General features: G+C 45.8%; 73 protein-coding genes, 3 pseudogenes and 1 riboswitch (2 of these 77 cut by a window edge). Of the genes and pseudogenes, 12 read left to right on the top strand and 64 right to left on the bottom strand.

The window, feature by feature from the left end:
- From NYR52_RS07140 to NYR52_RS07090, 11 genes and pseudogenes are all read right to left on the bottom strand, one after another.
- A protein-coding gene (locus tag NYR52_RS07140; protein ID WP_259436582.1) for a hypothetical protein crosses the window boundary here: on the bottom strand, positions 1 to 71 show its 5' portion. The gene continues 61 nt to the left of window position 1, outside the view; the window shows 71 of its 132 coding nt (coding positions 1-71); it begins with the start codon at positions 69 to 71; the stop codon falls past the left edge of the window.
- A gap of 177 nt (positions 72 to 248) precedes the next feature.
- The gene (locus NYR52_RS07135; RefSeq protein WP_022739134.1) at positions 249 to 497 is read right to left on the bottom strand and encodes a hypothetical protein; all 249 of its coding nucleotides are present in this window, start codon (positions 495 to 497) and stop codon (positions 249 to 251) included.
- Entirely contained in the window at positions 494 to 787 is a 294-nt protein-coding gene (locus NYR52_RS07130) for a hypothetical protein (RefSeq protein WP_022739135.1), read from the bottom strand. The genes NYR52_RS07135 and NYR52_RS07130 overlap by 4 nt, the downstream gene beginning before the upstream one ends.
- A 195-nt stretch (positions 788 to 982) precedes the next feature.
- On the bottom strand, positions 983 to 1,213 hold the full coding sequence (locus NYR52_RS07125) for a hypothetical protein (RefSeq protein ID WP_054095847.1): 231 nt from the start codon (positions 1,211 to 1,213) through the stop codon (positions 983 to 985).
- Positions 1,191 to 1,541 (bottom strand): hypothetical protein, encoded by a 351-nt coding sequence (locus NYR52_RS07120; protein ID WP_054095846.1) that lies wholly within the window; start codon positions 1,539 to 1,541, stop codon positions 1,191 to 1,193. The genes NYR52_RS07125 and NYR52_RS07120 overlap by 23 nt, the downstream gene beginning before the upstream one ends.
- Positions 1,541 to 1,699, bottom strand: coding sequence for a hypothetical protein (locus tag NYR52_RS07115; protein ID WP_259436581.1), 159 nt, complete (start codon positions 1,697 to 1,699; stop codon positions 1,541 to 1,543). The genes NYR52_RS07120 and NYR52_RS07115 overlap by 1 nt, the downstream gene beginning before the upstream one ends.
- Before the next feature lie 129 nt (positions 1,700 to 1,828).
- Entirely contained in the window at positions 1,829 to 2,110 is a 282-nt protein-coding gene (locus NYR52_RS07110; RefSeq protein WP_054095844.1) for a hypothetical protein, read from the bottom strand.
- Positions 2,107 to 3,459, bottom strand: coding sequence for a replicative DNA helicase (gene dnaB, locus NYR52_RS07105; RefSeq protein ID WP_259436580.1), 1,353 nt, complete (start codon positions 3,457 to 3,459; stop codon positions 2,107 to 2,109). The genes NYR52_RS07110 and dnaB overlap by 4 nt, the downstream gene beginning before the upstream one ends.
- Before the next feature lie 2 nt (positions 3,460 to 3,461).
- Positions 3,462 to 4,353 (bottom strand): annotated as a pseudogene (locus NYR52_RS16830) (phage replication protein O).
- A gap of 31 nt (positions 4,354 to 4,384) precedes the next feature.
- Positions 4,385 to 4,570 carry a hypothetical protein gene (locus NYR52_RS07095; protein WP_054095840.1) on the bottom strand — a complete coding sequence of 62 codons (186 nt, stop codon included), beginning with the start codon at positions 4,568 to 4,570 and terminating at the stop codon, positions 4,385 to 4,387.
- 33 nt (positions 4,571 to 4,603) lie between these two features.
- Complete coding sequence (locus NYR52_RS07090) at positions 4,604 to 4,810, bottom strand: helix-turn-helix transcriptional regulator (RefSeq protein WP_022739146.1); 207 nt, start codon at positions 4,808 to 4,810, stop codon at positions 4,604 to 4,606.
- A 366-nt stretch (positions 4,811 to 5,176) separates the two neighbouring features.
- Here NYR52_RS07090 and NYR52_RS07085 point away from each other — a divergent pair, with 366 nt between their 5' ends.
- The gene (locus NYR52_RS07085) at positions 5,177 to 5,539 is read left to right on the top strand and encodes a helix-turn-helix domain-containing protein (RefSeq protein WP_022739148.1); all 363 of its coding nucleotides are present in this window, start codon (positions 5,177 to 5,179) and stop codon (positions 5,537 to 5,539) included.
- Positions 5,536 to 6,252 (top strand): SMI1/KNR4 family protein, encoded by a 717-nt coding sequence (locus NYR52_RS07080; protein WP_259436579.1) that lies wholly within the window; start codon positions 5,536 to 5,538, stop codon positions 6,250 to 6,252. The genes NYR52_RS07085 and NYR52_RS07080 overlap by 4 nt, the downstream gene beginning before the upstream one ends.
- Before the next feature lie 567 nt (positions 6,253 to 6,819).
- On the opposite strand, the gene NYR52_RS07075 is transcribed toward NYR52_RS07080, so the two are convergent.
- On the bottom strand, positions 6,820 to 7,011 hold the full coding sequence (locus NYR52_RS07075) for a ubiquitin family protein (RefSeq protein ID WP_022739152.1): 192 nt from the start codon (positions 7,009 to 7,011) through the stop codon (positions 6,820 to 6,822).
- Between the two features lie 212 nt (positions 7,012 to 7,223).
- On the opposite strand from NYR52_RS07075, the gene NYR52_RS07070 reads away from it, so the two are divergent.
- Entirely contained in the window at positions 7,224 to 7,703 is a 480-nt protein-coding gene (locus NYR52_RS07070) for a GntR family transcriptional regulator (protein ID WP_259436578.1), read from the top strand.
- On the opposite strand, the gene NYR52_RS07065 is transcribed toward NYR52_RS07070, so the two are convergent.
- Complete coding sequence (locus NYR52_RS07065) at positions 7,667 to 7,792, bottom strand: hypothetical protein (RefSeq protein ID WP_259436577.1); 126 nt, start codon at positions 7,790 to 7,792, stop codon at positions 7,667 to 7,669. The two genes, NYR52_RS07070 and NYR52_RS07065, sit on opposite strands and share 37 nt — an antisense overlap.
- Between NYR52_RS07065 and NYR52_RS16740 the strand changes: the two genes are divergently transcribed.
- Positions 7,742 to 8,011 carry a UTRA domain-containing protein gene (locus tag NYR52_RS16740; protein WP_262983053.1) on the top strand — a complete coding sequence of 90 codons (270 nt, stop codon included), beginning with the start codon at positions 7,742 to 7,744 and terminating at the stop codon, positions 8,009 to 8,011. The two genes, NYR52_RS07065 and NYR52_RS16740, sit on opposite strands and share 51 nt — an antisense overlap.
- A gap of 60 nt (positions 8,012 to 8,071) precedes the next feature.
- Here the strand turns inward: NYR52_RS16740 and NYR52_RS07055 are convergent, their stop codons facing one another.
- From NYR52_RS07055 to NYR52_RS07040, 4 genes are all read right to left on the bottom strand, one after another.
- Positions 8,072 to 8,512, bottom strand: coding sequence for an SMI1/KNR4 family protein (locus NYR52_RS07055; protein ID WP_259436575.1), 441 nt, complete (start codon positions 8,510 to 8,512; stop codon positions 8,072 to 8,074).
- A gap of 601 nt (positions 8,513 to 9,113) precedes the next feature.
- Positions 9,114 to 9,954, bottom strand: a protein-coding gene (locus NYR52_RS07050) for an IS5 family transposase (RefSeq protein WP_375163183.1) whose coding sequence is annotated in 2 segments (ribosomal slippage) — positions 9,114 to 9,617 and positions 9,619 to 9,954 — 840 coding nt in all. Because the reading frame shifts where the segments join, the coding sequence is not laid out codon by codon here.
- A gap of 46 nt (positions 9,955 to 10,000) precedes the next feature.
- Positions 10,001 to 10,111, bottom strand: a complete 111-nt coding sequence (locus tag NYR52_RS07045; protein ID WP_259436574.1) for an SMI1/KNR4 family protein — start codon at positions 10,109 to 10,111, stop codon at positions 10,001 to 10,003.
- 44 nt (positions 10,112 to 10,155) lie between these two features.
- Complete coding sequence (locus NYR52_RS07040; protein WP_259436735.1) at positions 10,156 to 10,338, bottom strand: SMI1/KNR4 family protein; 183 nt, start codon at positions 10,336 to 10,338, stop codon at positions 10,156 to 10,158.
- 145 nt (positions 10,339 to 10,483) lie between these two features.
- Here NYR52_RS07040 and NYR52_RS07035 point away from each other — a divergent pair, with 145 nt between their 5' ends.
- A complete protein-coding gene (locus NYR52_RS07035) occupies positions 10,484 to 10,990 on the top strand; it encodes an SMI1/KNR4 family protein (RefSeq protein WP_102992205.1) in 507 nt (168 codons plus the stop codon).
- A gap of 40 nt (positions 10,991 to 11,030) precedes the next feature.
- On the opposite strand, the gene NYR52_RS07030 is transcribed toward NYR52_RS07035, so the two are convergent.
- The 4 genes from NYR52_RS07030 to NYR52_RS07015 form a co-directional block, all read right to left on the bottom strand.
- Positions 11,031 to 12,293, bottom strand: coding sequence for a DUF4244 domain-containing protein (locus NYR52_RS07030; protein ID WP_102992204.1), 1,263 nt, complete (start codon positions 12,291 to 12,293; stop codon positions 11,031 to 11,033).
- 17 nt (positions 12,294 to 12,310) lie between these two features.
- Positions 12,311 to 12,922, bottom strand: coding sequence for a YIP1 family protein (locus NYR52_RS07025; RefSeq protein ID WP_194830617.1), 612 nt, complete (start codon positions 12,920 to 12,922; stop codon positions 12,311 to 12,313).
- Positions 12,923 to 12,938: 16 nt separating this feature from the next.
- Positions 12,939 to 13,403, bottom strand: a complete 465-nt coding sequence (gene lepB / locus NYR52_RS07020; RefSeq protein WP_259436573.1) for a signal peptidase I — start codon at positions 13,401 to 13,403, stop codon at positions 12,939 to 12,941.
- 289 nt (positions 13,404 to 13,692) lie between these two features.
- Entirely contained in the window at positions 13,693 to 14,133 is a 441-nt protein-coding gene (locus NYR52_RS07015; protein WP_259436572.1) for an SMI1/KNR4 family protein, read from the bottom strand.
- A 291-nt stretch (positions 14,134 to 14,424) separates the two neighbouring features.
- On the opposite strand from NYR52_RS07015, the gene NYR52_RS07010 reads away from it, so the two are divergent.
- Both NYR52_RS07010 and NYR52_RS07005 read left to right on the top strand, forming a co-directional pair.
- A protein-coding gene (locus NYR52_RS07010) for an IS5 family transposase (RefSeq protein WP_375163144.1) occupies positions 14,425 to 15,265 on the top strand; the annotation gives its coding sequence in 2 pieces (ribosomal slippage) (positions 14,425 to 14,760 and positions 14,762 to 15,265; 840 coding nt in all).
- Positions 15,266 to 15,336: 71 nt separating this feature from the next.
- Positions 15,337 to 16,177, top strand: a pseudogene (locus NYR52_RS07005) (IS5 family transposase).
- Positions 16,178 to 16,400: 223 nt separating this feature from the next.
- Here NYR52_RS07005 and cdiI read toward each other — a convergent pair.
- From cdiI to NYR52_RS06975, 6 genes are all read right to left on the bottom strand, one after another.
- Complete coding sequence (gene cdiI / locus NYR52_RS07000) at positions 16,401 to 16,799, bottom strand: ribonuclease toxin immunity protein CdiI (RefSeq protein ID WP_022739159.1); 399 nt, start codon at positions 16,797 to 16,799, stop codon at positions 16,401 to 16,403.
- A gap of 39 nt (positions 16,800 to 16,838) precedes the next feature.
- Positions 16,839 to 18,173 (bottom strand): CdiA family toxin C-terminal domain-containing protein, encoded by a 1,335-nt coding sequence (locus NYR52_RS06995; RefSeq protein ID WP_259436734.1) that lies wholly within the window; start codon positions 18,171 to 18,173, stop codon positions 16,839 to 16,841.
- 272 nt (positions 18,174 to 18,445) lie between these two features.
- The gene (locus NYR52_RS06990; protein ID WP_259436571.1) at positions 18,446 to 18,913 is read right to left on the bottom strand and encodes a hypothetical protein; all 468 of its coding nucleotides are present in this window, start codon (positions 18,911 to 18,913) and stop codon (positions 18,446 to 18,448) included.
- Between the two features lie 74 nt (positions 18,914 to 18,987).
- On the bottom strand, positions 18,988 to 20,256 hold the full coding sequence (locus NYR52_RS06985) for a ParM/StbA family protein (RefSeq protein WP_259436570.1): 1,269 nt from the start codon (positions 20,254 to 20,256) through the stop codon (positions 18,988 to 18,990).
- A 142-nt stretch (positions 20,257 to 20,398) separates the two neighbouring features.
- Positions 20,399 to 20,686, bottom strand: a complete 288-nt coding sequence (locus NYR52_RS06980; RefSeq protein WP_259436569.1) for a helix-turn-helix domain-containing protein — start codon at positions 20,684 to 20,686, stop codon at positions 20,399 to 20,401.
- Positions 20,687 to 20,921: 235 nt separating this feature from the next.
- Positions 20,922 to 21,374 (bottom strand): hypothetical protein, encoded by a 453-nt coding sequence (locus NYR52_RS06975; RefSeq protein WP_106342817.1) that lies wholly within the window; start codon positions 21,372 to 21,374, stop codon positions 20,922 to 20,924.
- Between the two features lie 39 nt (positions 21,375 to 21,413).
- Here NYR52_RS06975 and NYR52_RS06970 point away from each other — a divergent pair, with 39 nt between their 5' ends.
- Entirely contained in the window at positions 21,414 to 21,674 is a 261-nt protein-coding gene (locus NYR52_RS06970) for a hypothetical protein (RefSeq protein ID WP_102992195.1), read from the top strand.
- Between the two features lie 325 nt (positions 21,675 to 21,999).
- Here NYR52_RS06970 and NYR52_RS06965 read toward each other — a convergent pair whose 3' ends face one another.
- The 16 genes and pseudogenes from NYR52_RS06965 to NYR52_RS06890 form a co-directional block, all read right to left on the bottom strand.
- Positions 22,000 to 22,398 (bottom strand): hypothetical protein, encoded by a 399-nt coding sequence (locus NYR52_RS06965; RefSeq protein WP_022736249.1) that lies wholly within the window; start codon positions 22,396 to 22,398, stop codon positions 22,000 to 22,002.
- 45 nt (positions 22,399 to 22,443) lie between these two features.
- A complete protein-coding gene (locus NYR52_RS06960; RefSeq protein WP_158283226.1) occupies positions 22,444 to 23,979 on the bottom strand; it encodes a cell wall-binding repeat-containing protein in 1,536 nt (511 codons plus the stop codon).
- Between the two features lie 16 nt (positions 23,980 to 23,995).
- Complete coding sequence (locus NYR52_RS06955; RefSeq protein ID WP_022736247.1) at positions 23,996 to 25,357, bottom strand: DUF3238 domain-containing protein; 1,362 nt, start codon at positions 25,355 to 25,357, stop codon at positions 23,996 to 23,998.
- A gap of 189 nt (positions 25,358 to 25,546) precedes the next feature.
- Entirely contained in the window at positions 25,547 to 26,245 is a 699-nt protein-coding gene (locus NYR52_RS06950) for a hypothetical protein (protein ID WP_022736246.1), read from the bottom strand.
- A gap of 89 nt (positions 26,246 to 26,334) precedes the next feature.
- A pseudogene (locus NYR52_RS06945) lies at positions 26,335 to 26,442 on the bottom strand (sporulation protein YtfJ); the annotation flags it as partial.
- Positions 26,443 to 27,099 carry a DUF2953 domain-containing protein gene (locus NYR52_RS06940; protein WP_022736244.1) on the bottom strand — a complete coding sequence of 219 codons (657 nt, stop codon included), beginning with the start codon at positions 27,097 to 27,099 and terminating at the stop codon, positions 26,443 to 26,445.
- Between the two features lie 99 nt (positions 27,100 to 27,198).
- Positions 27,199 to 27,684, bottom strand: coding sequence for a PTS sugar transporter subunit IIA (locus NYR52_RS06935; protein ID WP_022736243.1), 486 nt, complete (start codon positions 27,682 to 27,684; stop codon positions 27,199 to 27,201).
- A 423-nt stretch (positions 27,685 to 28,107) separates the two neighbouring features.
- Positions 28,108 to 28,740: an SMC-Scp complex subunit ScpB gene (gene scpB, locus NYR52_RS06930; protein ID WP_054095492.1), complete on the bottom strand. Its 633-nt coding sequence runs from the start codon at positions 28,738 to 28,740 to the stop codon at positions 28,108 to 28,110.
- A gap of 8 nt (positions 28,741 to 28,748) precedes the next feature.
- On the bottom strand, positions 28,749 to 29,513 hold the full coding sequence (locus NYR52_RS06925) for a segregation and condensation protein A (protein ID WP_106342822.1): 765 nt from the start codon (positions 29,511 to 29,513) through the stop codon (positions 28,749 to 28,751).
- 17 nt (positions 29,514 to 29,530) lie between these two features.
- Entirely contained in the window at positions 29,531 to 30,001 is a 471-nt protein-coding gene (gene ribH, locus NYR52_RS06920) for a 6,7-dimethyl-8-ribityllumazine synthase (protein ID WP_106342823.1), read from the bottom strand.
- A gap of 21 nt (positions 30,002 to 30,022) precedes the next feature.
- Positions 30,023 to 31,216: a bifunctional 3,4-dihydroxy-2-butanone-4-phosphate synthase/GTP cyclohydrolase II gene (locus NYR52_RS06915; protein ID WP_259436568.1), complete on the bottom strand. Its 1,194-nt coding sequence runs from the start codon at positions 31,214 to 31,216 to the stop codon at positions 30,023 to 30,025.
- 17 nt (positions 31,217 to 31,233) lie between these two features.
- Complete coding sequence (gene ribE / locus NYR52_RS06910; RefSeq protein ID WP_106342825.1) at positions 31,234 to 31,887, bottom strand: riboflavin synthase; 654 nt, start codon at positions 31,885 to 31,887, stop codon at positions 31,234 to 31,236.
- Between the two features lie 18 nt (positions 31,888 to 31,905).
- The gene (ribD, locus tag NYR52_RS06905) at positions 31,906 to 32,997 is read right to left on the bottom strand and encodes a bifunctional diaminohydroxyphosphoribosylaminopyrimidine deaminase/5-amino-6-(5-phosphoribosylamino)uracil reductase RibD (protein ID WP_259436567.1); all 1,092 of its coding nucleotides are present in this window, start codon (positions 32,995 to 32,997) and stop codon (positions 31,906 to 31,908) included.
- A 169-nt stretch (positions 32,998 to 33,166) separates the two neighbouring features.
- Positions 33,167 to 33,305: riboswitch (FMN riboswitch) on the bottom strand.
- Positions 33,306 to 33,563: 258 nt separating this feature from the next.
- On the bottom strand, positions 33,564 to 34,526 hold the full coding sequence (locus NYR52_RS06900) for a COX15/CtaA family protein (protein ID WP_259436566.1): 963 nt from the start codon (positions 34,524 to 34,526) through the stop codon (positions 33,564 to 33,566).
- Positions 34,527 to 34,713: 187 nt separating this feature from the next.
- The gene (locus NYR52_RS06895) at positions 34,714 to 35,631 is read right to left on the bottom strand and encodes a class I SAM-dependent methyltransferase (protein ID WP_259436565.1); all 918 of its coding nucleotides are present in this window, start codon (positions 35,629 to 35,631) and stop codon (positions 34,714 to 34,716) included.
- Between the two features lie 218 nt (positions 35,632 to 35,849).
- Positions 35,850 to 36,701, bottom strand: coding sequence for a macro domain-containing protein (locus tag NYR52_RS06890; RefSeq protein WP_259436564.1), 852 nt, complete (start codon positions 36,699 to 36,701; stop codon positions 35,850 to 35,852).
- 163 nt (positions 36,702 to 36,864) lie between these two features.
- Here NYR52_RS06890 and NYR52_RS06885 point away from each other — a divergent pair, with 163 nt between their 5' ends.
- Complete coding sequence (locus tag NYR52_RS06885) at positions 36,865 to 37,227, top strand: VOC family protein (RefSeq protein ID WP_022736233.1); 363 nt, start codon at positions 36,865 to 36,867, stop codon at positions 37,225 to 37,227.
- Positions 37,228 to 37,270: 43 nt separating this feature from the next.
- Here NYR52_RS06885 and NYR52_RS06880 read toward each other — a convergent pair whose 3' ends face one another.
- The 12 genes from NYR52_RS06880 to NYR52_RS06825 form a co-directional block, all read right to left on the bottom strand.
- On the bottom strand, positions 37,271 to 37,570 hold the full coding sequence (locus NYR52_RS06880; RefSeq protein ID WP_259436563.1) for a branched-chain amino acid transport AzlD family protein: 300 nt from the start codon (positions 37,568 to 37,570) through the stop codon (positions 37,271 to 37,273).
- Positions 37,567 to 38,274, bottom strand: coding sequence for an AzlC family ABC transporter permease (locus NYR52_RS06875; RefSeq protein WP_259436562.1), 708 nt, complete (start codon positions 38,272 to 38,274; stop codon positions 37,567 to 37,569). The genes NYR52_RS06880 and NYR52_RS06875 overlap by 4 nt, the downstream gene beginning before the upstream one ends.
- 145 nt (positions 38,275 to 38,419) lie before the next feature.
- Positions 38,420 to 39,055 carry a TetR/AcrR family transcriptional regulator gene (locus tag NYR52_RS06870; protein ID WP_259436561.1) on the bottom strand — a complete coding sequence of 212 codons (636 nt, stop codon included), beginning with the start codon at positions 39,053 to 39,055 and terminating at the stop codon, positions 38,420 to 38,422.
- A gap of 152 nt (positions 39,056 to 39,207) precedes the next feature.
- A complete protein-coding gene (gene spoVAEA, locus NYR52_RS06865; RefSeq protein ID WP_259436560.1) occupies positions 39,208 to 39,780 on the bottom strand; it encodes a stage V sporulation protein SpoVABEA in 573 nt (190 codons plus the stop codon).
- A gap of 5 nt (positions 39,781 to 39,785) precedes the next feature.
- Positions 39,786 to 39,920 (bottom strand): hypothetical protein, encoded by a 135-nt coding sequence (locus NYR52_RS06860; protein WP_259436559.1) that lies wholly within the window; start codon positions 39,918 to 39,920, stop codon positions 39,786 to 39,788.
- Between the two features lie 71 nt (positions 39,921 to 39,991).
- Positions 39,992 to 40,408 (bottom strand): stage V sporulation protein AB, encoded by a 417-nt coding sequence (locus NYR52_RS06855; protein WP_259436558.1) that lies wholly within the window; start codon positions 40,406 to 40,408, stop codon positions 39,992 to 39,994.
- A complete protein-coding gene (locus NYR52_RS06850) occupies positions 40,405 to 41,010 on the bottom strand; it encodes a stage V sporulation protein AA (RefSeq protein WP_259436557.1) in 606 nt (201 codons plus the stop codon). The genes NYR52_RS06855 and NYR52_RS06850 overlap by 4 nt, the downstream gene beginning before the upstream one ends.
- A gap of 126 nt (positions 41,011 to 41,136) precedes the next feature.
- Positions 41,137 to 41,904: an RNA polymerase sporulation sigma factor SigF gene (gene sigF, locus NYR52_RS06845; protein ID WP_259436556.1), complete on the bottom strand. Its 768-nt coding sequence runs from the start codon at positions 41,902 to 41,904 to the stop codon at positions 41,137 to 41,139.
- Between the two features lie 9 nt (positions 41,905 to 41,913).
- Positions 41,914 to 42,369: an anti-sigma F factor gene (spoIIAB, locus tag NYR52_RS06840; RefSeq protein WP_022736224.1), complete on the bottom strand. Its 456-nt coding sequence runs from the start codon at positions 42,367 to 42,369 to the stop codon at positions 41,914 to 41,916.
- Entirely contained in the window at positions 42,366 to 42,719 is a 354-nt protein-coding gene (spoIIAA, locus tag NYR52_RS06835; RefSeq protein WP_132220144.1) for an anti-sigma F factor antagonist, read from the bottom strand. The genes spoIIAB and spoIIAA overlap by 4 nt, the downstream gene beginning before the upstream one ends.
- A gap of 124 nt (positions 42,720 to 42,843) precedes the next feature.
- Positions 42,844 to 44,034, bottom strand: coding sequence for a D-alanyl-D-alanine carboxypeptidase family protein (locus NYR52_RS06830; protein ID WP_132220143.1), 1,191 nt, complete (start codon positions 44,032 to 44,034; stop codon positions 42,844 to 42,846).
- Between the two features lie 118 nt (positions 44,035 to 44,152).
- On the bottom strand, positions 44,153 to 46,438 hold the full coding sequence (locus tag NYR52_RS06825) for an immune inhibitor A domain-containing protein (protein ID WP_259436555.1): 2,286 nt from the start codon (positions 46,436 to 46,438) through the stop codon (positions 44,153 to 44,155).
- 252 nt (positions 46,439 to 46,690) lie between these two features.
- On the opposite strand from NYR52_RS06825, the gene NYR52_RS06820 reads away from it, so the two are divergent.
- A complete protein-coding gene (locus NYR52_RS06820) occupies positions 46,691 to 47,224 on the top strand; it encodes an NADPH-dependent FMN reductase (protein ID WP_259436554.1) in 534 nt (177 codons plus the stop codon).
- Positions 47,225 to 47,310: 86 nt separating this feature from the next.
- On the opposite strand, the gene NYR52_RS06815 is transcribed toward NYR52_RS06820, so the two are convergent.
- The 8 genes from NYR52_RS06815 to NYR52_RS06780 form a co-directional block, all read right to left on the bottom strand.
- Positions 47,311 to 48,135 (bottom strand): purine-nucleoside phosphorylase, encoded by an 825-nt coding sequence (locus NYR52_RS06815; RefSeq protein ID WP_022736219.1) that lies wholly within the window; start codon positions 48,133 to 48,135, stop codon positions 47,311 to 47,313.
- Positions 48,136 to 48,149: 14 nt separating this feature from the next.
- A complete protein-coding gene (locus NYR52_RS06810) occupies positions 48,150 to 48,974 on the bottom strand; it encodes a purine-nucleoside phosphorylase (protein WP_022736218.1) in 825 nt (274 codons plus the stop codon).
- Between the two features lie 10 nt (positions 48,975 to 48,984).
- Positions 48,985 to 50,166: a phosphopentomutase gene (gene deoB / locus NYR52_RS06805; RefSeq protein ID WP_259436553.1), complete on the bottom strand. Its 1,182-nt coding sequence runs from the start codon at positions 50,164 to 50,166 to the stop codon at positions 48,985 to 48,987.
- Positions 50,167 to 50,550: 384 nt separating this feature from the next.
- Positions 50,551 to 50,799, bottom strand: a complete 249-nt coding sequence (locus NYR52_RS06800) for a DUF4227 family protein (RefSeq protein WP_022736216.1) — start codon at positions 50,797 to 50,799, stop codon at positions 50,551 to 50,553.
- A 64-nt stretch (positions 50,800 to 50,863) separates the two neighbouring features.
- A complete protein-coding gene (gene ald / locus NYR52_RS06795) occupies positions 50,864 to 51,994 on the bottom strand; it encodes an alanine dehydrogenase (RefSeq protein WP_259436552.1) in 1,131 nt (376 codons plus the stop codon).
- Positions 51,995 to 52,096: 102 nt separating this feature from the next.
- Entirely contained in the window at positions 52,097 to 52,606 is a 510-nt protein-coding gene (fur, locus tag NYR52_RS06790; protein WP_022736214.1) for a ferric iron uptake transcriptional regulator, read from the bottom strand.
- A gap of 73 nt (positions 52,607 to 52,679) precedes the next feature.
- Positions 52,680 to 53,342: a stage II sporulation protein M gene (gene spoIIM, locus NYR52_RS06785; protein ID WP_022736213.1), complete on the bottom strand. Its 663-nt coding sequence runs from the start codon at positions 53,340 to 53,342 to the stop codon at positions 52,680 to 52,682.
- An 89-nt stretch (positions 53,343 to 53,431) separates the two neighbouring features.
- Complete coding sequence (locus NYR52_RS06780) at positions 53,432 to 53,908, bottom strand: hypothetical protein (protein WP_022736212.1); 477 nt, start codon at positions 53,906 to 53,908, stop codon at positions 53,432 to 53,434.
- A gap of 66 nt (positions 53,909 to 53,974) precedes the next feature.
- Here NYR52_RS06780 and NYR52_RS06775 point away from each other — a divergent pair, with 66 nt between their 5' ends.
- Together NYR52_RS06775 and NYR52_RS06770 are read left to right on the top strand one after the other, a co-directional pair.
- Positions 53,975 to 54,238 carry a hypothetical protein gene (locus NYR52_RS06775; protein ID WP_132220137.1) on the top strand — a complete coding sequence of 88 codons (264 nt, stop codon included), beginning with the start codon at positions 53,975 to 53,977 and terminating at the stop codon, positions 54,236 to 54,238.
- 438 nt (positions 54,239 to 54,676) lie between these two features.
- Positions 54,677 to 55,057 (top strand): hypothetical protein, encoded by a 381-nt coding sequence (locus tag NYR52_RS06770; protein ID WP_132220136.1) that lies wholly within the window; start codon positions 54,677 to 54,679, stop codon positions 55,055 to 55,057.
- A 21-nt stretch (positions 55,058 to 55,078) separates the two neighbouring features.
- On the opposite strand, the gene NYR52_RS06765 is transcribed toward NYR52_RS06770, so the two are convergent.
- A protein-coding gene (locus tag NYR52_RS06765; protein ID WP_246026844.1) for an endonuclease Q family protein crosses the window boundary here: on the bottom strand, positions 55,079 to 55,148 show its 3' end. The gene runs 1,136 nt beyond the window's last position; the window shows 70 of its 1,206 coding nt (coding positions 1,137-1,206); the start codon falls outside the window, past its right edge; it ends in the stop codon at positions 55,079 to 55,081.

Genomic DNA, 55,148 nt, shown 5'->3' with positions numbered 1-55,148 from the left:
TGCACAACGGGAATCAGTTGAAAACAATCGGAAGCGATAGATAAGGTCTGATCTGCTTGTTTCTTTCTCATCCTCTTCCTCCCCCATCAAAAAAGACCAACTTAGCCTGTTGGTCCCGATCATAATGAAGCTGATCCAGCTTGTTTTGTTGTTTCTTTTTGAAATCGACAACTTGCGTTCAACATGTTTGCCAAACATCCAAAGCACTCCAGCACCCACCAGACTGATCACCATCGTCATCATGATTACTATTCCTCCTTGTCGGCCAGCGATTTTTCAAACGCTTTGATATCCTCTGGATAAGCCAACTCAAGCAAACCCAATGGCATGCCCACAATCATAGCCGTAGCGATTAAAAAGGCAGTCCCCTTTACAATGACTTGGTTCCACTCGCGGTAAACCATGAAATGAGCAAGAGTCCTCCCCAGAAAGAGGAAGGGTAACAGCCATTTAACATATTGCAAACTCATAAACACAATCCCAGCGAATAACTTCATCCCCCATCCCTCCTATTTTTTAAAGGTTCTACGATCGAATCGACCAAACCCGTAATGATGGTTTTGATAGGGGCGACAAGGTATTCTCCTACAAAAACGGACAGATCGACCAGTCCGGCTGCGGCTCCGATGAAGATACAAGCTCCCACAAACTTTTTCACCATAGACTTAATGGGTTGATCACGAATATAAGCGATGGTGACTTTATAGAAAGCCACCAGCAGAATAACTCCCAGCGCGATCTGGCCGAAAGTATTGATGGGCTCCTTCAATCCCGCAAAAACTTGCATATCCATTCCCTCCCGTTATTACATTTAAAAAGTAAGCAAACGAGAAAAAGCCACCAACATCTCAACTCTTTTTGGTGACTTCCGCATAAACACGCACATATTGACTGTTCCGATTTTTATATGGCGGAGACACCTGACGCGGGCAACTCTCGCACAAAATCCTTCACCTCATCCGGCCAACCCGTGATACGAAGTTTAATCACCCTGTTCACCCCCTTTTGCCAGGCTGCCATCTTCGCCAATTTTGAGCAACGACTTTAAAAACTCGATCTCGCTTTCCAAGCGATCAACTGATGCTTTCTGGTAACCCAGAGTGATTGCACGGATAAGTTTGCTTTCTGTCCGCGTACTTTCCCCCTCCAAATAATGCGTTTTGGCTCTTTCAAGCAATTCAATCCGATGTTCAATCAATCGTTGCTTTGCCATCATTTTGTCCACCATCTGTTTTCACCACCGAAAATATTTGTTCTTCATTTGCTTCAGCTCTTCCGCATGCAAAGGCAATGGGATATGCAACCGTTTGGATCTTTTGCGTCTCATATTGAAAGCACGCTTGCGTGTCATGCACGGGATAAAGTCGCTTTGCCAAATATAGCAAACACTGTTGCACCCGGTACCAACTGGCCACACAACAGTAGAGCGTGCGATTGTCCTTCGTTCGTTGATACAAAGCGATCCGCTTTTCCAACTTTTCCAATTCCAGCGAAACACCTAAATGCAATGTGCTCAATACAGAAGAATCTTCTTCGATCATCAACACCCACTCCGATTTTCGTCGCATTCTGGCACTTCGCCGATATAAACCGAATGCTTCTCCTCAAATTCCTCTCTGCTCATGCTTCCATTCTGCATCTCCAGCAACGCTTTGATCGCTTGATGCTGACTGATGTCTGCTACCTTCTTATCAAACATCTTCACTTTCCCTCCGCTTTCGCTGATATGATCAACCATTTCGTATGACGCACCGTGGAAATAAGCAAAGGTCATCCCGATTAAACCAAGGACAACCTTTACAATACTTATGTGCTATATTGGATTTCATCACAAATCACTCACTCTCTTTCTATGAGAGCCCGCTTGCATCGGCTGGTATTTCCCGCATGCATCCCAATTTGGATCATGTATCCCCCGGCGCATAACACATCGCTTTGTTACCGGATCAAAATGCAGACATGGGTGCGCCTTTGGCTTGTTGGTAGTGACTCCACATTTGGCAGCGTTCCAGGTCAATCCGTATGTGCGAACCATGGGATTGGGATTCCATTCATAATCGTCTTGGTCCGCAAACAACTCCAGTTGCATCATGCCGGCAGGCAGACTCACTGTGACTCCCTCGCTTCCTTTGTTAATGACAAAAACTTGTTGTAATTTTTCAAAAGCAATAGCTCCACTTTGCCAATTGGACCATTCCGATGCTTGGCGATAATCAGTTCGGCGATATTGGCTTTATCTGAATTCGGATGGTAATAATCATCCCGGTACAGAAACATGACCAAGTCTGCATCTTGCTCAATCGAACCTGATTCGCGCAAGTCAGACAACATGGGCCGTTTGTCTGCGCGCTGTTCGACAGCCCGTGAAAGCTGGCATAACACGATAACAGGCACATCCAGCTCTTTGGCCATCATCTTGAGTAGGCGGCTGTTCTCAGAAACCTCTTCCACCCGGTTCATATACGAACGGTTGCCCTGGATCAAGCCAAGATAATCGATAATGAGATAATCCAGACCATGTTCACGCTGAATTTTTCTGGCCTTGGCTTTCATCTCGGCTACGGTCATGCCGGGCTGTTCATCCAGCCATAGCTTGCCTTTCCCACCTTCCATACCAAATCCATCCGCCAAATAACCAAGCGTTTCCGCATACTTCACATACTCCTCTTCACTCACCATCCCTGATCGCAACTTAAGGAGATCCAAGTGTCCGGCATTAGCAATCATCCGATAAGCCATCGATACATTATCCATTTCCAGGTTGAAGAAAATGCCGTTTTTCTTTTCTTCATTGCGCAAATATTGGGCAATTTCTAGCGCCAATGCACTTTTTCCCATGGACGGCCGGCCAGCGATAATTATCAGGTCTTTCTTTTGAAATCCAGAGGTCATATCATCCAGTTCAATGAAGCCCGTTTTCAATCCAGTGATGCCAACTCCATTTGCATAGTGATGCTCAAACCGTTCATTCACCTCTCGTAGCACCTCTTCAAACGGCTTCATCGTTTCCATCCTTGCGGTAGCAGTGGCGATATTGGATAGTTGGAGTTCGGCTTGATTCAGCGCTTCCCTGATTTCATTTCTGTCTTTTAGATGTTGCAAAGAAAGCAGTTGTCTTCCCAATTGCACCGCGCGGCGGAGTGCAGCGATCGCTTTCAACCGTTCCCCATAATGTTGGATTGTTTTCGTGGAGGGGAGCCGCACATCGGTCATCTCATTAACCACTTCTATCGGAATCTGCTCACGCTCCAGGAAAGGGGTGAGAGACACCACACTGACGACTCCCTCTTCTTCATTCCATAACCGAAAAATCTCTTCACACAATTTTCGGCAAATAGGATGGTGGAAGTGCTCCGGCTTTATCGTTTCAATCGCATCCACGATGCACTCTGGTTCAAACAGCATCGAGCCGACCAATTCTTTCTCCAACTGCTCATCATATGGCAATGCATATTCCATGCTTACCCCCCTCTTCGCTCCTGCTTCCGTTGTTGCTCTCGCTTTCTCCGTTCCCGCTCCAAGGCGATCGGCGAAACGGCCGGTTGTGAACTCAGCGCATTGGGACGTACCGTTTCAATATATCGTTGTGGTAACGATCTCACATTGTCCCGTTCATTTCTCATTTGTCCTTCCAAAGCATCAAATTGCTTGCGGAGTTTCTCTGCTGACATAATTTTCGTCTGCCAGAATGGATCGTTGGTTACCCAATCAATTACTGCTACGATCGACTCCCGCAGCCGGTGATCATTGTCACACATCAATCTGAAATCATTGGCCCACTTTTGCAGGTCTCCACGAAAAACAAAATCAGGCTTCCAAGATTTGATTTTGTCCAGCAGATACTGGGCCAATTGTAAGTAGGGAGAATCGTCGTCGTAAGCCAGGTGACGACGACCCTTTCTTTCTTTTTCTTGTTCTTCTTCTTTTTCTTGTTCTTCCCCATAGTTTACTGATACGGTATCCATGGGGTATCCAAACTGTTTGCAAAGTCTATAGAAACGGTCGACAAACGGCTGGTGCTTCACCTTTTTCAGTTCTTTGACGATGCATTGCTTCACTTTCGGGCTGTTGATCTTGTTGTACTTAATCCAATTAAAAATCATGAGTTCTTTCGTATCATTGTTGTACTCCACCTTGCCATAATCAGAGAAACGATCTAGCAGCTTTTTCCACCGTCTCCCGGTTATAGCCTGTTTCCGTTTCAATGATCCGCTTGGGCAGTTCATAAATGCCGCATTGCGTGGTTTTGCTGTTCGTCATCAAATAAAGAAAGAAGTATTTTTCTTCCGGTGTTAAGTCCAAGACAAAACCATCCTGCCAAAAATCCACATGCACTTGTCTGTATATGGCCACGAGCCCTTCCTCCCCATTTCTATAAATCAGATCATCCCCACGTTTGAGGGAGTGAATGTAGATGAAATGGTCCATCCGGAGCAGCCTGCTTTCTAATGAGCAATGGGTTGATCTCTTGAACGGTAATACGATTCAATATCTTCAACTTTCCATCCACCCTGACCCATAATTTCGCTCTGCCGTTATCCATTAATCCCGTAATGCGTTCCACCCGCATGAACATCCTCTCCTTTGGCATGTGTCATCACCCTTATAGAAACAATCGGTTTCCATCATGACCAAAAAAAATTTCATCGATTGAAAGCCCATAATAATCAGCAATTCTTTTGGCCAACTTCAATGAGGGATTGCGATCCCCTCGTTCCACTGCGCCAAGCATTTGCGGCGTAATCTGAAGCTCTTGGCTCACCCTGCTTCGAGGTCTGTTTCCACGCAAGTGATAGAGCTTCTTTCTCATCCTCTTCACCTACTTTCTTGTTTTATGAAATATTGTGTGCGGAGCTGTCTATACACTGGGAAGGCCATCTTCCTCTCCCCCCTGGCCAGCCCGGTCGCTACACTTATGCAAGTGGTCACGGCGTACAGTCTAGCAACTGCATGCTACTTTCTAAACAGAAAGGTCACGGCAACGTTGACGCATCCCGCGCCGCTGGCCAGGTTTGGCGTTTGGGTGCCCGCCAACCTCTTCAATTCTGTTTTCAAGGAGCTAAGGAAACAACTTGTTTCTGCCGACACCAAAAAGCAACATTTTGTTTTCCTTTCTGGAATGGACACAAAATGTTGCTTATAATGAACTCAAGGTAATTTTATTGGGGAGATCACTATGTTCAATGAACGCTTGATTGCATTGAGAAAAGCGAAAAAATTAAGCCAGTACGAGTTGGCTGATCAGCTTAACTTCACCCGCGGACAAATCGCCAATTACGAGCAAGGCAAACGAAAACCCGACATAGATACATTGAAAAAAATCGCTACCTTTTTCAATGTATCATTGGACTACTTGACCGGGGGAGACCACATTCCCACGCATGAAAACAATCCAGATCTTAAAACGATCCTGGCCAATGAAACAGCCCATTGGAACGGAAAACCTTTAACCCCCAAGCAACGGGAATTGGCTTTGGAATTGCTGACAACGGTGTTCGAACGAGTGGAGTCAGACGACACGACTGAGGAGGTAAAATGAGTCAGACCACCAAGTTTCATACGGAATCCTTCAAATTAATGGGCATTTCACCTGTCTATTCGCCTCACCGATTGCAGTTGATCGCGGAAAGGGAAAGAGAAATCAATCGCACACTTCCTCCAGCATTAAAAGAACTTTATGCCGTGGAGGGAGTGGAAGAATGGTTTGAAAACGGAAACGGGGACCAATTGGTTCCTCTTCAACGCATCGAATTGGAAACGCGCGAATATTGGGAGCTGGAATTGGGGTTAACGTTCCTGAACCTTCCCGACAACATGAAGGCCAATGAAGGCATTTATTTCTTTATTGAGTGCCAAGGATGTTGGTCATGGTGGGTTTTGTTAAATGGCACCGAAGACCCACCCGTGATCGTAGAATCCCTTTATGATGAGGCACAAATCCTTGCATGCGAGAAACTGAGTGACTTCATCTTTGCTAATGCTTGGGATGTATCGTTGATGGATAGTCCGTCATTTCAAGCCGGGGAATATCCATGCGAAGAGGCATTTCTGCAAATCTTACGCGATCAGTGTGTGGATAAGCCCACCACCCGCCTTGCTTCCACAATTCACCGGTATCGCTTTGGCTATCAGGGTTGCCGCCTCTTACTTTTTGAAGAAACAGGCCAACTCTTCATGTCAGCGGATCATGAAGAAGCAAAGAATGAACTGATGGAGCTGATCAATCCTTTTGTGCAATGGGACAGGGTATGACGGAATAGATCTCCCTTAAAAAGATATCAAACCATCAGAAGCAACTCACATCGACCTTTCCTTTTCTCAATAAGCGTCAATGGACAAGTAATGCAAATCAAAAACGTTTTAGAGCTACAAAAACGCTCTAATCAGAATCAAAACGAGCATTTATTATATTACCGAAAGGAAAATTGCAATGTATAGCGAATTACAATTCGAAATTCATAAAGAAATATTTGATTGGTTTACTAATGGACCGCATAAGTTTATATTATATTCTTTCGTGCTTTTGACTTTGGGTAACATCATCGCATCTTTTTTAACAAACAACACAAAAAAGTGGTTCATTCCAATTATCATGTACAACCTCTTTTTCTTACTCTTCTATGTACAAGGCTTGGTATTAGGAGAAATTACATTAAAGAATCTGGAGGCAATGCTATACGGAATGATGTTCATTGCCATTCTTATATCTAATCTATTCAATTGGATATTTATCTTAATATTAAAGAAAAACAAGAGAAAACTTTGAGATAGATCAGAATCAAAAAAAGAAAACCGTAGCATGACATGACTACCATTCTCTTATCCATTCATCCGCCTTATTTGTGTTGTACTCATCTTCTCAATTTCTTCCCTCTGTACCAGCCCTTTGTGACTTAAGACTAGCAACAGCTCAGCCAAATTATATTCCACCGGGATCTCGAGCTTGTCGCACAATCGCTCGAGTAGCCCTTCCACCGTTTCTTCAGAACCCGCCTGAGCAAAGTTTTTCACAAAATTACTCCTCCAAAAATGAAAAATGATATGAAATATTCAGTATTATATCTGCAAACCTGTTTACGAAAAGATTACTATCATCAACCAAACGACCCCAACCCAACTCCATTGTTCCGGCTGCCTCGGCAGTGGTCACAGATTCAAACGGAAAAATCTTGCTTCATAAACGCAGAGACAACGCGCTATGGTCTTTGCCAGGTGGAGACCAGATGAGCAACTCCAAAATAGACGAGGTCGTAAAAATCATCCATGGACGGATTATAGAAGGGAACTATGTGGCTGGGCAACGATTGCCAGCAGAACGTGTATTAGCCGAAGAATTGGGGGTTAGCCGCCCCACCATCCGGACAGCGCTCCTTCGACTTCAATCAGACAATCTCATCGATATTGTGCCTCGTGGTGGCATTTTTGTCCGTTCCCATGCGCCAAAAGTAAAAATGGGTGGCGGAACTCCCAAAAACAAAGGACCTGAATTGCAGCAAGCCGGTTCTTTCATCCATTCCATGCGTGCGTCTGGTCGGGATGTACTCATCCGCTATCTGGAACCATCCTCCATCCGCCCCGCCGGCGAAGAGATTAGCGCTAAGCTCAACATACCGGAGCATGAGAACATATTGCGTCGCTATCGTGTGCAACTAGTCGACCGCGTTCCTTACCGGATCTTGGACACCATCTGCTCGCCTCCGTAGCCGGCGAATTGGTTGGGCAAGAAGATCACCAACTTCCGTTGTTCAAATGGCTCCGTGAGCATAAACAACTGCTGCCCATCCGCACGCATGAACAACTCACCTGTCGCATGCCATCAGCCGATGAGGCCACCCTCCTCCATATCGGAAGAAACCAACCAATCGTGGAAATGGACCGCTGGATCTGGGCCAAACCTGAAAACGGCGATCACGATGAAGAAATCTTGTTTGAATACAGCCGCATTATCGCCAACGCTTCATTACATGAATTTGCTTATACCTATGAGATTGCTAAGGATGCGAGCAAATAGCCATCACCCACTTGCGTTTTTACTGCAAGTGGGTATTCGTTATGAAGGGGTGATTGAGATTTATGGATGTTTCAACCCATAAACAAAATCTCGAAAACTATCAGCAATTTTAAAAGTGTTTGCATCTTCATCTGACTGTGCAAAATGGAATGCGTAATCCCAATAGTAAACTCCTTCATTGACAAGATCAGTAACTAATACAATTTTCCCTGATCCAGGACAATCGCCGATGATTGTGCTGTTAGGCAACAAATCATCTCTATACTCATGATGCCACATGACCAAATCAAAAGAACGTTCCACTCCCAGTCCATACATTACATCCAGCGGAATGGTCTCATTTAGTTCTTTTACATAAAAAGTACTGTACCTTACTAAGGCTGTACCTCCATTATACTTTCGCAAAAAGTGTTTATAATCTTCCGGAAGCGAAAACCCAATTTGTTGCTCAAGACTTTGTATCATTTCTTTTGTTGCTTTACCAAAACCCTTTATGTTCATAGGAAACAAACCTCACTTTATTTTTTCTTTCTGGCATGAAAGATCATAGTCATCAGCGAGATACATCTGCCTATATGCCCCCATCACGTGGTAAAAGTCATCATAATCCCCCATTAACAGTATAAGGGATCAATATGTCAAAACAGCGCAAAATTAAAAAAGCGCCATATTGGCGCTATAAAAAGTTAGTAATCGGTTCTTTCATATAAAGAAATAATGAACTCTGTAAAAGAAGATCCGACTACCCGAACACGATCTAAATTAAATCCCGTGCTATCAAAAATCTCCGAAAGAGCATCATCAGAGGAAAACCAGATGATCACTGGATTTTCTTTGTTTTTATCATAAAAAAAACAATAGCGATTTAAGGCTGAATCAAATCCAAAGGGAACAATCAGTCCTTTTTCTTTAAATTCTTCTTCACCAAAATACAGGGCCTCAACTTCATCGAAGATCTCTTCCGGATCATAAAACTCATCAAAATGATAATGCTCCTCATTGATAGAATGTGTCCATGGCCGCTTTCTGGTCGTCTATATTGTTGAACCCAATTTACATAATATTGTGGAAATTGCACTTCTAGGGCGTGTCTGGTGAATGATTAATTGAGCCACATGATCAAGGAAATCAAGGTAATGGCGGCACAAAAATAAACCGCCCGTTTTTCATAACGAGTGGCGAAGCCACGCCATTGCTTCAGGCGGTTAATACAGCGTTCAATCACGTTTCGGCGTGAATATTGTTCTTTGTTGAAGGTCAGAGGACACCCCGGCTTTTTGGCCCGACGCTCCGCCTGATCTCTGCGTTCGGGGATGGTATGGGAAATCCCACGTTTTTGAAGAAATCGACGACAAGACGGATAACTGTAGCCGCGATCGGCAATCAGATGATCCGGCCTCTTGCGAGGCCTTCCTTTTCCCAAACAGGGAACGGAAATGGAATCGAGTAATGCTTGTAATTGGGTACAGTCATGCTGTTGACCGGGAGTGATTGTAAAAGCAAGCGGTCGACCTTTTCCGTCACAAGCAAGATGGATTTTGGTCGTCAGACCTCCGCGGCTTCGTCCGAGTGCCTCATTCTGGAAGCGAGGGTCCCCCTTTTTTCGGCGCGCCTGCGGCGTGCTGATGAGCTCGGACAATCGTGCTGTCAACGAAAACAACCCAATCGACATCGGAAACGGCGTGGGAGTAAGTCTGAACATGCTTAAGCAAGCGATCCCACGTCCCATCCTTTTGCCAACGTGTAAAACGATAGTAGCAAGTTTTCCAAGAACCATAACGTGCAGGCAGATCCCGCCAGGGAGCTCCCGTCCCAAACTTCCACAGGATTCCGTTCAAAATGGTTCGGTGGTCTTTCCACTGTCCGCCTCGTTTCCCATTCGAAGGCAATAAAGGCTCGATCTTTTCCCAAGCCTCATCTGTAATCTCATAACGCCGTCTCATCATGATGTCTCCTTGCTTTTGTTGTTATGAACATTCTAACAGGAAATCATGATGGATTCACCAGACACGCCCTAGGCAAACGCTGACCAACAAACTCCTCAATCCGCTGAATATCTTCATCTGTAGCCAGCTGCTTTACTGCTTCCCATTTAGTCATTGTTCCCCCTCCTGATTGAGCCACACAGGTAGGCTCTATTTTAGCTAATCTCTCGGCTCATAAAGCATATCTAGAAACTGAGAAAAGGAGTCGGCAATCTTTTTAATATTGTCTTCATCACGCTCATGATAGAAGAAAACAACAATCGGCTCCCCAGCTACAAGTGTACGATAATCAAAACAAATAAAATTTCCTGCCGGATCATCAGCGAAAGGAACAAGTTCTATTGAGCCTTGTGTTCTCCAATCAATACTTCATGTGCCTCCAACACTTTGTATATGTTATAATATCTCTAATAAACTTGAGACATTATCATCAAAATTGATCTTCAATAGGCTCCCTTATTTTTTAAGATTTGGTGGTGGGAATGAAATGAAAAAGGATTTCCAAGGGTTTTGGCTACCATTAGATGAATATACTAGTCCCATTCCAGTAACAGATGAAATGATAGCTCAAGCTGAACAAAAGCTAAATTTCAAACTTCCTAGTTCTTACATAGAGCTAATCAAAACACAAAATGGCGGAATTCCTGCCAACTCTTGCTTTCCAACAACCGTTCGAACCTCTTGGGCAGAGAATCATATTGCGATTGAAAATATTCGTGGCATTGGAGGAACTGACGGTATTGACTCTGAAGAACTCCGAAGTATTGATGAAGATTGGGGTTATCCTATTCATCTAGGATTTGTAATATGTGATTGTCCATCAGCAGGTCACGATGCAGTGATGTTAGATTATAGCCAATGTGGAAAAAATGGTGAGCCCCGAGTTATTCATGTTGATGTTGGAAATCCCGATGAACCTACGATCACTGTCCTTGCAAAGGATTTTAAAACCTTTATAAATGGGTTGGTTAATTGTAAAGAATATGAAGAATGAAAAAAGCGCCTAATGGCGCTTTTAACCATATTGATAGGTCTCACTTTTTCATTTCAGATATTCCACCTACATGAGTAAACTGTCTATGAATAGAATATTCTACAAGCATCATTGTCGTTCCATCTTGATGATGATGCCAAGTATATCCTTTTGGTGGTCTATGACTTGCTGGAACAGGTGGATCAGAATTTTTATCTAAACCCGCTTTTGCGTTGGCTTCTCTGAAATCTTTTTGGCGATCCTCAGGATTTGAAAACTTAATTTTAACCGGTTTAACTTTCGGATGAATATATTTTGAAAAATCAGGATATCCATCAGGGTAGCTTACTGATTTACCTTCACTATTTGTATAAGTCCAAACCCCCTTGTCATCTATAGTGATACTTCCACCTTTATTTAACCACTTTTCAGGGTTAGGTGAATTCTTCGGCTTTGTTGCAAGTATTTCCTTGGTAAATTTCTCTTCACCATTTTTGGTAAATTGCTTAACTCGTTTATTATTAACTTTATCTTTTTTTGGATTTTTCATGGCACAATGACAACTGTCAGGCACCAGCGTATCCTTAGCTATCCGACCGACTTTAACCAACTTAACAGGTGTCGGTAGGCTCTCGACCATGTTCCATAGGCGATTTGGAAGCGGAATAGACTTTCCATTCTTGTCCTTCCCATTCCACGCTTCCATGAACATTTCTTTATCGAAAATAAGTTTCTCTGGATTCTCAATAATGTCGTTTACACTAGCCTTCAAATTATCCCATGAATCCTTGGCATAGCCTAAAGGATCAGAAGTTAACTTATCCCAAGCAGCCTTATAGTCCTCAAATCCAAATACTTCAGAAAAATAAGCTCCTGGCTCATTGATAGCACGTTTAATATCCTCATTTAAAATCTGATCCTTCTGTTTACCTAACCAATTGATGCCTTGATCAATTTTATTTCCCGCCCAATCAATACCATCCAAAGTCTTCTGTTTTAACCGGTCAAGAAGGCTTGGTTCTTTTTCGCCTGGAGACTTCATTGGCTGCACATCAGAAAGACTGGGGGGCTTGGAATGATCACTCGTTACAATCTGGGGTGATGTTGGTTCGGTTGGCTTATTTACGTCCTGGTTGGGTGTGTCACTTAGTACCTCTTCCACTTTCTCTTGCAGAGATTGTTGGATTTCTGAACTATTTACTGCAGTCAAAAGCAACCCAGCTAAAAGAGCACCAGCTACAATGATGATGATATACTCTACCGTTGAAGCCCCTCGCTTTGAATGTAAATGCTGTTTAACTCTTTTAAGCCAATGCTTCATCATTCCTTCCCCTTCCTTAGTTACTGTGACAAAGCCAGAAGAAATAGAAGTAAAATAAGTACTAGAGGAACAAGAATGATCGAAGCAAAACCTTTCCAAGAGCCTATCTCATGAATTTCTCCAATGATTTTGGAATGGACAATGATGTAATAAATCGTCATGACAAAGTTTGCTGTCAGGCAAAGAAAAAACAATAAGGCAAGGAACATGGAAGAATCAATATCAGGAGTGTTAGAAGTAAAGTTCTCTTGCCGAAAGATCAGCAACATGGGTATGAACAAGGCCATCTTTGTCGTATATGCCACCGTCGCCCATGCACTGGCTTCACTCGTCTCCCTGAATGTTGCTACACCTCCGAATAACCTGGCCACACCGAATGTACAAAGACTTCCTAAAAACCAGGCGACCGCTCCCAGTATGGGACCTATCACCATGGATAAAAGCAGAATCACTGGTATAGAGGTGGTATCCCCTGCGTCTCGATTCATTGCTTGTTCCAGACACAAGGTAATCCCAAACAGTGAAATTAACACAAATAACAACTTCGTTGACGTTTCCTCCATTGCTTGTCGAATGGTGTTTTTTGGTTGCTTTATGAGCTGAACCCAATACACTCGCAAAACATCTAACACAAGCATTACACCCTTTCTACTTCACAACTACTCCAATGATATCGTCTTTCTTAATGGCACCAAACTGGCGGCTATCATAGCTCGTTAAACGATTATCTCCGAGAACAAAGAAATGATCGGCTGGCACCACCACGGTTTCTTGATTAATCCTTTTGTCCGAGCGTGGACCATACGGTTCCATAAAGATTTGCCCGTTGATATATAGCTGGCCTTCCTTTATCTCGACTGTCTCATTTCCAAAAGCAACAACTCGTTTCGTATGCACCTGTTTGACTCCTGGAGCTCGAAAAACGATTATATCCCCTCGCTTAATGGTATCGGGATTCTTTTTAACCAGATACACTTCCCCTTCCATTAAGGCTGGCTCCATGCTTTTACCAACTCCTTGATAAAATCCGAAGAGTGAGTTCCAGAAAACAATCAACAAAAAAAAGAGACCTAATAGGCTCCCTATCCCACTTTTGGTCTTAAACCAAGCCACATAGCTCCTCCTTTCTACTAACAATTTTCCGTTAAATTTATATATTTATCCCTTTTGATTATAGCCAATTAAAAGATTTTTATCTACAAAACCAAGTTTGAACTAAACCAAAAAGCAATAAACCTTCGCAAACGCTGACCAACAAACTACTCAATCCGCTGGATGTCTTCATCTGTAGCCGGCTGCTTTACTGCTTCCCACTTAGCCATTTTAAATCCCTCCTGTTTAGTCAATTACAAAATAAAAGAGAGCCCGCTCAAGTAGGCTCTTCTATAAAATATTTCGGTTGCTAGTCTCTCGGCTCATAGAGCATATCTAGAAACAGAGAGAAGGAATCGGCAATCTTTTTAATATTGTCTTCATCACGCTCATGATAGTAAAAAACAACAATCGGCTCCCCGGCTACAAGTGTACGATAATCAAAACAAATGAAGTTTCCTGCCGGATCATCAGCGAAAGGAACAAGTTCTATTGGAGCCTTGTGTTCTCCAATCAATACTTCATGTGCCTCCAAGAATGAAAAATGATCTTCATCCTCGTTGAAGTTAAACAGATTTCCAAAGACTTTCTCTTTCTCATTCCCCAAATCAAATAAAATTTTTGTTTTGGGACGTCCCGCATGATTTTTTAATACACAATCAAAAAAAGACTTTGGAAAATGAACTCCTAATTCCATTTCAACTTCCCGAATCCGCTTTTCATCAATGGGCTTTTTATACTCCCATTCCATTGTAAAACTACCTCCAATACCAACTTTTCACCTAAATGCCATTACCGCACCAAACATCTCTTCCGCCTGTATAACCTGTTATACCCGATGGAATATAAATAACTTTGTACATACATCGCCATCCGTATTAAAATAACAGATAATTTTCAGGATAAATACTTTTGCAGTTTTAAGCCTCAATTAACCCTTTGGTATCCAAAGGGTTTGGTGACCTCCCTAGGGCGTGTCTGGTGAATCCATCATGATTTCCTGTTAGAATGTTCATAACAACAAAAGCAAGGAGACATCATGATGAGACGGCGTTATGAGATTACAGATGAGGCTTGGGAAAAGATCGAGCCTTTATTGCCTTCGAATGGGAAACGAGGCGGACAGTGGAAAGACCACCGAACCATTTTGAACGGAATCCTGTGGAAGTTTGGGACGGGAGCTCCCTGGCGGGATCTGCCTGCACGTTATGGTTCTTGGAAAACTTGCTACTATCGTTTTACACGTTGGCAAAAGGATGGGACGTGGGATCGCTTGCTTAAGCATGTTCAGACTTACTCCCACGCCGTTTCCGATGTCGATTGGGTTGTTTTCGTTGACAGCACGATTGTCCGAGCTCATCAGCACGCCGCAGGCGCGCCGAAAAAAGGGGGACCCTCGCTTCCAGAATGAGGCACTCGGACGAAGCCGCGGAGGTCTGACGACCAAAATCCATCTTGCTTGTGACGGAAAAGGTCGACCGCTTGCTTTTACAATCACTCCCGGTCAACAGCATGACTGTACCCAATTACAAGCATTACTCGATTCCATTTCCGTTCCCTGTTTGGGAAAAGGAAGGCCTCGCAAGAGGCCGGATCATCTGATTGCCGATCGCGGCTACAGTTATCCGTCTTGTCGTCGATTTCTTCAAAAACGTGGGATTTCCCATACCATCCCCGAACGCAGAGATCAGGCGGAGCGTCGGGCCAAAAAGCCGGGGCGTCCTCTGACCTTCAACAAAGAACAATATTCACGCCGAAACGTGATTGAACGCTGTATTAACCGCCTGAAGCAATGGCGTGGCTTCGCCACTCGTTATGAAAAACGGGCGGTTTATTTTTGTGCCGCCATTACCTTGATTTCCTTGATCATGTGGCTCAATTAGGGCGTGTCTGGTGAATCCATCATGATTTCCTGTTAGAATGTTCATAACAACAAAAGCAAGGAGACATCATGATGAGACGGCGTTATGAGATTACAGATGAGGCTTGGGAAAAGATCGAGCCTTTATTGCCTTCGAATGGGAAACGAGGCGGACAGTGGAAAGACCACCGAACCATTTTGAACGGAATCCTGTGGAAGTTTGGGACGGGAGCTCCCTGGCGGGATCTGCCTGCACGTTATGGTTCTTGGAAAACTTGCTACTATCGTTTTACACGTTGGCAAAAGGATGGGACGTGGGATCGCTTGCTTAAGCATGTTCAGACTTACTCCCACGCCGTTTCCGATGTCGATTGGGTTGTTTTCGTTGACAGCACGATTGTCCGAGCTCATCAGCACGCCGCAGGCGCGCCGAAAAAAGGGGGACCCTCGCTTCCAGAATGAGGCACTCGGACGAAGCCGCGGAGGTCTGACGACCAAAATCCATCTTGCTTGTGACGGAAAAGGTCGACCGCTTGCTTTTACAATCACTCCCGGTCAACAGCATGACTGTACCCAATTACAAGCATTACTCGATTCCATTTCCGTTCCCTGTTAGGGAAAAGGAAGGCCTCGCAAGAGGCCGGATCATCTGATTGCCGATCGCGGCTACAGTTATCCGTCTTGTCGTCGATTTCTTCAAAAACGTGGGATTTCCCATACCATCCCCGAACGCAGAGATCAGACGGAGCGTCGGGCCAAAAAGCCGGGGCGTCCTCTGACCTTCAACAAAGAACAATATTCACGCCGAAACGTGATTGGACGCTGTATTAACCGCCTGAAGCAATGGCGTGGCTTCGCCACTCGTTATGAAAAACGGGCGGTTTATTTTTGTGCCGCCATTACCTTGATTTCCTTGATCATGTGGCTCAATTAATCATTCACCAGACACGCCCTAATCATTCACCAGACACGCCCTAAAATTGAATCCAATTTCGAATTAGAATAGCAACATACCCGTACAAGTATTACATTCTATTTGACCATATTGAGCCCACTTTGGAATTAAGCAACAAAAATCCTTTGATTCAGTCAGAGGATTTTTGTTATGGATAATATTCGGATGAAATTCCGAGAAACGCACTATTGGCACCGCTACGTTATGTGTTTATATCCAAACTCTCCTTAATTTCTCTTAACAGTTTGCAAACCTCTTCCTCATGCTCTGGATATTTTTTGATATATTCTTTACTGTGATCGATAAGGCAATTATAAAAATCCTTAAAACTCAAATAGCCCATTGTATCTTCTTCCGCCGCAGGATAATCTTTAATTAAAGATACTTCATCTTCTTTACAACGATATTCCTCCCATTCATCAAAATCATCACGAAATAGAATGCCAACACATTCTATTCCGAAACCTGATTTATCTTTAAAATTATTTAATGCATCAATAAAATAACCATCTCCAATATGCCAAAAATAATATTTCATAAAATCCTTTTTCTCTTTATCATCATAAAAGATTTTATATGTTTGCTCCTCATGATTGTACATACATTAAAACCTCCCTATTTCCCGATAATAACCAAGTTATTATTTAAACGTAGGGAAAAAATTTGTAATTTCCCCTTGATCATTTATATATCCTCTAAATTTCATCCCATTGGAACTATAGCCCTCTACTTCTCTCCCAGTAATCCTTTTCGCTTTGATACCTTCTTCCATCGCCTCTTTTCCCCATTGAATCATTTGAGCATCTGTATAAACATTAGGGTCATATACAGTTTTAGGAAATCGTATTGTCTTAAATTGACCAGAGGGAATTAGTTTTCCATCCGGACCATAAGTTAAGGATGGAATCTTGTATCGTACTTCATACAAGCCGGGAAAAGTAGGATGTTGCTGTTTACTAATTATTAAATCGCTCGGATCCATACCTGTTGTTTCCAATGTTTTATAGAAGTCATGCATATTATGTCCCCCGACAATCCCTTTTTTCCCTTTCCCTATTCCTTCTCCAACGGTAAAGTGAGTATCAAATCCACTTTTGAATTTTACTGTATTATTGTTACCATTCGAAGCAAACTTCTGTAACCAAACACCAAACGGTGTATCCCCAACAGTCTTTGGAAAAGCCCTCCCGTCCTTAAAAACAGAAACGGACGTTAATGGAATATCATTAATTTTGGACACAATGGTAGGAGCAACGAGTTTGCCTCCATATTGAGCAACCCCCATACAAGCAAAACCGATCGCGACACCTAATAACCCAACAAGCCCTGCTTTTTTCCAATCCACCTTTCCATCACGCATATAATCAAAAGAGGCACTGTCCGCCACTCCTGCTACACCACCTGAGCCAACGGACGGAAGCCATTTTCCTAGCCAAGGAGGAGCCAGTGTTGCAATTCTCCCCCCGATCAATCGAAATGCGAGCGCTCCGGCCCCCAATCCGACCAAACCAGCTAATGCACCAATTATCGCCTCTTGCGCAATACCGGGAACATCCTTATCAGCCATCCAAGCTCCAAATCCGCCAACCGCCATTCCCATCACGATCGAAATACCCACAAGGGGGTTGGTACTTAGAAAAAACAGACCCAGTCCCATACATAACAGCGCCAAAATCAAGGATAACTGCTGTTGTAGCCATTTTAGCAACTGATCAATAAAGCCGGTCGATTCTTGCACCGGGGCTTTGGGAATCTCCGCCTTCGGTACCTCAATCTTATTTTCCGGTATCTTCACTTTCGGTATCTCTATCGGGTCATTACTCGGAATCGTTGGTATTTCAATGCCTTCTGCAAGCAATATCTTCTCTGTTTTTGTGTCCAACCATGTATGAGGCTGCGCTAATGCTAGATGGGGGATATTTATATGTATGATTAATAGTATTAATAGAATAGTAGGTATCTTCCACTTTCCCATAGTCAATAATATTCCTCCTTCATCTTAAACAACCTTCACTTCTGGAAAAACTATTATAGGTTCAACAAGATGACACAAGCCAATCCACAGGCAATTACAATGATATATACCCTCATTATTGAACCTCATCTACTATATCCTCCTGTTTTAAAAATGCAAAGCTACTTCCATTGACTCATATATCCCCCCTCTATTACTGAAGATTACAATCATTTTACATGCTAATCCCCTCATCCTTATAAACAATGGGCAACGATGTCTAACTGACTTCATCAGTCATCATCATCATCCAGATGCTGCATGGCAAGATGCATGTATTCATTGGTTAAAAGCCATTGCTCTTCGTCCATCTGTTTCTCTTCCGTGACAACGGACGTATTCTTCGAATCAACGGGATGAACTGCCATCGATTCTGTCGCCTTCACCGTAGCAGAAACAAATGGCGGCGGCTCATTGCCCTCCGTAAAAAAGAACCATTTGGCAAATTGCATGAACTTGACCTTCAACACTTCGTTGGTTTCCAATTCGCGAATCTGCTCCTTAGACAATGGGGCATAGGGAATAAATAACCCGTATTGCTCCCGATTGAGCTCCACTTCGATTCCCAGCTGAATCAAACGCATCAAATCGGAACTTTTCGGCTGATGCTTCTCCAAATAGTCAAACACGTATTGCGGCGTTTTTTTATTTAATCGGGTGTTGGGTAATTGCGTACCCGGACCGTATTTCTTCTCAACCAATGGACTTCTCCCTCCCTACAACAAAAGACCCCTTCAGAGGTCTCTATTATAACCCGTTATATCATTCCTTTTCACTATGGCGCTTGAGGAGGAATAAGCACAATCTTGCGTTTTTTCCCGTGTTCACGATGGTAAACACCAATTTTGTGATACGCCTCCGCCAGGATCCAGAACGACTGATTGGGATCAAGAAAATAGATCACGTATTCGCCAGCCATCCCTTCCCCTCGGTTCAACTCCGACAAATACGGTCGGATCAGGTTGCTCGCACCCCCGATAAAGTATGCGGACTGGCAGTTGGAAACCTCACTCCACTTCCGCTTCATGTACTCATAAATGGTCTGCGCATACCTGCGCAAATGGCCATCGACAATATCTTGAATCTGCTTTGGTTTCCCTTGCACCAGAATATCTTTAACTTGGGTTGATAGCGGCGAACCTTTCCTTGAAGCCAGGATATGATCAGCCAACTGCTTTCTCGATTCAAAGGTGACATTGTATTTGGCATATATGCTGTCCAGAATAGAATCCAGCGTCTTGTTGATGCCCAGTTTCTGTTCCCCTTTGGACCGTTCGTTGTCCGTCTTCCCACCAGCCAAAATCACCGCACAATCCAGGGTGCCTCCTCCATTGTCCAAAATCATGTAGTTCCCTTCCGTCCCCGGTAGCGGTTTGTAGCCGCCAAAGGCATCCGTCGTCAGCTCCAGATTAGCTGCCTGCCCCTCCGAGCTTAACTTCACATCAAACACCTCAAGATGCACTTCAACGTGGCGATAGGGGGAAGCCGTTTCTAAAAACGTCACCTTATGCACACCACTTGTCATCTTCTGTTTAAATTGCTTGCGCAGCTCCTTGTTCTTAAACTCACTGATCGGCAATCCACCACTTAAGCAATATGTAGCTAAGCAAACGCCATTTTTCACCGCAAAATGCTTCACCGCATCGACTGCCAATGCCGTTAGAAACACGATGAATGACTGATCTTCGTTGGCTTTAATAGAGCCGGGGGAGATTTCTCTACGTTCATCCTGTTGCCTCGCGGCTAACTGGCCAACGGCGAGAGTTCCCCATTTCCTGTTCAGGGCCGGTGAATCAATTTTTACGCGCAGACCTTCTAGAATGTCATTCTCTTGCTCCAGCACATCATCGAATGGCATTTCGGCAATAACATTGGGAAAGACAAAGCGGGACTTTTCGCTACCAAAGATGCAGTTGACTTCGGTGTTCCCAATATCAATGGCAGCCGATCGGCCACGAAGGGTGATGACCGGACGACCATCTTGGCCGATAAACTGCTTTTCTATGGCTGGATGGCTTTGTGTTAAATATTGTGTAGTTTCCATTGCCTTGCTCCTTTCCGTTTTTTCTGACATCCATATTGTATTACCAAAAGTATTACTTTTCAATCATTTTGTATGACTTTTTGTATTACGCTTCGATTTTTTGTGTGAAATAAGAACAGGCTTGAAGTGGAAGCAACCCACCTCAAGCCTTCTCTTCTTGTTGATTCAATTTCACAATTGGCAGCAAATCATCCAGCGTGCACTCCAGCTCTATGCACAGTTTTAGGGCATGTCCCAACGGCAATTCTTCTATTTTCCCGTTTGCCATCTTATTGATGAAGGGATGGTTCACATCAATGATGCGTGCGATTTGGCGTTGGCTGTACCCTTTTTTCTCTAAAAGATCAGCCAGACGAAAAAGAAAAGTGTGATCTTTGTAGGGCTCAGGATAAATTTTTCCCGCAACTTCTTTTATGTATCGATATTCCATTGTCTAGCTCCTCTTCATAACATGTCAATCTTAAATTAACACATAAATGGTAGCGAAAGCCAGGATTGTGCCCCTTTTCTGAAAATGGTATTGTATATCTAAAATTAACATGGTAATATAAAGTTATCATCATGAATGGAGGTGATCACATGCGCTTTATCGCTGATCCACCTTGGAGCTAAATAAATAGTGCCTTACCGGATTTGGTAAGGCGTCCAACATTAGGGCCACAACCTTATGCTCTTGTATCGTTGGGCGGATACATGCTCAATTTGCGCCCATGATAGTCAATTTTTACTTCTGATGGAGAGATAGGCACTTGGGACCATAACCATGCAGCAATCGCTTTTGCGTCATTGTATCGCCCAAAGAAATACCGCCCTGCATATTCAAACATGGCCCCTTGGACTTCAAGGCTGTTATCTTCGCAAAAATCACAAAAAAATTCGACCGCAATGGGAGGAAAGCCGGAGACTAGACCAAGCTGGTAATGATACTCACGTGAGGGAATATCAACACCATTGATCTTAGCAGAAAACTCTCTGCACATCGCGATCGAACGAAAAAAAACGATGGCTTTTGGGAGTTCTACGTGAGGGTACCGCTTTAGCCAAAAGATTTCCGGATGTGTTCTGGAAACAATTAATGCCGGTTTCAAGCCTGCTATAAAGGCATCGATGTCCGTCACATGATCACAACCATTCATTTTTTAATTGGAGGGAGTTACATGTTTAAACCATGGCTACATCGCCGTTTCGTACTTAATCCATTCTCGGTGGTTGCGTTGAATGGTGGTTTGGGTGAAAGCGTTTCATTCTTCTGGGGATCAAGCAATGACGACCAAGATGAAGACGGCGGTCGAGTCATCTACCGCTGGAAGTGCAGATTTTGCTGGGAAGAATACAAAGACACGAACAACGACGGCCACGCTCCCGATTGCGAAGTGTGCCATAACAAGATGAAATTTTATGAGAAGATGTATACCTAATCATCTTCAACGGCAAACGAAAAGACCCCTTCCTGGTTGGAGGGAAGGAGCTTCAATTGGTCATGATTAAGGTAGGACGAGCGAAATCGTCCTTATTTATTTTCTCTAAAGGTTACCTACTGATTTTCAATCCATTATGGATTCAGCTAAAAACTGTATGTGAACTTCAGCCATTTTAAGTATTTTCATTAAAACAAAAAAAACAAAACGATCTGTGAACCGTAATGGTGCAAAAATGCCAGGAGGTTCACGGACCATTAATATAAAAAAGCCCAGCAAATTGCTAGGCTATCAACTTTGATTAATCTTCCCACAAAAAAGTACACTAATTTTTATTTATAAACATTGCATTCAACTCATCAATTAAAAAATATACAATCGCAATTATTGTAGTGAAAATATAAAATTGTTCCAGATCATTTTGACCAATTGAAATAATAGCACTTCCAATCAAACCAGAAATAACATAGAGAATAAACTTAACAATATACCTTGTAACACCTTTTATTTTTTTAGTTATAAAATCAAAAAATATTGATACCATTAATCCATAACCAAAAATACCAATAAAAGAAAAAAAACTTGCAATGGCTAAAAAAAACATAAATTCACTCGTCGTAGATTCAATAATTACATAAGAATAACCTAATAAAAACAAAATCCAAGTGAACAATGCACTTAATAACTTTCGGTATATTTTATTATTTGTTAATGATAACTTCATTTTAACCCGCTCTTTTCTTATAAAGCCTGGCTATGCCAGGCTTTTTTATTGTATATATGGATAAAGCTTATTAATTGTATCATTTGAAACTGAACCTGTACCTCCTAAAATATAAAAATTATTAATATCTAGACTGTACTTTTCAAAGTAACGCAGTGTTTCAATAGGAGTGGAAGTTGGAGTTGCTAGAAGTAGAGGTCCCTTAGATAAGGCTGAAAGAACCCCGCCAGTCAATGCATCAGGAAAATCCATTCCGTTTGCCACTGTAATTGTATTTGGGATTATATTAAATGCATTGGCTGCATTTTCAGCAACTTCAAACCTATTTGATCCACTAATTCTAGATACAGTACCATATGTTTTCAATTGATTCTCGACAGTTGAACTTACAGAACCACCAGATATAACAAAATGATTAATTTGCGGATTATTGGCTAAAAATGTTTTTACTTCTGCTGACAAATTACTAGAATTAGTAGTAAGTAGTGGTATTTGTAATTGACCAGCAATTGATGCAACAGACAAAGCGTCAGGAAAACTTTCACCTGAAGCAATAAAAGCAGTATCAGTATCTTGTGTTATAATTTTTTTAGCAATATTAGTTGCTACCTCATATCTATTGGTTCCAGTTATTCTCTCAATAGAAGTTACTCCTAAAGCTCTTAACTCATCCTCAGTTGAAACTGCTACAGAACCTTCCCCCCCCAAGATTATAGCTTTGTTTGATTTAAGTCTTTCAATTTCAGTCTTCACTTCACTAGGAATACCATTTGTAGCTGAAGTAAGTAAAATGGGAGCTTTTTCTTTAGCAGCTATAGTCACTCCTGATAATGCGTCAGCAAATGCACTATCATTACTTAAAATTATTGTCTTATCTACTTCTTCTAAACCTCTAAATTCATCAATTTCCTTACTTATATTTGCAGACACAGCATAACGATTAGTACCATCTAACCTTTTATATCCTGGCGCTATAACTTGATGTGATTCAAACACCATATTACCGTTAGAGTTTACTGCTTTAAAATTGATTGTACTTAAACCATACTTTAGATTAACTGTTTTTGTAAAATTCCCTGCTAAACTATAGTTAACCTTATTGACAGAGACACTTGCTTGGGTTCCGTTTGTACTACCTGTTAAATTTATAGTTGAAGTACCCTTACTTAATCTTACTAAGCTACCTGTTGGGTTTGTTACATTTAATGTAGGTAATGAATTATCTGGAGTTCCTAAAAATTGGATACCACTTAATTTAAAACTATATTTACCTGTGTTAGTGTCATCTGAGTTAACCTTGAACAAATATGTACCTGCAGGTAAAACATCACCACTCACATATTCAGTTTTCGAATCCTCTGAGACTAACTGATATGTTATTAATGAGCTTGATGTCCCAAGATCTTCAATGTTAACCATCCCTTCTGAAGAGGTAGCAAATTTGTATACATGTAATTTTTTACCGTCAATAGAGCCTGAGTAAGTTATGAACGAAGTTTCCGCAGAAACTTTTGTATTCGGAAAAATAAGGGCTATCAGCATTAAACACAACAATATAAATCTAACGGTTCTGTTATTCAAATTATTCATCCTTTCATTATGGAGCATAACTCCAATTAACTGATGGATATACAGATATTAACTTATGAAGACCTTGATTTGGATAGGTATGAATTTTAGTATCTGCATCCCCAGGATACGCGATCATCCATAATTCATGCGAAGGCGCCTGGTCATGTTGTCCTAAAGCAGTTACAGCCCCGTTTTCGTAAACTTTAGCATTATAATAATAATCTACAGCAGGCGCCCCACTAATTGGTTCTACTAAAGGATCAAAGACTGAATGTGTCAATCCTACTTTTGCGTATCTTCCACCAGAATCAGAACCAAAAGATCTAGCTGTTAACCTTACATTCGATAAATTAGCTTTCTTTTTATAAGCTACATTCCCAAACCAATCATATGCAACAGTATAATTAGCATCCTTTTTAATAATAATCTTTGACTTATCAAATAAAATATACACATCGGCACGTGTTCTATATCGATTACTAAACCAATCATAACCAGTTCTTGTATCACCTGTGAATTTTGGCCATTTATAAGCCGACAGCGAAGGATTAAGTACTTTTACAGCTGGAATGAAAATTTGGTATCTTAACAAATGACCGTATCCTAAAATTGTATTAGAAGCAGAACTAGTACTAATGGTTTTCTGTTTATTAGATTTAACTGTATAGTCTCCATTAGTAGTAACCTCTTTAGTCAGAGTATTTGATACATAATATAAGTTCTCTTCATCTTTTTTAGTTATAGGTACTTTCATTTGTTTTAGTTTAGCTTTTTTTCTTTTTTTCTCTTGCTCACTAATCTTTGTTTTCCCGATAATTTCATAAATGTACTTTTTATTAGCCGTTACACTATTATCTACATATTCAGTGCCTTTAACTTCACCAATTATTTTTTTATCCCTATATACTTCATAAGTTTGATCATCATCAGGAACTCCAGACCAGCTTAATTTCACTTCATTTTTCCTAATAATTGTAATCAGATTGGAATCTTTTAGAGGATTATCTTTATATTGTTTTTTATCTTCTTCTGAACGTAATGTTGAGGTTTCAATCACTGCTTCATCGACAATCTTATCCCCATCATAAGCTTTAATTTTTAATCTTTGAGGAGTATCACTTCCCAAATTAGATAGTTGAACATCATTTTTTTTCGAAGCTTTGAACAAACCGGTTTGTACATTTAACTGCTTATAAATTTTTTCGTCTTTAAACACTTTAATTGTATTCCCCACCGAATTAAAACTCACATCAACACTATTATTAGTTGATTCAACCCTAATATCCAACTTTTCATTTGCTGATCCTAATTGTGTTGACAGTAAAACACCAGTAATTGTAATAGGCATAATAGATAATAATAATAATTTCTTAGTGTTTTTCTTCAACCAATTTACCTCCTAAAATACTATTTTTTAAAATGTTATTATAAAATATCATAAAAGATGTTTATTTACCATTACTTTTTTGAAAATAGAGGGGAACTTTATAAAGTATATACCCTATAGAAAAGAGGTGACCCTGCAATTGGTTACCCCTTTTCTTCTAATGAAATCAACTTAGTAAATAGTAAAGCATCACTCAGTATATCCCATCAGTTTCTTCAATCGTTGCATACGTAGTGTCACTCTGCGTTTGTTCCCACCGCACGCTTGGCATCGAACCCCTCTCCTGAAATCAGGCAAGCGAATATAAGAGACTCTTCCACAAGAACATTGGTACTTAAACGGTTTGAGCATTCCCTCATACTGGCTTAAGAGCTTGCAGCCTTCCTTATTCAATTCCAACTCTACTTGTTCTTGTGTCAATCTTGAATCTTCGATCCAGCACTGTTTGCACCTTTTTCCTGAATCAAACTGATTCCATGATGTTGACCACGCATGACCTCTAGGACAAATCACAGGCACTTTGGTTTGGTTGTTGATGTAGTGGTCAGTTTGAATCGTGTAACCTTCCGCTTCCAGTGCCGTTTTAAACTTTGCAAACATTTCCGCGCGGTGCTCTTCGCGGGGTTTGTTTTTGCGAGTTGGCTTTTTGGTTTTAGCGGCTTTTTGTATGCCCATTTCATAGCACTGCCGGCATCTTTTTCCCTGTCGGATGTTGTCCCAAGTGGCTCGCCACTCATGCCCGTGGGGGCATTGCATCTCCAACTTCGTGCGATTGTTGACATACTCCGGCGATTTTACAATATATCCTTCTTGCGCCAATAGCGATTTAATCTCTTCTAACTTCCGTTCACGAAACGCCTGATCATATTTCCCTGTTTTCTTTGGCATGTTGTTTCTCCCCTCGTGCTGTCTTTAAAATACAGGATTTAAGGGGCCTAGTACAGCTTTGCTTCTTGGTATCGTTTGTGAACTACCTATCCTTCATTCGTTTCTACTGGATCGCCAATAATTGTATTGACATCGACCATGTCGCGAATGTTTTCCATAGCGGTTTTCATTAAGTTTTGAATTGGATGCTCAGACATTTAGCGTACTCTTCCTTTCCGCATATGAACTAGTAATCTTTTAATGGCAATGATAGCATGCCCGATCCTAAAACGGATTATGCCATTGACATGCGTATCCCACACCTTCGCATGGAATTCGGGGTCGACTGTGATCTGCGGCTGATGCCGACACTTGACCCTTGAACAGAACCACCCGATGAGGGTCGATTTGATGGCCCACGCCATCCCGGTCAAAATGCCTGCTTCTGCCGCATCCCCCGTACCGATACGCGACTTCCAAACCAGTTTTTCGCAGGTAATTTTGGTCAAAAACCAACGAAGAATTTGGTGAAAACCTGATACATTTCGCACCATCTCTTTGTACGCGCTGTTTAATCTCTTCAAAAGGCGTTTGTTTACCTTCACTTCGGAATTTTGTTGCTCCGCACTCCCATTTCCGATCATCTTGTACATGCTGGATCGGGTATTTACTTTTACCCCTTGATCCAAGCCTTTCCACTGTATTTGCGGAATGGCAATGCGATACCGAATCAAGCCCCGCCATGCGGTAAGGATGATTTCGCCCCGATCATTTCCTTGTTCGCGTTTATACACCAATTCAACACGGAGTGCGGTAAACCAGATGATGACCAATAATGCAATCAACAAGCCCAAAACAAGCAGCCCAAGAAACAACAACCCCACCACCTGCCATTATTCGGTATTTTTTGCAGGAAAGTGGGGATGTATACACTGCATCGCGCAATTTCCACGGACCCGGCCGCGAAATCCAGATCAAGCGGAACCCGGAAAACGCGGATAACCGCTGATTTCCACATCATTGGAATATTGCCGAATGATTTCTAAGATCTCATCCGCTTCATCGGCTTGAATGATTTTTTGGATGTTTTCTTCCCGTGACAACAAGTTAGACAACTCTGCCAATGCTTTTAAATGGGAATGATTATCGACTGCAGCCAATACGATGATCAAATGCACCTCTTTGCCCCTGTCAAAAGAAACACTCTCTTTCAGGCGCAACAAACTCATCGACAACTGGTTAACCCCTGATCCAGGCCTGGCATGAGTAATCGCCACATGTGGTGTCAACACGACATAGGGGCCCCATTGCTCTATGATTTTAATCATTGCTTGGATATAGTGTTCTTCAATATATTTCAACTGGAGTAACGGAAGAGACGCGATCCGCACCGCCTCTTTCCAATGGGATACGAAATCTTTGAGCACGATGGTTTCTCTGGTGATCAATTGATGTAACAAATTAAAAGCTCCTTTCCGCTACATTCTCAAAAAGAATTAAAAAATATTTTGCTGTATATTTTTATTTATCAAAAGAATTATTTTATGTTAATGCAATAAATATCAACTAAATATGTTGCTAAAGTATATATTTACACCATTGATCTCCGTACATCAATTTACTTAAATATTCTATCAATTGGTCGTTTTCCCTGCTTGCTTTTCCAACGATCATTCCTTTCTTTTTTTATCATTTTTTATTCCGCCAATCCATTTCTTTATAAATGAAGATCTATAATATCACTCGCTTTTTATTATAAATCAACCATGTCATTTGCCAATCTTACAAAAAAAGAACAAATCTGTGTTCCCGCCATCCTTCTCATTTAAAACAAAAAAAAGTGCCCGAAGGCACTTTTTTAAACAAACGTTGAACGTTGCTATTCAACTTTCATGAACTGATTCTAACATAGGTTGCTCTTCTGCTTCCATCTCAGCGTCCGGTTGAATGACGTCGGTGTCCACGCCCAACCGCTCAAACAGGTCTTGCCGCTCTTGCTCCCATTCTTGCCAATCAAAAATGGAATCAGCGGGAGGAAGCTCATCAATATGGTTGAGTCCAAAATAATCCAGGAATTCACGGGAAGTCCCGTACAGAATGGGCCTGCCCGCTCCTTCCGCTCGGCCCACTTCGCGAATCAACCCTTTTCTTTGCAACACCTGAACCACCCGATCACTTTTCACCCCGCGAATCTCTTCAATCTCCGCGCGCATGATCGGTTGGCGGTAGGCGATGATAGCCAGCGTTTCCAACGCCGCCCGCGACAATTGTGACCGATTGGGGGCTTGCGCCAATTTTTCAAAATAAGCAGCATGTTCGGGCAATGTAGTCATTTGGTATACTTGTGCCACTTTCATGATTTGCACGCCCCGCTGTTGCTCTTTCCAATCCACTCGCATGTCGTGGATGAGCAATTCCACATCCTTTTTGGACATTCCAGTCACATCCGCAATTTCTTTCAAGCTGAGACCGTCTTCCCCCGCAGCAAAGAGAAGTCCTTCAATAACGGCTTTCATCTCTTGGCTCACGTTTGGCTTCCCCCCACTTCTAACCGCTCAATCAAGATTTCCCCAAACAGCGAATGCTGCCGGCAGATGATTTTTTTCATTTTCATCAATTCTAGTAAAGCCAAAAAGGTAGTGATCACTCGCTCTTTCGTCAACGTGTCCCACTTTAACATCTTCGTAAAGAAAAGTTGCCCCTGTTCCAACAGTTCATTATATATTTCATCCATGCGGGCACTGACGGAAATCTCCTCCCGAGCTACTTTGGTCATCGGCTCGGGAGGTTTGCGATTTTTGAGGGCATCGACAAACGCTTGCAACAGATCATCCGGAGTAAGGCCTTCGACTGGGTTGGCTTCCTGCGTGTAAGAGGAAAGGTCCATCGCCGGTCGGGAATACACTTTGCTACGCTCTTCTTCCCGTTCTCGCAACACTTCGCCCAACCGCTTGTACCGCTTATACTCCAACAAACGCTCCACCAATTCCGTCCGCGGGTCTACCATCCATTCCTCTTCATCGTAAGTGAAATCTTCTTCCAACACTTCTTCTTGCCGCGGCAAGAGCATCCGGCTTTTGATCGCCAGCAACGTGGCCGCCATCACTAAAAACTCACTGGCTACCTCCAATTCAAGCTCTTGCGCTTCATACAAGACCTGCATGTACTGTTCTGTAATCTGCGCGATGGGAACTTGATAAATATCAACTTCCGCTTTTTCAATGAGATGTAGCAACAAATCCAATGGCCCTTCAAATAGGTCCAGCTTGATTTTTACATCATGCGCCATGCCTTTTCCTCTTTCTGTTAGCCGTTGATTTGCCGCATCAGATTGGCCATTTCGATCGCGCTGACGGCCGCTTCCGCTCCTTTGTTCCCCGCTTTGGTTCCGGCCCGCTCAATAGCTTGTTCAATCGTCTCCGTCGTCACTACCCCAAACACGACCGGAAGTTGGTGACGCTGGCTTACTTGTGACACACCTTTGGAGACTTCGTTGCACACATAATCATAATGGCTGGTCGCCCCCCGGATAACACAGCCCAGCGTGATGATGGCGTCATACCGATGGGTTGCCGCCATTTGGTCAGCGATCAACGGGATTTCAAATGCGCCCGGCACCCAGGCCACGGAGATCTGTTCATCCTCCGCCCCGTGGCGCTTCAATGTGTCGATGGCACCTTCCAACAGTTTAGCAGTGATAAAGTCATTGAAGCGGCTGACAACAATGCCAAATCTTAACCCTTGGGCAACCAACTTTCCTTCATATACGTGTGGCATCTTACCATTCCTCCTCAGCATTCACAAGGGCAACAAGTGTCCCATTTTCTCTTTTTTAGTCATCATGTAATTGCGGTTTTCTTTCCGAGGTGGAAAAACGATTGGCACCACTTCGGACACTTCCAGGCCGTAACCTTTCAAACCTGTGATTTTGCGGGGATTGTTGGTCATCAGACGCATACGCCGGACGCCCAAATCGCGCAAGATTTGCGCCCCAATGCCATATTCCCGCAGATCCGGTTGGAATCCAAGCTTCACATTGGCTTCCACGGTGTCCAACCCTTCCTCCTGCAACTTATACGCTTTGAGCTTGTTGATAAGGCCAATGCCGCGTCCTTCTTGGCGCATGTACAGCAGGACGCCTTTGCCTTCTTCGGCGATTCGGTGGAGTGCGGCGTGTAGCTGCGGCCCGCAATCGCACCGATGCGAACCAAACACATCCCCGGTCAAACATTCAGAGTGCACCCGCACCAAGGTCGGCTCCTCCGGGTCAAGCTCTCCCTTGACAAAAGCGACATGCTCCTTGCCATCCACCTCGTTGGTGTACCCAACCACCGTGAACTCGCCAAACTCCGTCGGCAAGTGGATCGACACTTCCCGCTTGATCAGCGTCTCTGTGCGACGGCGATATTTGATCAACTCTTGGATGGTGATCATCTTCAGCCCAAACCGCTGGGCGATTTCCGACAACTCGGGCACACGAGCCATGGTGCCGTCTTCGTTGATAACTTCACAAATCACTCCCGCAGGATAGGCGCCGCACAATTTAGCCAAGTCCACCGCCGCTTCCGTATGTCCCGCCCGTCTCAACACGCCTCCTGGACGTGCGACCAGTGGGAAAATGTGGCCCGGCCTACGAAAATGTTGCGGTTTAGCGTCAGGATCGATCAGTTGGCGGATCGTGTCGGCCCGTTCAAAGGCGGAGATGCCCGTCGTCGTATTGTGTGCATCCACCGAAACCGTAAACGCGGTGCCATGCCGGTCGGTGTTGTGCGTAACCATAGGCGGCAAATCCAACGCTTGCGCCCGCTCTTCCAACAATGGAACGCACACCAAGCCGCGACCATGCGTGATCATGAAATTGACCGTCTCCGGCTTGATCCGATCGGCTAACGCCACAAAATCCCCTTCATTTTCCCTATCTTCGTCATCAACTACGATAATGACCCGGCCTTGTTTCAATTCAACCAGCGCTTCTTCAATCGTGTGAAACATGTTCGCTTCCCCCTTTGTCAACCGAGAAACCCGGCTTCCTTTAGTCTGTCCAATGACAAGCCATCCGGCGCGGCAGCAGCAGGTTTGCCTTTTACCCATTTAGCCAAATACTTGCCGATCATGTCGCACTCGATGTTAACCTGATCGCCCGGTTTCCCTTGTTGCAACTGGGTATGGTGCAATGTGTGCGGGATGATCGAAACAGTAAACGCATTCGCTTCCACATCGACCAACGTCAGGCTGATCCCATTGACCGCAATCGAGCCTTTGGGAATCATGTAATCGGTGAGAGCGGGGTCCACTTGAATGCGAAAGACCACTGCATTGGCCATGGGCGTAATCGATTGAATCACGCCCACCCCGTCAACGTGCCCTTGCACGAAGTGGCCTCCCAATCGGTCTCCTACTGCCAGCGCCCGTTCCAGATTGACCGGGGTTCCAGTCTGCAACTGACTCAGGTTGGTTCGTTTGACGGTTTCCGGCATCACATCAGCACAGAAAGTGTCCGCGCTCATACGGGTCACTGTCAAACAAACGCCGTTCACGGCGATGCTGTCCCCCAGCTCAGTCCCTTGGAGCACGCGGTCGGCCTGAATGGTCAACTCCATCGCCGCCGGTTGCTTCTTCACATGTATCACTCGGCCCACTTCTTCAATGATTCCTGTAAACACAGCCATCCTCCTCCGACATCATGCATGAAGATAACCTGTGACGCAGATGTCTTGGTCAAATTGCGCGACACGCACATCCCGAAGCGAAAGAGATGATTGCATAAGGGAAGGATTTTCCCCCTCAAAGGAAGTGGGGCTATCCTGGCCGCCCAACAATTTTGGCGCGATAAACGCAACCACTTTTTGCACCAATCCTTGCCGTAAAAATGCGGCGTTGACCGTGCCGCCACCTTCGATCATCAGCGACAAGATCCCTTCCTTCCCCAAAATATCAAGCATCTTTTCCAAATCAACTTGCGGCGCCGCACCTGTCGAAATGACGCGCACCCCCTTGGCGAGAAGGAGCTGTTCACGCTCCCGATCCCGTGCATCGGTTGTAAAAATCCAAGTTGGTGCTTCGTCAACCTTTGTAATGGCTGCATCCAACGGGGTTTGTAGGTGACTATCCAATACCACGCGCACAGGATGATTTCCGCCTGGAACCAGCCGAGCTGTCAATCGGGGATTATCGCATAGCACAGTCCGGATTCCCACCAAAATGGCATCATGCCGGTGTCGCATCACGTGCACATGTTCACGAGCAGCTTCGCCCGTAATCCAGCGGCTGTCTCCCGTCACGGTGGCGATTTTGCCATCCAAGGTCATCGCCGTCTTCAAAGTGACAAACGGCTTGCCCGTTCGGCGGTGGAAAAAATATGCTTCATTCAGCGCTTGGCATTCTGCCGCCAACACCCCTTCGATCACCTCGATTCCGGCCTCGCGAAGCCGGGCGATCCCCCGTCCCTGCACATTTTCATCCGGATCGGTCGTTCCGATCACCACACGCCGAACTCCCGCAGCGATCAACTTTTCCGTACATGGCGGTGTTCGACCAGTATGATTGCAGGGTTCCAATGTGACATAAATGGTGCTCCCTTCTGCTTCACGGCCAGCCATGTTGATTGCGTGCACCTCTGCATGTTCCGTTCCCGCTTTCAGATGAGAGCCCATTCCAACCATTTTGCCGTTTTTCACAACGACCGCGCCCACCATGGGATTAGGGGAAGTCTGGCCGGTTGCGGCTCCTGCCAAATCCAACGCCAATCTCATCCAATCTTCATGCGCTTTCACCTTTTCACCCCCCTTTTGAATAAAAAACCCCGCTTCCCAGTTTGCACAAGGAATCGGGGCAATTGTCAGAAAGAAGCAGGTTCATGTACGTATACAAAATTTAGCATAGCAAAATAAACCTTTAGAAGAGCTTTTTTTAAAAAACTCCCCAAAGGGTACACGACACCTGTTCATCCTTCTCCCATCCAGACTATACTGTCGGCTCCGGAATTTCACCGAATCCACCGCACGCGTGCGGGTCACGGGCTGAGGGGCCAAATTGCCCCATCACCGCCGGTCGGGATTTTCACCCTGCCCCGAAGGATGCAAAAAAACAGATTCAATTTTCCATTCTGAACGAGAAAAATCGTTCATATGTGATTGTATCAAAAAGAACGGCGACTGGCGAGATGCGAAAATAAATTTTTCCACTTCTTTGATTCTGACATCTCCCAATTACAATAGGCGTAGGCCAGCGGACCAAAACGATTTTCTCCTTCGCTTCTCTGGTTTCATACGGACAAATACAAAAAAACCGGTGCTCATGAACCCCGTTCATGAATACCGGTTTGTTCGCCAACCCTAACCTAATTCACCATCGGATTTGCAGGCAACTCCGCATCCTTCAAACTCCGTTTCCAAGGCCAACCGCCTTGCATGCAAAGGTAACTGATTACCGAGAAATAAACGGAAATGATCGTGGTGTGTACCAACGCCGCCACCAGCTGCCCACCGGTCTTAATCGTGATGATCCCGGTCAGCGCCTGCAACGTAATCAAGATAAACGCCATCCAACCGCCTCGCACAAAATCCTGTCGATCGCGAAACGCCTTCAAAATCCCTATCAAGAAAAGCAAACTGAAAAGCCACATAGAATATGCCCCATACCGGTGCAACATGTGAATTCCCGCTAACGAAGTAAGATCAGGTAACAAAGTCGTTCCGCAACCGGGGAACGAATACCCGCATCCCATTGTGGCATCAGCATGGCGTACCAGCGCCCCAGTGTAAACAATGACATACGTCCAAGCAGCCAATCCCCATGTGGCAATCTTCATCCCTTTGCTGATGGGTTGATCGTCTTTCACACTTGATTGTTTTGGCAACTGGAACAACGTCACTGTCAACAAAATTACACTGGCAAATGAGATCAGCGAAAAGCCGAAGTGCAGAGCAAGGGCAAATTTCTTGGCGAATTCGCCTTCAAACACAACCGTCAACGCCCCCAGCCCGCCTTGTAACACCACAAAAAAGAGACTCATAAAGCCCAACGTTTTGACGCGCAGATTGTCTTTGAACATTATCCAAGACCATACGGTCAAGATCAAAATCAGCAACCCGTCGATGCCCGAAACAACACGGTGGCTTAATTCAATCAGGGTGCTGATCGGCATCGACTCGGGGATCAATTGCCCATGGCAGAAAGGCCAAGAGTTCCCGCAACCTTTACCCGATTCTGTTTTGCTGACGATCGCGCCCATTAATAGCATGATATAAGCGCCAACCGAGGTGACCACCGCCAGCGCCAGTAAAAGTCGAAGCTGTTTCATGCGCATCCTCCTCCATCCACTCCACATCATAACACACTCTGTTCCATCCGCGAAAATCTTGTCAACGAATCGGCACAATCCGCTCACAATTTAGGTTGGTGTTGTCAAGTGGAAGAGGAGCTATCTTCAATGCAGTATGGTCGCAACCTGTAATTTCAGCAACACGAAGTATGATCGAAATGAATAATCAATGGTCGACCACCGCTCGCGCAAAATGGATATGTTCAAAAGCACGATAACCATCTGTCCGCCCCTGGAAATAACGTTCTTCAATATCAGCTGGTCGCAAGTTCTCTTCAAGGCGCAAGCCGATGTGGGCCAACTCCTTGGCAAGCCTAGCCGGGTCAAACCCTGTTTTCATTGGCTCTCCTACTCGTCTTACTGCCTCTTGCATCCGCTTCACGCGAACGGAGGCCCGTTTAGTGTCAAAAGCGTTTTGATCCAAATAATCAAAAACGATCCAACTACCCGTTGCGGCAAAAGCGGCAAATGAGCGCAAGGTGTCAAACACGGTTTCTCTATCAAGATAATAAGTCACACCTAGCCAACTGAAAAAACTTCGGGATCGGGGATCAAACGTTGTACGACAAAGCGCATCTGCCAGTTTTTCAGCAGTGAAATCCATTGGAACAAAATGTAATTGCGGCGGTTGCTCCCAGCCCAATTCGGCCAGGCGACGCCGCTTATATGTTTGTGTGGCAGGATGGTCAACTTCAAACACGTGAATCTGCTCCAACATATCCGGCCGCCGAAACGCAAACGTGTCCAGTCCCGCCCCGAGGATCACATATTGCCGTGCTCCCTGGCTGACGGCCAACTCCAAGCTGTCCTCAGTATGTTTGGCGCGGCTGAGGGTGATGGCGTTATGCATTCGCATCACCCATCGTAAGGCAGTCGCTTGATCCTGGCAATCAGCGACCTTCTCCGGGGCGAAATGCGAAAGGGATTGAGCCAGATGGGCTCCCAATTCCGTAAACGCTTCATCGGTAAACCACTGACGAGCTAAAAAATCATCAAATATCTTAGGGGAATCATACATAGCGTGGTATGCGCGGCCAAATGCGGAAATGAGTGCGGTCAAACTAACGCGAGGTTCTTTTTCCATTAATGTTATCCTCCTCTTGCACGGTTGCTGATAAATAATGAGAAATCCACTCTCATTCTTATCATAATATGCAGGAGAATAAATAGTCAATAAATTTATTATTATATCACATTTAATCTATTTTGTCAAGAATTATTTCCTGGCAATATCCTCATCAAACCATATTCATCGTCGTCTGCCGTAAAATAGGTTGAGCAGACGACGATTTTCAAAAGTTGTCATAGCCAACTATACTCTTTTTTCAGTTGGCTCAAGTCAATATCAGCGTATTTATCTGGATGGATCACAATCCGCACCGTAGGGGAAACGCGTTGCTGCTCATGCTGAAGTGAAATGATAATGATACGTATCAAATCCACTTCGCGAATGCCGATTCCCGCTCTCCCCGTACCAAGCAACGGCACATTGACAGGGTGCCCCTCGCAATATTCTCGCGCCTTGGCCCATAATCCTTTTAACGCGTCCCACAAGATATGCATATCCATGTAGGGAAGTCCGCTGGGATCATCCAACATGCTGGAGGCAACAATCAGATACTTTCCTTCGCCAAATACGACAGGCAAAGTGGTGCCGATGGGATAGCTACGCCCCTTAGCTTCAAGCAGCTCATCGACCATCCATCCTACTTCTTTATATCTGTCGAAATCGGTTTGGAAGATCTGCCGAGCCAATTGCACATCCAAAGAGTTGGCAAGGGGGCTGGCTGCAAAATAAAAATAGTTATTGCTTGGAATCACATTAAACCCCTCTTGGGCCAATAAGTCACCAAACTTGATGACCACTTGGCTCGTCCCCACTCTGATGTTAATTTCCTCTGGACGAATCATCTGAACCACACCGATGCACAGGCTGATTAACAACAGGAGCAGAAACGGCCCGATGCCTTGCAACAGTTCCGAAATCGGCAAAAAATACGAAGAGATTTCAATCAATGTCCACATCGTTGCCAATGGAACGAACACCGACGCTAAAAACCGACCCGGATGATGTATGATGTCGTGCCATACGACGCTCAATTTGATTGATACTGGCCGGAGCTTCTTTTTTACCGAAGAATTCAGTTTTGTCACCCCAAAACAAATCTCTCCTATCCAATTCTCACTATATCGCAAATGGCAAACGATCACAATCTTCACATCCAGAGTTCGTTTTAACACCATTCGCGTTATTTTCCGAGAAACGACACAAGCTATGGACCAACGACCCATTATAGCAATGAGAGGAGTGTCAGGCATGATTAAGAGAATCGCCACTGCCACCATATACGTTGAAGACCAGGATCAAGCGTTGCGCTTCTGGACCGAGCAGGTTGGGTTCACAGTACACGCCGACCATCCGATGGGGCCGAGCGGGCGTTGGATCGAAGTGGGGCCGGCTGATGCCGAAACCAAGTTGGTGCTTTATCCCCGCGCACTGATGACTCATTGGGCCGATTTAAAACCTTCCCTTGTTTTTCTCTGCGACGACATCGAGTCTACCTATCAACGCATGAAAGAAAACGGAGTAGAATTCCAAGGTGAGCCCAACAAAATGCCATATGGCACATTCGCCGTCTTCAAAGACCTGGACGGCTATGAATATGTGTTAAAAGGTTAATCTCCTATCAAAACAAGACAATGCAGCCCCGCATTGCCTTGTTTTAAAAAAACATTTTCGCCACCATCACCGCCGTGATCGCCCCGATGATCACCAGCATCGTATGCATTCGGAAATAGGCCAACACTACAGCCACACCGCCACCGATCAGCCCGATAACTGGGTTTTTATCAATTAATAGCACCCCTGGGAAGATCAAAGCTCCCAAAGCAGCATAAGGGATATTCTTCAGCAAGCGGTCCACAAAACCGGGGATCACCATCCTGTCCATGATCCATGCCGGTAACAAACGCGGGATCATCGTCACTACAGACATTCCGAGAATGATCCACCATGCGCTCACGCTTTCTCCCCCTTTCCTGCAAACAAGGCACTGGCTGCCAACGTCGCCATAATGATCGACCAACCAGACGCCAACCCAAGTAACTCCGTGCCCAACGCATTGATTAGCATAGCGGTGCCAGCGATCATGACCACCTTGCGCTCCCGTCTCATCTCCGGGATTAACAAGCTGATGAACATCGCATACAAAGCAATGGACATGCTATTACCGATGTCGGGGGGAATAAACTGGTGCAACATGCCGCCCAACAGCGTACCTACCACCCAAGCCAAATAAGCAGATACCATGATTCCGGCCAAAAAAACGGGGTGGTTTCTTCCCGACAGGGTGGCCACGGCAAAGGATTCATCCGTCACCCCAAGCGACAACGCCCCTTTCCAGGCTGGACGAACACCCTTCAATAAATTCATCAGAGAAAGTACCATCACCACATGGCGCAAATTGATGACCAACGTGGCTAAAATGATTTCCAATCCCCCTGCCCCCGTCGCCAGCATATTGACAGCCATAAATTGGCTGGCGCCGGCATACACCAACATCGACATCAATGCCGTATCCCACAGACTGAGTTCCACCTGTCGCGCCATCACGCCAAAAGCTATCGCGATGGGTATGTAGCCGACGGCAATCGGCAAAGCCACTTGAATCCCTGACCAAAACTGCGCTGCATGCGGCCTTGATTCTCGTCCTTCTGGTGCTCTCACTCGATCACCTTCTTCTAATCAAGATAAACGAGATTTTTGGTTTTCATTAACTATAGGTTGTTCCAAAAATGATGTCAATCATTTTCATAAATTAAAAATCCTTGCGGACAAACCGCAAGAATCCTATGTCATTCCCTCCCCAGTGTCACGCCTTGGGTGCTTGATAAACCCCATGTTTCCAGATTTCAAAAAGATCCTCGATCTCCGCCAACATGTGCTCAACCATGGACATGCCCAAGTCCGGCTCAGCCAACAGCCGTTGGCGCCATTTGTCTGTCACCGCTTCAAGACAAAACACCAACAACTCTTTCACCCGCTCGCGCGGCATGTCTTGGCGAAATCGAGAAAAATCGATCCCTTCCCATAACAGCTGCTGATACGTCTTCCAAGTCTTTTCCTGCCATTGTCGGATCTCTATGGCCACCTCTTCCGGCACAGGCGCGTATGCGGTGAGCAAAAAGCGGTATTCCAGCGAATGCTTTTGCAACAGCCGCCATTTCATACGTCCGATTTGCAATAAGCGCTCAAAAATATCGGCGCTCAACTCTTCTTTGGGCGGAACACTCGCTGACGCCACCCGAGTCACACAATAATGAAAAGTAGACAAAAAGAGCCCCTTCTTATTTCCAAAATAATGAAACAAGAGCCCTTTGGAAATATTCGCTTCCTGCACAATCTGATTGGTCGATGCCCGCTCGTACCCTTTGTCGGCAAATTCCCTCACAGTTACTTCAAATATCTTTTCCCGCTTGTCGTCTGGGATTTTCTGATATGCTTCCACTGTGTTCCTCCAAAATTGATAGACCATATGGTCAACCGATTGATTTCATTTTTCTATTCTACCTTGGGCAAAAAGCATGGGCAACAATCCATCGAAGAAAGCGTTTCCCTTCGTAACAACACAAAGGCCTTGACAAGACATTTCCCGTCCTGTCAAGACCTTCGTTTGCCGTATTGCTCCAAAATGAGCCGGATCGCTTTGCAAGTGATGGGCGCACCCCGCTCCACATCATCAAACTCCTTCATTTTTCCGATATCGCCCATCCCGATGATGATCGGAACGGGAAGTTTGTTCAGAATCTCTACTGTATCTCCAAAAATCCGTAGCGGTTGATCCCGCTTCGCCTTCCCGTACTTATCGACCCCATGCCCGACCAAATTGCCATACCGATCCAATGCAAAGTGAACAGGCGTTCCCTTGGAGTGATGGCAATTGGAAGCGACGGCAATCGCCCCCAATACTTCAATGTCGGGATGCATCGCGACGTCGCGTAGGGCCTGTTCTCCTTGGCCCTCTGAGCCGTTGCCACAGTCGTCAAACATGACCAGCACGGGATCGTGTGGCGCTTGCTTAATCAAGCTAACCAATTCAGAACCGGTGAGGGGGGTGGGGTTTCCCGCCGAGCGAGAAATGCAGCGTCCGCCCAACCGTTGTGCCGCAACTTCTAATGCTCGCCTGGCGACATGATCTCCATCGGTAACCAAAATCACCTGTCTCTTGGACATGCGCTTCAACCTACAAGCCTGGTTTTGTCCTCTTGCAACGCTTCACAAATCAGCTCGTTGCCACAAAACAGATCCATAGGCAAACACCCGTTGACACAGGTCAATCCCCCCGCTAAAAAAGCGACCCAATACGAACCCATTTACCTCGCCCCCTACTAATACACAACTCCTATTGAAGCGATAGATGTCCTTTCTCAGCCCTTTCACTTCGTTAAAAAACTAACCACTGCAAAAGTGAGCCGGCCATTTTGCCTAATACCATGGCGATGAGCAGAAAGGTCAACTGCTCTTGCACCCGCAACCGTTTGGCTAGAATCGGGATCACATTGACGACTTCCGTCAACGCCGCCGCCAACAGACCCACAAACGCACCCATCAACGCCCCGAGCACACTGATACACCAATCGGGCAAATGAAAACCGATGTTTAAAAGATCAATCCCCGTAAAGAACAGGGCACCACTGATAACCGACCATTCATAGACAGAAACATAGGCATATGTTCTGGTTAATTGGGCCAAACGAGGGACGATATCCAACACAGTGATAAAAGCCGCAAAGCCGCCGCCCACGGCAATTCCACCGGCAAAGCCAAGAAAAATGAACAATACGTCTGCCAAGCCGGTCATGAAAAATCCACTTCTTGCTTCTCATCATTGATCATGTACTGGTCAATCGTTTCCTGATACTGAAACGTCTCCAATTCCAGCGGGCTCGGCTCTTCGTTGAACTTCCTCTGAAATAAGCGATTAAAAAAAAGCATCATTCCCACACCAATGCCAATCGAATAGGGAATTTGCAGAAGCAGAGGCTTTTTCACATGTTGCCCCGTCAACAAAAATACAATCCGTTCATGAACAGCTGCCATGCTCACATCTGTATGGAAGTTCATAATGGCCAAGCCTGAACCTGCAAACAATACGAGGGAGACAAGTATCACATATAAAAAACGCGGCCGTTTGTCAGACAATTTCACCTCGACCAGCATCTGATGAGGTCCCATTTGTTGTACTTCTATCATAGGAAACTTTTTTTGCACCAACTGAATGATGTCAATCACATCAATCACAAGGTAATTGCCGTGGCCTACCTGGGGGACGCACACAAGCGTGTTCCCCACTTCCGGCGGAATCCCTTCTCCTGTCAGCCGGCACAGATCCTTGATTGTGAGCGGTTGCCCTGGAGTGGCCATCACCTTTTTCTTCAAACGAAGATAAAGCATGGGCTTCATGGGCAAATTCCTTTCCGCTGTGGTAATTATCCCTAGTATGCTTCAATTGGCGGCCGAATATAAAAAAGCACCTGAACATGACAGGTGCTGGCAGTGGCAAAGGGGTTCCTAGCCCACGTTCCCCGTTTATTTTTCATGTTTCAAATCGAGTTCTTCACGCATACGAGCAATAATCTTCTTTTCCAATCGGGAAACTTGTACTTGGGAAATGCCCAGCCGCTCGGCAACCTCGGACTGGGTTTGATCCTTATAGTAACGAAGGTAAACGATCAACTTCTCCCTCTCTGACAAACGATGAATGGCATCTTTTAATGTCAGCTTGTCAAACCAGGTCGTCACCGGCTCATCCGCGATTTGATCCATCAAGGTGATCGGATCCCCGTCATTTTCATACACCGTTTCATGAATTGAAGCCGGTGCGCGATTCGCTTCTTGTGCAAAGACGATTTCTTCTGGCTCGACACCCATCTCCTTGGCGATTTCTTGGATGGTAGGCACGCGATTATAACGTTTGGATAGTTCGTCTTTCGTTTTGCGGATCTTGTTGGCCATCTCTTTCAGCGAACGGCTGACTTTCACCATGCCATCATCGCGCAAAAAGCGCTGAATTTCCCCTATGATCATCGGTACGGCATAAGTGGAAAACTTTACTTCATAATTGAGATCGAACTTGTCGATTGCTTTCAACAGGCCGATGCAACCGATTTGAAACAAATCTTCCGCCTCGTAACCACGGTTCAAGAAACGTTGGACAACCGACCACACCAGCCGAATGTTGTGGCGAATCAGTTTGTTGCGGGACTCCATATCCCCTTCCTGGCTCGCCTGGATCAGCTGTTTTACTTCTTCATCGGAAAGGTGGGGGTGCCTGCTGTTACGCACATCCGCTTCCATCGGCATCCCTCAATTGGCCATCGTCTGATGACGACTTTTTAGATGTTTCACCATGTGCACCGTCGTGCCATGGCCCGGTTTCGAATGGATCAACACTTCGTCCATGAAATTCTCCATGATGGTGAAGCCCATGCCAGAACGCTCCAGCTCCGGCTTCGACGTGTACAAGGGTTGACGGGCCATGTTGACATCGGCAATCCCCACCCCCTGATCGGAAATCGTGATGCTGATCCGCTTTCCCTCGATTTCGGAACGGACATAAATCGTGCCATCTCCCTTTTCCTCATAGCCATGGATCACCGCATTGGTGACGGCCTCAGACACCACCGTTTTAATGTCTGTCAACTCTTCCACCGTCGGATCGAGTTGCGACACGAACGAAGCCACCGCGATGCGAGCAAATGCCTCATTCTCCGACTTGCTTGCAAAACGGAGCTCCATAAAGTTTTTTCCCACTTCTTTCATGACGCCACCCCACAAGCCTTAATCGCGCTGCGCTCATCTTCATGCGTTGGCAAAATCTTGAACAAACCGGACATCTCCATCAGACGGTGCACCGAAGGGCGGATGGCGCAAAGCATCATTTTGCCCCCCAACTGTGTCACCTTTTTATACCTTCCCAGAATCACACCCAAACCGGAACTGTCCATAAATTCAAGATCAGCCAAATTCAACACCAGATGAGAGAATCCCCCTTGAGCCAATTCATCCTCAATCGAGCGCCGCACCTGCTCTGACGCATGATGATCCAATTCTCCCCGCAACCGGACAATCAAAATATCACGATCATGTTTTACTTGAATATGTAAACCCATCAGTTATGCTCCTCCCTTTTTTAACCCTATTGTTCTACGAATTTCCTTTTTGTTCCTTCCCCCGCCCATAATAACAAAAAAATCGGGAATTCCCGACAAACACGCCAAAAATTCCCGATATCTTTCACTCTGTTTCTTGCAGTTGCTCAGGCAAATGCAACACTTCTCCAAGCACTTGCTTGACCGAAGTCCACCAGCTAGCCCGCCGAATCTCCACTGAGCTTGCCAACTCCAACTCTTGTACTGGGCGACCATCTTTCACCAGTTGCATCTTACCCAACACTTGCCCCTTTTTGATTGGGGCTTGCAACGAATACCACATCCACTTTTTCTGATAGCTGTTTGGATCTTCTCCTTTTTTCATCAAAATGGAGATTGGGCGTTTGGCTTTGATCACCAATGTCCGCGGATCTCCTTTATCAATTTTTTTCACTGCAATAACATCCCCTTGTTTGTAAAGGGGGTGGGATACATACTGGTTGAAGGCGTAATCAAACATGCCCGCCACTTCCGCATTGCGAGTTTTGGCGTCGGGTTCGCCCATGACCACCGAGATGAGGCGCATGCCGTTCCGCTTGGCTGTCGCCGCCAGACAGAACTTCGCTTCGGACGTGTAGCCGGTCTTCAAACCGTCAACCCCTTGGTAATAACGCACAAGCTTGTTGGTATTCACCAACCAAAAAGGCTTTTTGGAACCTTGGCGCAAATAATCTTGATAGATTCCAGTGAACTTGGTGATGAGCGGATATTTTAAAATCTCACGTGAAAGCAGGGCGATATCGTAAGCGGAAGAGTAATGATTGTTCGCCGGCAGTCCGTTGGCATTTTGGAATTGGGTGTTTTTCATCCCCAATTGAAGGGCACGCTGATTCATCATGCGCACAAAATTGGTTTCGGTTCCACCCAGAAACTCTGCCAAAGCGACGGACGCATCATTGGCAGAAGCAATTGCGACGCCTTTTAGCATATCATGCACACTCATCTGTTCGCCCGGTTCGAGAAAGATTTGCGTTCCCCCCATCGACGCAGCGTGTTCGCTCACCCGAACGGGGTCCTTCAATGAAATTTTCCCCTGATCAATCGCCTCCACCACCAAAAGCATAGTCATCAGTTTGGTGATACTGGCGGGAGGAAGAGGTTGGTGGGGATTTTTCGCAAACAGCACTTTCCCTGATCCCGCATCCATCAAAACGGCAGACACTGCTTGCGGAGCCAGATCTTGTTCTTCCGCCGCGTGAGTCTGCCCGGTGCGTGTAAATAAGCCCGCACCTAAGAGAAGGCCGGCCAACACGATTCGGCTGAACTTTTTCAGCATCGGATTTCCCTCCTATATCTTCCGGTGTTTTTTAGTCTGCCTCCTTCATGGAAAAATATGCAAAAAGACTTTCCCGCCTCAATCGGACAGGAAAGCCTTGAAAAATCAGATGTATTTGTCATTTCGGTTGCTTGGACACGGTGATGACCGCCGTTTTTTCATCGGGACTCACCGCGTCAAGGTTGATTTGCAATCCGTGGTATGGCAAAATTTTGCCTCCTGCCGGATTGAAAGGGCTGGAATAATCATTGCCGTCATAGAACACGGATACGCCCGGCAAAGAATCGTATTTCATATAATAATCAGGGTAAATCACATGAATCGGGGAGGTGGGCTTAACATGAAAAGCGGCGTCATTCACTTGATATCGGGTGCTACCCACTTGCCCATTGCTCCAATAATGGCCGCGCTGGTGGGCATCAACCACCCCGACAAACCCTTCACCCGGATGTTTCCCCGTCATGTTATCTGTGCCGAAGCGAGCGTCATAATACCAGACCAACATCCCCGGATCATAAGAAAGGAGACTGTTGTTTCTACGCACATGAGCCAGGCCTTGATCCACTCCCCGATGGGTGCGCCACTCCACCAAATAATATTGGGCATAAGGGATCTTGGCACCATCAAACAATGCAAATCCCTCCAGCGCAAAGAGAGGGGCACCTTCGGCATCATCACTGAACACTGCTTTGCCGTCCGCTTCTACAATGATATTATCCACATAAAAACCTTCTTCTGTCACTGCGATGTCGGTGACATAACGGAACTCCACCTTCACCCTGTTGCCGACGAATTGGCTCAGGTCGACTTCATCGTTGACCCAAACTCCATTGGTTGTGTCGGAATAAGCCTTCACTCTCACGGGATTAGCGGCGCCATCTGTGTACACATTGACATATAGATAATCATATCCCACCTCAAGTTTGCGCCAGGAAGCGAAACGAAGCTTCGCCGACTTCGCTTGGGTCAGATCGATTTCTTGTGAAACCATGCGGGTATCCAACATATCGCCTTTTGTTGAGAAATAGGCTTTGGAACCGAGCGGTTGCGTCGGCGGATCTACCAGCCGGTCAGGGAGGTTGATTTTGAGTAGTTTTCCATGCTTTTTATTGGCAACCGCTTCCCAGAGAAGAAACGTTCGCTTGTGATTTAAGCGGTTGAAGTCAATAACTGTTGGTTGCGGCCAATTGCCGCCATACAATTCATGAAAAAAAAGTTTGCACCATGCACTGAGCCCAGTCGGCTCTGTTCCGGGAATTTTGCCCGTCCAGCTCCCGTAAGACATCAGCGACCACGCTTCCACCGGAGAGCCGGTACCGGTGTAGCCCGTATCATACTCGTCAGGCAAGCCGATGTTATGGCCGTATTCATGGACAAATACCCCGGTCGCACCGTCTTCAGGCTGGATGATATAATCAAACGCCTTCAGTTTGGTGCCCGGGATGGGCACTGGCTCCGGCCCGATCACAGAGCGGTGGGACCAAATCGCGTCATCTCCCAACTCCCCACCCCCGGCTTCCTCTCCCATGCCCGAATGGACGATGAACAAATTATCCAACAAACCGTCAGGTTCCATCACGTCACCATCTCCATCGATGTCATAGGGGTCGCGCTGATCATATTTGTCTTCATTCCCTGCTATTTGCCGGGCCACAGCCGGTAACGTCTCTTTAGCCAATTCTTGTGCCCGAACGTCGTTGAGTTCATAACCGTCGCCAACATCATGTGCGCCATAATAGGCCGCGTCATGCTTTGCTTTGACCCAAGGCGTCACCTTGCCGTCCAGGGCCCAAAAACCTGCCGATTGCTGCAAATAATATTGTGTAGCAGACACATATTTTTTACCATTATCCATTTTGAAACCATTACGGTTAAATAGCAAATTCCAATAATGGGCAGAGCTGAAATCCTTTACCCAAAAAGAGCGATCACCTGGATCGGGCAGTTGATTATGGGAATAATCCGGGAATTCGATCAACGCTACCACTGCTTGGTCGACATGCTTGCGTTTGCTTGGCTTGCTTGCCGCATCCCCTTCTTTCGCCTTAGCGATATTGCGAGACGCTTTGGCTTGCACAGCTTTTTTGTTCTTATAAGCCCGCTTGCCGAACGGCTTGGATGTATCAATCCCATCCGTTGCACTGTGCGGGTTGCTTCCCCGCCTCACATACGCCTTGATCGCTTCTTCTATTTCCACCGCAGTGGCATTCGGCCTCAGTTTGCCCCGTTTTTTTAGGGCTTCGATCAAAGCTTGCTCATTGACAGTCGACCAATCAATCGCGCGGGCGAGATCCTTTTGGTTTGCTGATGATGAAGCGAAGCTGCTATTGGGTGGTGTACCCGCAACCGCCGCCGCCACACAAAAGGATGTTATCAAGGCGATGATCGGCTTGTTTCGCCTCATACCGAACCCCCTTCTCCAAATAAATGGAAACTCAATTCCATTATAAATAAAGTCTAATTATTTTCAATATTTTGCCGCGATTTAGCGTTCGTAAAAATGATCTTAACTTATAAATAAATGATTTTTTTAAAAACAAAAATAAAATGGCATTTTAAAATAGAACGAATTGACTTCAACAAAACATAATAATATCATTTTCTGATGATTCGCAATATTAATTTCAGACACCAAATAGAAAAGGAGCGATCAATCATGCATCTTTTAATCATCAGCGGTAGTCCCCGCAAACAGTCCAATTCCCTCCGTGTTGCACAGGCGGCAGTCTCTTTCTTAAATCAATCCGGAACCAGTACAGAACTATGGGATCTCCAACAACGCCCCTTGCCTATTTATGACGGGGATGAATCAACATACCAACAGCCCGAAGTGGCTGCATGGCTAAAATCGGCAAGCCAAGCAGATGGCTTTTTTATCGTGACGCCCGAATACCATAACGGTATGAGCGGCGCCCTAAAAAACGCACTTGACTTTTTGGGAGGAAGCCATTTCCAAAAGAAACCCGTCGCACTCGCTTGTGCTGCAGGAGGTGGAAAAGGGGGAATCAACGCGCTGAACAATTTGCGTCTCGTCATCCGCGGTGTGGGTGGCCTCGTCCTCGCCGAACAATGCATTGTCGATCTAACTGATTTTGATGAACACGGGCGCATCAGCCCGAAAGTTCTTCCTCGGTTGGAGCAACTTTTGACTGAATGGGCATCAATGTCGCGCCTTTTAGCCAAAAAATAAAGACAACGCCAGTCTCGTACACGCTCCATCCAGCGCGTACGAGATGGCGATGCCTAATCTCTTCGTCGATAGCGATCTCACTTGCCTCAGATTTCTTGCACAATGCCTTTAATCAGGTTCATAAACACCGGTTTGGTTCGATTGGCCACTTCCACTACTTGTTCATGGGTGAGCGGTTCTGATCCCAAGTCCTCGCCGACAGCCATGTCCGTGATGCAAGAAATGCCCAATACATCCAAACCCGCATGCCGCGCGGCGATCACTTCGGGAACGGTGGACATCCCAATTGCATCTCCGCCAACACGGCGCAACATGATCAATTCCGCTGCCGTCATATAGGTCGGCCCACTCACTCCCGCATAGACGCCTTGTTGTAAACGGGTGCCCAGCTTTTCAGCCACCCGGTGTGCCAATTCGCGAAGCGCAGGGGTGTACGCTTGGGACATGTCAGGGAAACGCGGCCCTAATTCGTCATCATTTGGCCCAATCAATGGATTAGCGCCGGTGAAATTGAGATGGTCGGTAATCACCATCAGATCCCCAGGTTGAAAAGCGGGATTCATCCCCCCAGCCGCATTGGTGGCGATCAAGCATTTCACCCCAAGCGCTTTGAGTACATAAACCGGAAACACAACCTCCTGTTGGCTATACCCTTCATAAAAATGGAAGCGCCCTTGCATAGCCACCACCGATTTGCCAGCCAATGTGCCGATGACCAATTGGCCGGCATGCCCTTCGACCGTGGATTCCGGAAAGTGCGGAATCTCTTTGTACGGCACAACCACCGCCTCTTCGATTTCATTGGCCAAGTCACCCAAGCCCGATCCAAGAATTAATCCGATCTCCGGTTTAACCGTTGTCAAACTGGTAATTTTCTTTTGGGCGGCCTCGATCTTTTCTCTCAGCTTCATCTGTTTGCGCCTCCTTATGCGATTTCCCGAACCAAGCCTTTGACCAGGCGTATAAACATTTCTTTTACGCGATTCGCCGTTTCCATCACTTCATCGTGGCTGAGCGGTTGCGGCAAGATGCCCGCTGCCATGTTGGTGATGCAAGAAATCCCCAATACGCGAATGCCGGCATGACGCGCCGCGATCACTTCTGGCACTGTAGACATGCCCACAGCGTCCCCGCCCAACACACGGAGCATGCGAATCTCCGCCGGCGTTTCATAAGACGGGCCCAGCACTGCGGCATATACCCCTTCTTTCAACTGGACGCCTTGCTCTCCCGCAACACGGTGCGCCAGCTCGCGCAATTCACCATCATACGCATTGGACATATCCGGGAAGCGGACGCCCAATTCCGGATCATTGGGGCCGATCAACGGATTGCGGAACATCATGTTAATGTGGTCTTTGATCAGCATGAGGTCGCCAGGCTCATAGCTTTCATTGATGCCGCCTGCCGCGTTGGTCACTACCAAGGTCTCAATCCCCAACTCTTTCATGACGCGAATAGGGAACGAAACTTTTTCCACCGCATGCCCTTCATACAGATGAAAACGCCCCGCCATAACCAAAACAGATTTCCCTTCCAACTCGCCGATAATCAACTCACCGGCATGCCCTTCAACCGTAGACACAGGAAAATGAGGAATCTCTTGGTATGGGATGTGGGCAGCGTCAGTAATCTCATCAGCCAAGACGCCCAAGCCTGATCCCAAAATCAGTCCGATCTGGGGAGTGGCCTTGCATTTTTCACGAATGTACTTCGCCGCTTCTCTGATGTGTGCACGGGTTGTTGTCATATGGATCACCTCATGTGAGTTCATTTAAAAAGCTTTTGCCGATGGTGGGCAGTTGTACTTCAAAGTTTTCAGCCAACGTGGCACCGATGTCCGCGAAAGTGCCACGCACACCCAATGATTTGCCGACTTGCGGCAATGATTTGCTGTAAACTAACAGCGGCGTGTACTCCCGGGTATGATCTGTACCATGGTGCGTTGGATCGTTTCCATGGTCGGCGGTGATGATGAGGAGATCCTCTTCACCCAATGCATCAAGCACCTCTGGCAAACGGGCGTCAAACTCTTCCAACGCTTGAGCATATCCAGCCGGATCGCGACGATGGCCGAATTTGGCGTCAAAGTCGACCAGATTGACGAAAGCCAAACCATTGAACGGTTCCTTCATGACATTCAGCAACTGATCAACGCCGTCCATGTTGGATTTGGTGTGAATGGCGCGGGTAACCCCTTCTCCAGCGTAAATGTCGGAAATTTTGCCAATGGCGATCACATCCCGGCCAGCCTCTTTCAAAGCATTCAACACCGTTGGATGTGGCGGTTTGACCGAATAATCGCGACGGTTGGCTGTGCGGGTAAATTGGCCAGGTGAACCGATAAACGGACGGGCAATCACGCGGACGACGGAAAATCTTTCATCCAAAGTCAACTCGCGGGCAATCTCGCAACAGCGATACAACTCTTCCAACGGCACAACCTCTTCGTGCGCGGCAATCTGAAACACGCTGTCTGCCGATGTGTATACAATCAAGCCGCCTGTGCGCATATGCTCTTCGCCCAATTCATCGATAATTGCAGTGCCGGAAGCAGGCTTGTTGCCCAGCACTTTGCGGCCTGTCCGCTCTTCAAACGCTTGAATCAACTCCCGGGGAAAACCGTCGGGATATGTTTTAAAAGGTTTATCCGTATACACCCCCATGAACTCCCAGTGTCCGGTGGTGGTGTCTTTGCCTTTGGACAGTTCACTCATTTTACCGAAATAAGCCAGCGGCTCAGCCACCGCTTCAATGCCGCGGATGGGTTCAATGTTTCCCAACCCCATGTTCTGCATGTTCGGCATATGTAACCCATTTTTAAATTCGGCTATATGGCCCAAAGTATGTGCCCCAGCATCATTGTATTCTGCCGCATCCGGCAATTCGCCGATGCCAACGCTGTCCAATACGATCAGGGACACACGCGGAAATCGTTTCATGAAATCGCCTCCAAATAACAACCTCTTCCCCCGTAATGAGGGGGTAAAAGAGCAACAAACATCAATCGGTTAACTTTGCCGTGGCTGGCCTATCAAATGGATAAGCCAACACCTTATAACGATACACCCTGGTGATGCACACGATATGCACAAAACGACAAAAGAAAGGAGATCACCATTGCCCCATTATGGCGGCACGGGCCCTCCTTGTGCTTTGACGAATGAATGGTAGAGAAGTTACTGTGGCAACGCAACGCATGCGGTAAGCCGTTGATGTGATGTCGCCCCCCATCTTACATTATATACCCCTAACTCAAATCATAAAGAAGAAATTCATTACATTTGGAGAAAAAAAAAGAAACGGACAGGTGGTGCCGTTTCACATCATTCTCCCAACCAATAAAACATAAGTAACCGTTCCTTTATTTTTTGTGCAGGCGCCTCGGCCACTCGCGCCGTTTCCTGCTGATGCCCAAACACCTTGATGGCGCCTCCGTTCGGCTCCTTATACATGTAATCCGGTTTGAACAGAGGCACCAAGAAAGAGAACAGCTGGTACAAAAGCAACGTGAACAGCACAAACAACAAAAAAAATTGGCTCCATCGTTTCAAACGGCGAAGTGAAATAACCATGATCCATCTTTCCTTTACCCCGTATTGCTATAAGGGTATGGGAAAAGGAGACAAGTTATGCGAGTTATGCCAGGTGTTGACCAATCGCCTCTTCCAGCGGCACATACGGAAGACCCAAGCTTTCGGCGACGGCAGAGTAGGTGACCTGCCCATTGATGACATTCACCCCACGTGCCAGAAAACGGTTGTCGGCAAGTGCTTGTGTCAATCCTTTGTTGGCGATCTGAACTGCGTACGGAATCGTGACATTGGTCAACGCGATGGTCGATGTCCTCGGCACCGCTCCCGGCATATTGGCCACTGCATAATGAACTACTCCGTGCTTCACATATGTCGGTTCACTGTGAGTTGTCACCCGGTCGATCGTTTCAATGGACCCTCCTTGGTCGATCGCCACATCCACAATCACTGAACCGGGTTGCATAGTGCGAACCATTTCTTCCGTCACCAACCGCGGTGCGCGGCGACCTGGTATCAATACCGCGCCTACCAACAAATCAGCTTTGGCAACGGCTTCCGCCAAGTTGTAACGGTTGGACATCAACGTCCGCAACTGGCCTTGGAATTGGTCATCCAGTTGTCTTAACCGATCCGCATTAATATCGAGAATGGTTACGTTGGCTCCCATCCCCAAAGCGATTTTGGCCGCATTCGTACCTACGACGCCACCACCGATAATCACCACTTCTCCAGGCAGTACCCCGGGGACGCCGCCGAGCAAAACCCCTTTGCCCCCTTTGGGCTTCTCCAAAAATTGCGCCCCGATCTGCACCGACATCCGTCCGGCTACTTCGCTCATCGGGGTCAACAACGGCAACGCACCGTTATCCAATTGAATCGTTTCATAAGCGATGGCAGCCACTTTTTTATCCATTAACGCCCGGGTGAGCTCCGGTTCTGGTGCGAGATGCAGGTAAGTGAAAAGAATTAGGTTTTCCCGAAAATAAGCAACCTCCTCCGGTTGCGGTTCTTTCACTTTCATGATCATGTCAGCGTTTTCCCATACTTCTTTGGCACTGCCCAAGATTTTGGCTCCATGCGCTGCATACTGATCATCTGTGAAACCGCTCCCATTTCCGGCCCCGCTTTGGATCAGCACCTCATGGCCAGACTGCACCAGCGCATCCACCCCCGCTGGAGTAATGGCGACACGGTTCTCATTGTTTTTGATTTCTGTTGGCACTCCTACTTTCATTCGCGAATCCCTCCTTAAGTCTCCTATCATATTCATGCGCCATTCATCGAGGAATTATTGATGCCAATACAAAAAAAATGAGACCTTTTTAAGAAAAAGATCTCACGTCACTTTAGAACCTACTAATTTTTTGGGGTCGGTCACTTTTCCTTTGCATCGGTGGCATATCCCGTGAAAGGTTAAGCGATGATCAATGATCTGAAAATCATATTCTCTCTCAACTTGCACCTCGATCGGGCCTAACAAGTCTTCCATAATTTCATCCACCGTGCCACAATTGAGGCAGATGAGGTGATGGTGATGATGCTCCGCCCCTTCTGCTCTGAATTCATACCGTGTAACGCCGTCTCCGAAATTGAGTTTGTGGATGATCTGCAAATCACTTAATAGCTCCAATGTCCGATAAACCGTGGCCAAACCGATCTCGGGAGCTTTATCCTTCACCAACAGGTAGACATCCTCTGCGCTTAAGTGATCCTCTTCATTTTCCAGTAGCACACGGACCGTCGCTTCCCGTTGGGGGGTTAATTTATAATTATGGGCGGATAATTGCTGTTTAATTTGTTTCACCCGGTCTTCCACAAAAACACCCCCCTGTTTATCTGACACCATTATATTGGAGAGTCGCAGAAGAGTCAAACCACATGAAAGACACTATTAGATAATAATTATTTTAAAACCGGTGTTAATTCCATGATTGATCCATCAATTGTTCTGTTGGAATCGCTTCTTTCATCATGACTGGTGAAAGGTAAGCTTCTAATGCGGCTGAAACCAACATCACGACAGCCATGGCCGTCACCAAGAGAGAAAAGGAGACGAACTGCGGGTATATGGTTCCCCGATAGTGAATCAACCGATTCTTGACGAGTAAGGTGGAAAAGTGAATCCCTGCCACTGTCACAATAATGAGCGCCGGAATCATCAGCAAGTTTTGCGGCACTACGGATACAAAGGCGAACCACAATCCTTCCCACGCCAGTTGGTTAACCAGGAAACCGACCGTAAAACCGATCACCAGGCCTTTTATGAAGATAAACACCAGCAAAAGGGGAATGCCGATAACCGACAGACCCAAAATCCACATGAGGCCAATTGTTTTCAAATGATCCCCCAACGCGTGTTGAAACGCTACTTCGGGCTCGGCAATCGTGTGTTGCTCCAACCCCCTAAAAAAATGGCCCAAGTAAGTTAACAGCCCGTCCTTTTGCGCAGGATCGAGCGTATTGACGATCACCGCCCCGAAGATCACCCCCATCATAAACAAGACGGTGACAAACAAATAGGGTGACCGTTGTTGCTGAATGTGCGATTGAATCGACCGTCTCCACTTGTTCTTCTGCTTCATCCGACTTCGCCTCCTTCAGTCCCGTCACACTACTCTATGACTAAAATGGAAGAGGTATGCCGCATGAAGCTAGAGTTTGAGAAAAGAATTCAACCGCCCCACTCTTTGTTCGATTCACTTTTTTTCTCTCCGACCGCATACAAGTGGAAGCCTGAACCCTCGCCTAGCCAACTTTCCACCACCCAACCATCGGCCGAAGCATTGCTTTGCTCGGTTCGCACATGCGCTTTTTGCACGCTCAATCCCAAAATTCCCCGCACGGGCCCCAGCCAGCACATGATTCCGACCAACAAAATCACAAAGGTGATTACCGCATTGCGCAACCAATCTTCAGATGTCTCCGAGGTAAGCATGTTTTGAAACACATAAAAACCGATAAACAAAAAATAACTGAAACCAAACAATACCCAAATCGCTTTGAACCCAGCCAATAGATAACCGATTCGCTTGCGTCTGAGCAGGAAGATTAACGATTTGATCGCAATCAAGCCAATGATGAACACAATTAATAAGGTCATGAGATTCGTCAACACTTTCCCTGACCAGATGAGTGGACTCACATTCATCCCAAACGCCTCCTCCAAGATGCCTCGGCCCCCTTTGACCGGGGGAGGAATGGTGGGTGCCGCCCGGTGTCCCATTTGGCAGGGATGGCTTCTCAAAGCGCACCCACACATTTTAATCCTTGTCCATCCAGGGCATGTCTGGTGAATCAAGTTGATAGAGAAGCGGCAGCGGAAAAATCTTTCCTCGATGAGCGCCTCGCCACAGGTGAAGCAAATGAGAAAATGGTTTTGGAGCCGCTGACCTATTCATCGACACGCGCTGGCAAAAAGTCGGAGCAACCCACTCTTGCCTATAAAATCCATCCATCTCCAAATATTATATTTATCTGAAATTATTATAACCTTTCACGGACTAACAGATAAGCCCGATGCAGGCGCCACCCCAATTATCCCAAACTCACACTTCATATCATCACACTTGTGCTTAGCACACAGAAAACGCTTTGCTAAAACGTTGATCCACAGGCGTATCACTGATCGCCTCCATTTGCGATGCCTCGCCACGACAAAGCGTTTCCCATTCTCATCACCTGTGTAGTGACAGGATAGCTACACCGATGAATGATCCTACACAAACGAAAGGTTTACATCCACGGGTGCGATTCGTTGATGGTTGTTCCATTATCCGTTCTCTTTCCAATGTCGCATTACCATCAATTTATCATATCACAGCGGCCTAGCATAGATAACGGAAGCAATTCTGCCCCTCTTCCTTTCAGAATAACTCCTTTCCAACTGGCCGACATTAAGGGGGAAAGGAGGATGACCATGGCAGAAAGAGCGATATTCGGATATTTCCAAACGATTGATGCCGCACAGAAAGCCGCCGCAGAGCTACGACAGGCCGGCTTTGAAGTGGATGTGAGCCGTTTTTCACCCTTGGGTGGCGGAAAAGACGCTGACGGAGACGCCACGTATAGTAATCCGTATGAAAACCCGCGGATGTCATTGGCTGAGAGCACGCTGGGTAGTCCCCGGCTCGATCCCGACAAGAGCGTTATGCAAGCCGCCCATCCCGACGCCAGCGGACTGTCTGGTGGCCACCCCCTGTCTTCACTTGAGGATGTGTCAGTCACTGTGTTTGCAACTTCGGAAGACCGGGTGCAAGAAGCGGAATCCATCTTGCGCAAACACGGAGCCAGAGAGTAAGGAAAAAGCTAACCACATCGGTTAGCTTTTTTGTAGTGGATCGACTTTGCCATAAACGCCGCCGCCCCCTTCGGACAATGCCAATCGTTGC

The sequence above is a fragment of the Laceyella sacchari genome, assembly GCF_024927925.1.
Taxonomy (GTDB): domain Bacteria; phylum Bacillota; class Bacilli; order Thermoactinomycetales; family Thermoactinomycetaceae; genus Laceyella; species Laceyella sacchari.
Note: the sequence above shows the minus strand (reverse complement) of the source record. Positions and strands in the feature narration are given on the sequence as shown.

Coding starts and splice junctions, on each gene's coding strand:
- NYR52_RS07135 (WP_022739134.1), bottom strand. CDS start 497: ATGAAGTTATTCGCTGGGATTGTGTTTATGAGTTTGCAATATGTTAAA.
- NYR52_RS07130 (WP_022739135.1), bottom strand. CDS start 787: ATGCAAGTTTTTGCGGGATTGAAGGAGCCCATCAATACTTTCGGCCAG.
- NYR52_RS07125 (WP_054095847.1), bottom strand. CDS start 1,213: ATGGCAAAGCAACGATTGATTGAACATCGGATTGAATTGCTTGAAAGA.
- NYR52_RS07120 (WP_054095846.1), bottom strand. CDS start 1,541: ATGATCGAAGAAGATTCTTCTGTATTGAGCACATTGCATTTAGGTGTT.
- NYR52_RS07115 (WP_259436581.1), bottom strand. CDS start 1,699: ATGTTTGATAAGAAGGTAGCAGACATCAGTCAGCATCAAGCGATCAAA.
- dnaB (WP_259436580.1), bottom strand. CDS start 3,459: ATGGAATATGCATTGCCATATGATGAGCAGTTGGAGAAAGAATTGGTC.
- NYR52_RS07095 (WP_054095840.1), bottom strand. CDS start 4,570: ATGCGGGTGGAACGCATTACGGGATTAATGGATAACGGCAGAGCGAAA.
- NYR52_RS07090 (WP_022739146.1), bottom strand. CDS start 4,810: ATGAGAAAGAAGCTCTATCACTTGCGTGGAAACAGACCTCGAAGCAGG.
- NYR52_RS07085 (WP_022739148.1), top strand. CDS start 5,177: ATGTTCAATGAACGCTTGATTGCATTGAGAAAAGCGAAAAAATTAAGC.
- NYR52_RS07080 (WP_259436579.1), top strand. CDS start 5,536: ATGAGTCAGACCACCAAGTTTCATACGGAATCCTTCAAATTAATGGGC.
- NYR52_RS07070 (WP_259436578.1), top strand. CDS start 7,224: ATGAGCAACTCCAAAATAGACGAGGTCGTAAAAATCATCCATGGACGG.
- NYR52_RS07065 (WP_259436577.1), bottom strand. CDS start 7,792: ATGCGTGCGGATGGGCAGCAGTTGTTTATGCTCACGGAGCCATTTGAA.
- NYR52_RS07055 (WP_259436575.1), bottom strand. CDS start 8,512: ATGAACATAAAGGGTTTTGGTAAAGCAACAAAAGAAATGATACAAAGT.
- NYR52_RS07045 (WP_259436574.1), bottom strand. CDS start 10,111: ATGACTAAATGGGAAGCAGTAAAGCAGCTGGCTACAGATGAAGATATT.
- NYR52_RS07035 (WP_102992205.1), top strand. CDS start 10,484: ATGAAAAAGGATTTCCAAGGGTTTTGGCTACCATTAGATGAATATACT.
- NYR52_RS07030 (WP_102992204.1), bottom strand. CDS start 12,293: ATGATGAAGCATTGGCTTAAAAGAGTTAAACAGCATTTACATTCAAAG.
- NYR52_RS07015 (WP_259436572.1), bottom strand. CDS start 14,133: ATGGAATGGGAGTATAAAAAGCCCATTGATGAAAAGCGGATTCGGGAA.
- cdiI (WP_022739159.1), bottom strand. CDS start 16,799: ATGTACAATCATGAGGAGCAAACATATAAAATCTTTTATGATGATAAA.
- NYR52_RS06995 (WP_259436734.1), bottom strand. CDS start 18,173: ATGGGAAAGTGGAAGATACCTACTATTCTATTAATACTATTAATCATA.
- NYR52_RS06985 (WP_259436570.1), bottom strand. CDS start 20,256: ATGGAAACTACACAATATTTAACACAAAGCCATCCAGCCATAGAAAAG.
- NYR52_RS06980 (WP_259436569.1), bottom strand. CDS start 20,686: ATGGAATATCGATACATAAAAGAAGTTGCGGGAAAAATTTATCCTGAG.
- NYR52_RS06970 (WP_102992195.1), top strand. CDS start 21,414: ATGTTTAAACCATGGCTACATCGCCGTTTCGTACTTAATCCATTCTCG.
- NYR52_RS06965 (WP_022736249.1), bottom strand. CDS start 22,398: ATGAAGTTATCATTAACAAATAATAAAATATACCGAAAGTTATTAAGT.
- NYR52_RS06950 (WP_022736246.1), bottom strand. CDS start 26,245: ATGCCAAAGAAAACAGGGAAATATGATCAGGCGTTTCGTGAACGGAAG.
- scpB (WP_054095492.1), bottom strand. CDS start 28,740: ATGAAAGCCGTTATTGAAGGACTTCTCTTTGCTGCGGGGGAAGACGGT.
- NYR52_RS06925 (WP_106342822.1), bottom strand. CDS start 29,513: ATGGCGCATGATGTAAAAATCAAGCTGGACCTATTTGAAGGGCCATTG.
- ribH (WP_106342823.1), bottom strand. CDS start 30,001: ATGCCACACGTATATGAAGGAAAGTTGGTTGCCCAAGGGTTAAGATTT.
- NYR52_RS06915 (WP_259436568.1), bottom strand. CDS start 31,216: ATGTTTCACACGATTGAAGAAGCGCTGGTTGAATTGAAACAAGGCCGG.
- NYR52_RS06900 (WP_259436566.1), bottom strand. CDS start 34,526: ATGAAACAGCTTCGACTTTTACTGGCGCTGGCGGTGGTCACCTCGGTT.
- NYR52_RS06895 (WP_259436565.1), bottom strand. CDS start 35,631: ATGGAAAAAGAACCTCGCGTTAGTTTGACCGCACTCATTTCCGCATTT.
- NYR52_RS06885 (WP_022736233.1), top strand. CDS start 36,865: ATGATTAAGAGAATCGCCACTGCCACCATATACGTTGAAGACCAGGAT.
- spoVAEA (WP_259436560.1), bottom strand. CDS start 39,780: ATGTCCAAGAGACAGGTGATTTTGGTTACCGATGGAGATCATGTCGCC.
- NYR52_RS06860 (WP_259436559.1), bottom strand. CDS start 39,920: ATGGGTTCGTATTGGGTCGCTTTTTTAGCGGGGGGATTGACCTGTGTC.
- NYR52_RS06855 (WP_259436558.1), bottom strand. CDS start 40,408: ATGACCGGCTTGGCAGACGTATTGTTCATTTTTCTTGGCTTTGCCGGT.
- NYR52_RS06850 (WP_259436557.1), bottom strand. CDS start 41,010: ATGAAGCCCATGCTTTATCTTCGTTTGAAGAAAAAGGTGATGGCCACT.
- sigF (WP_259436556.1), bottom strand. CDS start 41,904: ATGGAAGCGGATGTGCGTAACAGCAGGCACCCCCACCTTTCCGATGAA.
- spoIIAB (WP_022736224.1), bottom strand. CDS start 42,369: ATGAAAGAAGTGGGAAAAAACTTTATGGAGCTCCGTTTTGCAAGCAAG.
- spoIIAA (WP_132220144.1), bottom strand. CDS start 42,719: ATGGGTTTACATATTCAAGTAAAACATGATCGTGATATTTTGATTGTC.
- NYR52_RS06830 (WP_132220143.1), bottom strand. CDS start 44,034: ATGCTGAAAAAGTTCAGCCGAATCGTGTTGGCCGGCCTTCTCTTAGGT.
- NYR52_RS06825 (WP_259436555.1), bottom strand. CDS start 46,438: ATGAGGCGAAACAAGCCGATCATCGCCTTGATAACATCCTTTTGTGTG.
- NYR52_RS06820 (WP_259436554.1), top strand. CDS start 46,691: ATGCATCTTTTAATCATCAGCGGTAGTCCCCGCAAACAGTCCAATTCC.
- NYR52_RS06815 (WP_022736219.1), bottom strand. CDS start 48,135: ATGAAGCTGAGAGAAAAGATCGAGGCCGCCCAAAAGAAAATTACCAGT.
- NYR52_RS06810 (WP_022736218.1), bottom strand. CDS start 48,974: ATGACAACAACCCGTGCACACATCAGAGAAGCGGCGAAGTACATTCGT.
- deoB (WP_259436553.1), bottom strand. CDS start 50,166: ATGAAACGATTTCCGCGTGTGTCCCTGATCGTATTGGACAGCGTTGGC.
- NYR52_RS06800 (WP_022736216.1), bottom strand. CDS start 50,799: ATGGTTATTTCACTTCGCCGTTTGAAACGATGGAGCCAATTTTTTTTG.
- ald (WP_259436552.1), bottom strand. CDS start 51,994: ATGAAAGTAGGAGTGCCAACAGAAATCAAAAACAATGAGAACCGTGTC.
- fur (WP_022736214.1), bottom strand. CDS start 52,606: ATGGTGTCAGATAAACAGGGGGGTGTTTTTGTGGAAGACCGGGTGAAA.
- spoIIM (WP_022736213.1), bottom strand. CDS start 53,342: ATGAAGCAGAAGAACAAGTGGAGACGGTCGATTCAATCGCACATTCAG.
- NYR52_RS06780 (WP_022736212.1), bottom strand. CDS start 53,908: ATGAATGTGAGTCCACTCATCTGGTCAGGGAAAGTGTTGACGAATCTC.
- NYR52_RS06770 (WP_132220136.1), top strand. CDS start 54,677: ATGGCAGAAAGAGCGATATTCGGATATTTCCAAACGATTGATGCCGCA.